The sequence below is a fragment of the Streptomyces sp. NPDC002790 genome, from assembly GCF_040295505.1.
Classification (GTDB): domain Bacteria; phylum Actinomycetota; class Actinomycetes; order Streptomycetales; family Streptomycetaceae; genus Streptomyces.
In genome coordinates this window covers 1-55,571 of record NZ_JBEOVM010000022.1, presented here as the reverse complement: position 1 = coordinate 55,571, position 55,571 = coordinate 1, and the positions used below count along the sequence as shown (strand labels likewise).

Sequence of the window (55,571 nt, the reverse complement as noted above, 5' to 3'; positions counted from 1 at the left end):
GGCCTCGCGGGTCAGCGCGGTGACGTCCTCGGCGGAGTGCGAACCGTCGTCGCCGACGCGCAGGCCGTAGCGCATGGCGTCGAACCGGGCGAGGTTCGAGGAGCACTCGGACGGCGCGATCAGGTAGTACGCGGACAGGGCCAGGTCGAACGACGGGCAGTCCAGCTCGACGACCTCGGCGCCCAGCGACTTCAGCAGCTCGACGGACTCGTCGAAGCGCTGCACGACGCCGGCCTGGTAGCCCTCGCCGCGGAACTGCTTGACGACGCCCACGCGCATGCCCTGCACGCTGCCGTTCCTCGCGGCCTCGACGACCGCCGGGACCGGGGCGTCGATGGACGTGGAGTCCAGCGGGTCGTGGCCCGCGATGGCCTCGTGCAGGAGCGCCGCGTCCAGGACCGTACGGGCGCAGGGCCCGCCCTGGTCCAGGGAGGACGAGAACGCGACCATGCCGTACCGGGAGACGCCGCCGTAGGTCGGCTTGACGCCGACGGTGCCGGTGACGGCGGCGGGCTGGCGGATCGAGCCGCCGGTGTCCGTGCCGATGGCGAGCGGGGCCTCGTACGCGGCGAGGGAGGCGGAGGAACCGCCGCCGGAGCCGCCGGGGATCCGGGTGAGGTCCCACGGGTTGCCGGTCGGGCCGTACGCGCTGTTCTCCGTCGACGACCCCATGGCGAACTCGTCCATGTTGGTCTTGCCGAGGATGACGACGTCGGCGGCCTTCAACTTCTTGACCAGCGTCGCGTCGTACGGCGGGATCCACCCTTCGAGGATCTTCGAGCCGACGGTGGTCGGGATCCCCTCCGTGGTGAAGATGTCCTTCAGCGCGAGCGGGACGCCGGCCAGCGGGCCGAGCTTCTCGCCGTTCTTGACCTTCGCGTCGACGGCGGCGGCCTGCTTCAGGGCGCCCTCACGGTCGACGTGCAGGAAGGCGTGCACCTTCTCGTCGACGGCACCGATGCGGGCCAGGTGGGCCTCGGTGACCTCGACGGCGGTGAGCTCGCCGGAAGCGATCTTCGCCGCGATCTCCGCGGCGGTCAGCTTGATGATGTTGACGTTGATGTCCGTCATGACTGTTTAGTCCTCCCCCAGGATCTGCGGCACCTTGAAACGCTGCTGCTCCTGGGCCGGGGCGCCGGAGAGCGCCTGCTCGGGGGTGAGCGACGGACGGACCTCGTCCTGGCGCATGACGTTCGTCAGCGGCAGCGGGTGCGAAGTCGGCGGTACGTCTTGGTCGGCGACCTCGCTGACGCGGGCGACCGCGCCGATGATGTCGTCGAGCTGGCCTGCGAAGTGGTCGAGCTCTTCGGGCTTCAGCTCCAGACGCGCCAGCCGGGCGAGGTGGGCGACCTCCTCGCGCGTGATGCCAGGCATGCGGATCCTCACGGGGTGCGTGTTCTCGGTTTGGGCCCAATCCTATGGGTCGCGGAGCCGTGGTCGGTAAACGGTTTACCGGGGGGCGGGTGGTACGGGGTTCGTGTGGCCTCGGGTGTCGAGGTGGGGCTGCGCGCCTGTGCGGGTCCACCGTGGCTGGGGTTGCGCAGTTCCCCGCGCCCCTTAAAAACGGTGGTGCCGGCCACGGGTGGGCATCTTGGGGGCGCGGGGAACTGCGCAACCCCAGCCACGGGTGGCCCGCACCGCCGACGGCGTGAACCCCGCCCGCCCGGGGCGCACCCTGCACCGCCGACGGCGCACCGCACCGTCAGGCGAGAGGGCCGCCCCGGTCGTCCGACTGGGCCGCGGGGAGGGCCGCCGGTGGGCGCCAGCCGCGGTCGCCGCGGGCGCGGAGCCAGGCCGTCGTCTCGTCGGGCGGCATCGCGGCGGCGACCAGCCAGCCCTGCACCGCGTCGCAGCCCAGGTCCCGCAGCCGCTCCCACGTCTCGTCGTCCTCGACGCCCTCGGCGACGACCAGCAGGCCGAGCGAGTGCGCCAGGTCGACGGTGCAGCGGACGATCTCCGCGTCCTCGGTGTCCACCGCGAGCCGGGCCACGAAGGACCGGTCGATCTTCAGCTCGCTGACCGGGAGCCGCCGCAGGTGCACGAGGGACGAGTACCCGGTGCCGAAGTCGTCGAGCGACATCTTCACGCCGTGCCCGGTGAGCCCCGCCAGGGTGTCGGCCGCCCGCTGCGGGTCCTCCAGGAGTACGTGCTCCGTGATCTCCAGCTGCAAGGATCCGGCCGGGACCCCGTGCCGAGCGAGCCGCGCGGCGACCGCTCCCGCGAAGCCGGGCGTGTGCACGTCACGCGGCGACACATTCACCGCGACCGGCACGTACAACCCCTGCGCACGCCAGCGCGCGACCTGTCCGAGCGCCGTCTCCAGGACGTACTCGGTCAGATGCGGCATGAGCCCGGACGACTCGGCGATGGCGATGAACTCGTCCGGCGGCACCTTTCCGCGCTCCGGGTGCACCCACCGTACGAGCGCCTCCAGGCCCGCGACGTGCCCGTCGAACCGGACCTTCGGCTGGTAGTGCAGCTCCACCTCGCCCGCGTCGAGCGCGCGCCGCAGGTCGCCCAACAGGCCGAGCCGGTCGGGCGTGTTGGAGTCCCGCTTCGACTCGTAGACCTCGACGCCCGTGCGGTCCCGCTTGGCCTGGTACATCGCGACGTCGGCCCGGCGCAGCAGCCCCTCCGCGTCCAGCGCGTGGTCGGGGAAGACGGCGAGTCCCGCGCTCGCCTCCAGTACGAGCGTCAGCCCGTCCAGGTCGAGGGGCGAGCCGAGGGTCGCCACGAGGTTGCGGGCCACCCGCGTCGCGGACGTCGTGGAGTCGGCGACGGGCAGCAGCACCGCGAACTCGTCGCCGCCGAGCCGCGCGACCTCCGCACCGCGCGGCAGCGCCCCTCTCAGCCGATCCGCGATCTGCAACAGGAGCCGGTCACCGGCGAGATGGCCGAGCGTGTCGTTCACCGAGCGGAACCGGTCGAGGTCGATCAGCATCAGCGCGCTGCGCACCCCGATCCGCTCGGCGTCGTCGAGCGCGGTCCAGGTGCGCTCGAGCAGCCACTGCCGGTTCGGCAGCCCGGTGAGATGGTCACGCAGCTGCTCCTCGGCGCGGGCCCGCGCGATCCACAGCGTGGAGTCGAGCGCGATCAACGGGATCGCGAACAGCGGCAGCAGCACCGGCAGGGCGACGGCGACGACGCAGATCAACGGCGCGATCCCGAGCAGCGCGACGGCGATCAGACCGTGCCGCACGAGCGCGGTACGGGCGACGGTCGGCATCCCCGAGTTCGGCGGCGCATGCACGTACCAGAGCAGGGTGCGGGTGATCAGCAGATACGCGAGGGCCGCGAGGACCACCTCGGGCACAGTGGAGAAGCTCCAGCTCTCCGGCCTCCACGGCGTCTCGACGGACGGTGCGCGGCCGAACGCGGCGAGGACGAGGGCGCCCGCGCCGATGCCGAGGATGTCGATCGCCCCGTGCAACAGGCCCTGGCGCCAGCAGTGTCTGCGGGCGATGCCGACGAGGACGACGACGGTGAGGCTGACCATGCCCGCGGGCACCCAGCCGTACAGGAGCAGCACGGCGAGGGTGAGGGCGGCGCCGGATCCGGCGCCGCCCCACCAGCGGTCGCGGCCGAGCGCGACGAGGTGGCCGACGATGACCCCGGTCAGGATCGCCAGACACCAGCCGACCGTGCCGGACGGGAAGAGCGCGTGCCCCTGCCGGATCGACCAGGTGAACCCGCCGCCGAGCACCACGGCGGCGAGCGCCACCACCATGCCGGGCAGCAGCGGTAGGAGTGCGGCCCGCGAGGTCTCCCCCTGGCCCGCGAGCTGATTGCGCGCGGGGGTCGCCGCCCCGACCCAGCCTCCCGCGGGGACGGTCCCGGGCATCGGGCCCGGGGCCCGCCCGGGCAGGCCCCGGCCGTCGCGCGTACGGTCACCGGTCGAGGCGTTGGCGCCGCCCTGTGGCCGCGCGCCGGACGTGCGGTCGTTGGGCTCCCCGCCACCTGTCGCCGGGCTGCCGGATATGCGCACGTCGGGCGCGCCTCCGGCGTTCCGGATGCGGGCCGGCAGGCTGCGCAGGGGCTGCTCGTCGGTGCCTCCGGGTCGCATTGGAGCGGGCGCCTGCGGGCCGGGCGCGGTGTGGGCGTCGCTCGAACTGCCGCTGCCCGCGGGGCGATCCTCCGCCCCGCGCTTCAACAGCCCTTTGCGGTCGGCCGCTTCGGGCCCGGGGACGTCAGGGGCCGAGGCCCCGCCCATCCCGTCGATACCGAATCCCGCCGCACGCCACCATGTGCGCCAGTTCACCAGACCACCGCGCTCGCTCTCCCCGTGACCGCTCGCACTGCCGTCGGTCCCGTCGCCGCCGCCGTCGGGGCGCGGCGGCGTACCGCGCCGCGCACGTCGACGTGGGCGCAGGCGTGAGTCCGGGGCGGCGCTCTCGGTCGGTTCCATTCCCGTCCCTCTCACTGCCGGCGGTGCCTGCGTCCGCTGCCCGCTCTCCTCGCTCCAGTGAGCGAGGATTCGCCCCATCCGCAGCAGGACTCGGCAGGCGCACACCTCAACAGTAGGCCGCAGAAGGCTTCCACGGGCACTAGACGGACGCGCCCGGGCACGGTTGCCCGAATAGGCCCTGGCTTTCCCGCTGCGTCTGGTATGCGCCGATCGAGTGACCTGCGACCGCTACTCGGCGGCCTCCTGCTCCGCGGGAAGGGCCACGTCGGCGGCGGCCTCAGGCCCTTGTTCCAGGAGGACGACGAAGCCTTCCTCGTCCAGCACCGGAACCTTGACCTGCATGGCCTTGTCGTACTTGGAACCGGGGTTGTCCCCCACGACCACGAAGGACGTCTTCTTGGAAACGGAACCCGTGACCTTGGCACCTCTGGTCTGCAGGGCCTCTTTCGCGCCATCCCGCGTGAAGTCCTGCAGCGTCCCGGTGACCACCACGGTGAGCCCTTCGAGAGGCCGCGGCCCCTCGTCCTCACCGGCCCCCTCCTCCTCCATCCGCACACCGGCCTCACGCCACTTCCGCAGAATCTCCCGATGCCAGTCCTCGGCGAACCACTGCTTCACGGAGGTGGCGATGATCCCGCCCACGCCGTCCGTGGCGGCGAGCTCCTCCTCGGTGGCCTGGTCGATGCGGTCGATGGAGCGGAACTCGCGCGCGAGCGCCTCTGCGGCGACCGGGCCCACGTGACGGATCGACAGGCCGTTGATGACCCGGGCCAGCGGGCGGCTCTTCGCCGCCTCGATGTGCTCCAGCATCGAGACCGCGTTCTTGCGCGGCTCTCCCGCCTTCGTGGCGAAGATGTCCGCGATCTTCTCCTCGCCCGTCTTCGGATCGCGCTTGGGCAGTCCGCTGTCCTGGTCGAGGACGTACGCCTTGATGGGCAGGAGCTGGTCCATCGTGAGACCGAACAGGTCGCCCTCGTCCGTGAGCGGCGGCTGCGCGGGCTCGAGCGGTCCGGTGAGCGCGGCGGCGGCGACGTATCCGAAGTTCTCGATGTCCAGGCTCTGCCGGCCGCCCAGGTAGAAGAGGCGCTCGCGCAATTGGGCAGGGCACGTGCGGGCGTTGGGGCACCGGAGGTCGATGTCGCCCTCCTTCATGGCCCGCAGCGGGGTGCCGCACTCGGGGCACTCGGCGGGCATCACGAACTCGTACTCGCTGCCGTCCCGCAGGTCGGCGACCGGGCCGAGGATCTCGGGGATGACGTCACCGGCCTTGCGGATGACGACGGTGTCCCCGATGAACACGCCCTTCTTCTTGACGATCTCCTGGTTGTGCAGTGTCGCGAACTCGACCTCGGAGCCCGCCACGGTGACCGGCTCCACCTGCGCGTACGGCGTCACGCGGCCCGTGCGGCCCACGCCCACGCGGATGTTGATCAGTTTGGTGTTGACCTCTTCGGGCGGGAACTTCCAGGCGATGGCCCAGCGCGGGGCGCGCGCCGTGGAGCCGAGGCGGCCCTGCAGGCGGATCTCGTCGAGCTTGATGACCGCGCCGTCGATCTCGTGATCCACGGAGTGGCGGTTCTCCCCGTAGTACGCGATGAACTTCCGTACGCCTTCGAGGTCTTCGACCACCTTGCTGTACTTGGTGGTCGGCAGGCCCCATTCGCGCAGCAGGTCGTAGGCGCCCGAGAGGCGGTCGATGTCGAAGCCCTCGCGGGCGCCGATGCCGTGCACCACCATGTGCAGCGGGCGCGTGGCCGTGACGCGCGGGTCCTTCTGGCGCAGCGAACCCGCCGCCGCGTTACGGGGGTTGGCGAAGGGCTTGTCGCCGGCCTCGACGAGCCTGGCGTTCAGCTCCTCGAACTTGTCCATGGGGAAGAAGACCTCGCCGCGGATCTCGACGAGCGGCGGGATGTTGTCGCCCTTCAGGCGGTTCGGGATCTCCGTGATCGTGCGGACGTTGGACGTGATGTCCTCGCCAACGCGGCCGTCCCCGCGGGTGGCCGCGCGCGTGAGCCGCCCGTCCTCGTACGTCAGGTTCACTGCGAGGCCGTCGATCTTCAGCTCGCACAGGAAGTGGTAGCCGGGCGCGCCCACGTCCTTGGCGACGCGGTCGGCCCAGGCCGCCAACTCCTCGTCGTCGAAGGCGTTGTCGAGCGAGAGCATGCGCTCGCGGTGCTCTACGGACGTGAATTCCGTCTCGTACTGGCCCGCGACCTTCTGGGTCGGCGAGTCCGGCGTGCGCAGTTCGGTGTACTTCTCCTCCAGCGCCTCCAGGGAGCGCAGAAGCTTGTCGAACTCGGCGTCGGAGACGACCGGGGCATCGTTCACGTAGTACCGGAAGCGGTGCTCCTCGATCTGCTCCGCCAGCTGGGCGTGCTCGTCCCTCGCCTTGGCGGGCACCGTGCCCTCGCTCTGCAGTTCGTCAGCCACCGTCTCGTCCTCCCGTTCGCCTACGTCCACGGTCACTCAGGGTTGTCCGCGAGTGATCTCGCCGCCCGGACGCAGTGCGCGAGTGCCGCGCGGGCGTATGCGGGCGACGCACCCGCGAGTCCGCACGACGGCGTGAGCACCACCGAGTCCGCGAGAGAACCCGGATTCAGCCCCAGCCTGCGCCACAGCGTCCTGACACCCATGACGCTACCGGCAGGGTCTGACAATGGGCCGTCCACGCCCGGCACGACACCGGCGACGAGTCGCAGGCCGGCCTCGACGGACTCGCCGATCACCTCGTCGTCACGCTCGGTGAGCAGCGAGAAGTCGAAGGAGACCGCGTCCACGCCGGCCCGGCGCAGGAGGGCGAACGGCACGTCGGGGGCGCAGGAGTGCACGAGGCGCGCCCCGTCCCCGAGCACGGCGAAGACGTCCCGCAGCGTGCTCTCGACGAGCTGGCGGTCGACGGCGCGGTGCGTGCGGTACTCGCTGGCGGTCCTGACCTGGCCGCGCAGCACGGAGATGAGGGAGGGCTCGTCGAGCTGCAGCGCCAACCGGGCGCCGGGCACCCGGCGGCGGACCTCGGCGAGGTGCTCCCGCAGCCCCTCGGCCAGGGACGCGGCGAGGTCGCGGCACGCGCCGAGGTCGGAGAGCGCGGCCTGCCCGTTCCTCAACTCCAGTGCGGCGGCGAGGGTCCACGGCCCGACCGCCTGAACCTTCAGCGGCCCCTCGTACCCCTGCGTGAATTCCTCGAGCGCGTCGAGGTCCTCGCCGAGCCAGGACCTCGCGCGCTTGGTGTCCCGGCCCGGCCGGTCGCCGATCCGCCAGCCGCTCGGCTCCACGCGTGCGTAGAGGTCGACCAGCATCCCGGCCGTACGGCCGATCATGTCGGCGCCCGGTCCGCGCGCGGGCAGCTCGGCGAGGAACGGCATCCCCTGCTCCGGGCCCTCGAAACTGCCGGTCACGGTCTTGGCGGCCTCACGGGCATCGCCACCGGGCATCGAACCGACGCCCGTGGCCGGCCCCCACTTGAAGTCGCTCTGTTCACTGACGTTTTCCACGCGATGACGATCCCGGTCGCTCTGGCCGACATGCTTGTCGGCTGGGGGTCCGGGGGTCGCCCCCCGGGAGAATGCAGCGCTCACCCCGGAAGGGTACGTAACGACCGTGGCCGGCAGTGCGGCGACGTCAGCGGCCGGGGCGCACCGTCAGGTCGTTGACCTCGGCGTCACGCGGCAGGTCGATCGCCATGAGGATCGTCGTGGCGATCGACTCGGGGTCGATCCAGCGCTCCGGGTCGTACTCCTTGCCCTCCTGCTGGTGCACCTTGGCCTGCATGGCGCTCGCGGTGCGGCCCGGGTAGACGGAGGTGACGCGCACGCCGTTGCCGTGCTCCTCCTCGCGCAGCGCGTCCGCGAGGCCCTTCAGGCCGTGCTTGGAGGCGCCGTACGCGGACCAGCCCGCGTGGGCGTTGAGGCCGGAGCCCGAGTTCACGAAGACCACGTGGCCCTGGGCGACGCGGAGTTGGGGCAGGAAGTGGCGGGTCAGCTCGGCCGGGGCGACGAGATTGACGTTGAGCTGGTTGCGCCACGACTTCGGGGTGAGCTCCCCGACCTTGCCCAGGTCGACGACGCCGGCGATGTGCAGCAGCGAGTCGACCCGGTCGGGCAGCGTCTGGTGCGAGAAGGCCCAGGACAGCTTGTCCGGGTCCGCGAGGTCGCCGACGAGCGTGCTCGCGCCGGGGAACTCGGCGGCGAGCTCCTTGGCGCGGCCCGCGTCGCGCGCGTGGAGGTAGATTTCGTCGCCGCGCTCGTGGAGTCGGCGGGCGACGGCGGCGCCGATTCCGGAACCGGCGCCGGTGATCACATGTGTAGCCATGCCCGCCATGCTCGCACTACTCGACGCCCTGCGACTCCTCCAGGTAGGCCATCGCCCCGACCGGCTCCTCGGCGAAGAACACGAGGTCAGTGAGGGGGATCGGGAGGAAACCCTCGTCCTCCATGCGCCGGAACTGCTCCTTCAGGCCGTCGTAGAAGCCCGCGGAGTTGAGCAGCACGATCGGCTTGTCGGTCCTGCCGTGCTTCTTCAGCTCGAGGATCTCGGTGGCCTCGTCGAGCGTGCCGGTGCCACCCACCATGACCACGACGGCGTCGGACTTCTCCAGGAGCAGCGCCTTGCGCTCCGCGAGGTCCCCCGCGATCACCATCTGGTCGGGCTCGGCGACGACGCGCGCCTTCGCCGCGAGGAAGTCCACGGACACGCCGGTGAGCCGCCCGCCGGCCTGCGCCACTCCGTCGGCGACGACCTTCATGAGCCCGCTCTCCGAACCGCCCCACACCAGCGTGTGCCCGCCCTTGCCGAGCAGCTCGGCGAATTCACGGGCAGGTCGCGTGTAGCGCTCGTCGAGGTCGGCGGCGGAGAGGAAGACGCAGATGTTCATGCCATCTACCGTACGGTCCGGTGCCGCCGGGAAGAACTCGCCCACTGTGAGCGCTGACACACGTATGACTCAAGGACACACGATCACCGTCGAGCAGGGCTCGCAGCGCGTGCGGGTCGTCCACGAAGGGCAGGTGCTCGCCGAGAGCGCACGCCCGCTCGTCCTGAAGGAGACCGGCTGTCCGGTGCGGTACTACCTGCCGCCACAGGACGTACGGACCGATCTGCTTACGCCCTCGAACACGACTACGCACTGCCCCTTCAAGGGCGACGCCTCCTACTGGTCGCTGCCCGACGCGCGGGACCTGGTCTGGGCGTATCCGGAGCCAAAGGCCGAGGTGGCCGCCATCAAGGACCACCTGTGCTTCTACGAGACGCAGGTCGACGCCGCGTAGCCACGCGCGCGTGGTCGAATGAGGAGGAGGTACACGGCGTAAGGCGGAGGGTGAGGCGACATGACTCACGGAGACGGGCAGCAGGACGTTCCGGCGGGAGGGTTCGGCGGTCCCCCGCCGCCGTTCGCGCCCGCACCGCCGCCGCACCCGCCCGCGGCCCCGCCGCCGCCCGCCCATCCGCCGCAGTTCGCGCCCACGCCACCCGCTCCCCCGGCGGGGCCCGCCGGGCCGGATTTCGTGGCTGCCGACCAGCACAACGGCGTGGTCGTGGACGTGGACGGGCTGCACTTCGAGCAGGGGCCGCACGCCATCGACCTGCCGTGGACGCACGTACAGACGGCGAACTTCCAGCCGATGCCGTCCGGGGTGTTCGTCACGGCGGCGATGGTGGACGGCGCCGTCTACACGTGCGCGGTGCAGGCCCGGAAGAAGGCGCAGGCGTCCGAGTGGTGCGGTCAGCTGAGCGCCGTACTGCAGTACTACATGCAGGCCCGGGGCTGAAGCCCCGGCTCAGACCCCGGCAGTGACCCGCTCCGTAGTGGCGATCGTCGCCGAGCCCACCACGCGCGTGCCGTCGTACAGCACGATCGCCTGGCCGGGGGCGACGCCGCGGACGGCCTCCGTGAAGCGGACCTGGAGTTCGCCGCCCGACAGCTCCGCCGAGACCTCGGTCTCGCCGCCGTGGGCGCGGAGTTGGGCCGTGTACGTGCCGGGTCCTGTCGGGGCGGCGCCGCACCAGCGGGGCTTGAGGGCCGTGAGCGCGGTGACGTCGAGGGCCTCCACCGGGCCCACCGTCACCGTGTTGTCCACCGGGGAGATGTCCAGGACGTAGCGCGGCTTGCCGTCGGGGGCGGGCCTGCCGATGCGCAGGCCCTTGCGCTGGCCGATGGTGTAGCCGAAGGCGCCCTCGTGGGTGCCGAGCTTGTCGCCCGACTCGTCGACGATGTCGCCTTCCGCCTTGCCGAGCCGGTCCGCGAGGAAGCCCTGGGTGTCGCCGTCGGCGATGAAGCAGATGTCGTGGGAGTCGGGCTTCTTGGCGACCGCGAGGTCGCGGCGCTCCGCCTCGGCGCGGATCTCTTCCTTGGTCGTCTCCGTGTCGCCGAGCGGGAACATCGCGTGGGCGAGCTGGCGGTCGTCCAGGACTCCGAGCACGTACGACTGGTCCTTGGCCATGTCGGCGGCGCGGTGCAGCTCGCGGTCGCCGTTGTCGTTGACGATCACCTGCGCGTAGTGGCCCGTGCAGACCGCGTCGAAGCCGAGGGCGAGGGCCTTGTCGAGGAGCGCGGCGAACTTGATCTTCTCGTTGCAGCGCAGGCACGGGTTCGGCGTGCGGCCGGCCTCGTACTCCGCGATGAAGTCCTCCACCACGTCCTCACGGAAGCGGTCGGCGAGGTCCCAGACGTAGAACGGGATGCCGATGACGTCGGCCGCGCGGCGCGCGTCACGGGAGTCCTCGATGGTGCAGCAGCCGCGGGCTCCCGTTCGGAACGATTGGGGGTTCGCCGAGAGCGCGAGATGCACGCCTGTCACGTCGTGGCCCGCCTCTGCGGCGCGGGCCGCTGCGACGGCGGAATCCACGCCGCCGGACATGGCGGCGAGGACACGGAGGGGTCGGGCCGCCTGCTCGGGGCCCGCGGAGCGCTGCGGAGTCTGCGAAGTCATAGCACTAACAGGGTAAGGGCCCGCGGGAACCGAATCGCTCGGATATGCGTTGTGGATCTCGTACGGCACTGACGGGGGCGACTTATGGGGAAGCAGGGAGCCGGGTCCGGGAAGGGCCGCGGCGGGGACCGTGATCGTGGTGTCAGCCGGCGGACCTTGCTCATCGGCGGGGCCGCGTCGGCCGTGGGCGTCGGGCTGCTGGCGCGCGGCGATCTCGCCCGCATGTGGTGGCAGATGCCGGGCGTCGACAAGCCGCGCGAGGCCGGCGTGGTGGACTTCAAGGGCGCGGAGTGGGTGGCAGCGGCGTCGGCGAACTGGCGGCGTGCGGACCGCCCCTCCGACTACTCCGTCGACCGGGTCATCATTCACGTCACCCAGGGCAGCTACCAGGGCACGCTGAAGGTCTTCAAGGATCCGTGGCACGGGGCGGCAGCCCACTATGTCGTCCGGCAGGACGGGCACATCGCGCAGATGATCCGGGAGTTGGACGTCGCGTTCCACGCCGGGAACAAGGACTACAACGAGCGCAGTGTCGGCATCGAGCACGAGGGCTTCGTGGACCGGCCCGAGGACTTCACGGACGAGATGTACGAAGCATCCGCCCGGCTCACCGCCCGGATTTGCAGGCGCTACGACATACCGGTCGACCGGAAGCACATCATCGGGCACGTCGAGGTGCCGGGCACGGACCACACCGATCCGGGGCCGCACTGGGACTGGGACCGGTACATACCCCTGGTGAAGGCGGCGTACAAGCGGGCCGGGTCCGCCAAGGCGTAGCCCCTTCCGGACGCGACAGGCCCTACGTGAGTCCCGCCGACCTCGCCCGCTCCACCACGGGGCCGATCGCCTTCGCCACCGCTTCCACGTCGGCCTTCGTCGTGGTGTGGCCGAGGGAGAAGCGGAGCGTGCCGCGTGCCAGGTCCGGGTCCGTGCCGGTGGCGAGCAGGACGTGGCTGGGCTGGGCCACGCCCGCGGTGCAGGCCGAGCCCGTGGAGCACTCGATGCCCTGCGCGTCCAGGAGAAGCAGCAGCGAGTCGCCCTCGCAGCCGGGGAAGGTGAAGTGGGCGTTGGCGGGCAGTCGGCCGCCGGGCTCCGGGTCGCCGCCGAGGATCGCCTCGGGAGCGGCCGACCGGACCGCCGCGACCAGGGCGTCCCGGAGCGCGCCGATCTCGCGGGCGAACCACTCGCGCTGCTCGGTCGCGATCCGGCCTGCCGTGGCGAAGGCCGCGATCGCGGGGACGTCGAGGGTGCCGGAGCGGACGTGCCGCTCCTGCCCGCCGCCGTGCAGCACGGGGACGGGGGTGTACTCGCGGCCGAGGAGGAGGGCGCCGATGCCGTAGGGACCGCCGACCTTGTGGCCCGACACGGTCATCGCGGCGAGGCCGGAGGCGGCGAAGTCGACCGGGATCTGCCCGTAGGCCTGCACCGCGTCGGCGTGCAGCGGGATGTCGAACTCCCCTGCCACGTCGGCCAGTTCACGCACCGGCTGGATCGTGCCGATCTCGTTGTTGGCCCACATGACCGTGGCGAGCGCGAGGTCGTCGGGGTTGCGCGCGATCGCTTCCCGCAGCGCGTCCGGGTGCACCCGCCCGTACGCGTCGACCGGCAGGTACTCCACGGTCGCGCCCTCATGCTCGGCGAGCCAGTGCACCGCGTCGAGCACGGCATGGTGCTCGACGGGGCTGGCGAGGACGCGGGTGCGGGCCGGATCGGCCGCGCGGCGCGCCCAGTACAGGCCCTTGACGGCGAGGTTGTCGGCCTCGGTGCCGCCGGCGGTGAACACGACCTCGCTGGGCCGGGCGCCGAGCGACTCGGCGAGGGTCTCGCGGGACTCCTCGACGGTGCGGCGGGCGCGGCGCCCCGCGGCGTGCAGGGACGAGGCGTTGCCGGTGACGGCGAGCTGGGCGGTCATCACCTCGACCGCCTCCGGGAGCATCGGAGTGGTCGCGGCGTGGTCGAGGTATGCCATGGTGGGCTCGATTCTACGAGCCCCCGCACGGACCCCCGTACGAGCTCCCGCGCAAGCCCCCAAGCGCGCCCCCGTGCGCGCCCGACGGTCAGCCCGTGATGCTCCAGGACATCGTGCCGTCGGCGGCGATCAGGGCGCCGAGCACGACGAGGTCGGCGACGCCGAGACCGAGGCCGAGAAAGGCGCGGCCGCGCCGCTCGGTGCCGCGCCACAGGGCGACGGACGCGAGGACGATCGAGACGGGGCCGAGGAAGACGTTCATGACGAGCAGTCCGACCAGGCCGAGGACGAACGAGGCGACGGCCATGCCGTCGGCGTCACGCCGTCGGGTGGGACGGGCCTGGGGCCGGGACGTCGTCCGCGGTTCTGCGGTGAGTTGCATGGTGATACCCCCTGAGAACGTGAACTGCTGACGGTTCAGTGCTGGTGCCGGCGGCGCGCGTGGCGCTCGCGGGCCGCGAAGACGGCCAGCCAGACGCCGATGACGGCGGCCGCGACGAGCGTGATGGACAGCGGGGCGTGGGCCACGGTGCCGAGCGCGAAGCCCAGCAGCAGGAGGGCCGCTACGAGGAACAGCATGGAGGCCTCTCGAAAAGTTGGATTACAACTGTTCACTGACTGCCCAGTCTAACTCGCGGCGCGACTTCCTCATTACAGAGAACAGTTGTTAACTGGATGACATGAGTCACACCCCGGGCACCCGACAGGCGCAGAAACAGAAGACCCGACAGGCACTCCTGGACGCTGCGTTGGGGCTGCTGGAGGACCAGAGCCTCAGCAGCCTCGGCCTGCGCGAGGTGACGCGCGCCGTAGGCGTGACCCCGACCGCGTTCTACCGGCACTTCGACAGCACGGCCGACCTCGGGGTGGCCCTGGTCGAGGAGGCGCTCGACAGTCTGCACACGGTGATCCGCGACGCGTTGACGGCGACGTGGAACAGCGACGAACGCATCACGCGCACCATCGAGCTGATCACCCGTCACGTGCACGCGTACCCCGCACACGTCCGCTTCATCGCGCGCGAGCGGCACGGTGGCGTACAGCCGGTGCGGGAGGCGATCGGCGAGCAGCTCGCGCAGTTCGCGGACGAGGTGCGGGAGGCGCTCCGCCACGACCCCGACGCGGCGGGGTGGAGCCAGGAGGACCTGAAGATGCTGGCGAATCTGTACGTCGACCACATGCTGGCGACGGCATCGCTGCTGCTCGCGACGGACCCCGAGGAGTTCGAGCGGGTCGCGGACCGGGCCGAGCGACAGCTGCGCCTGGTGAGCGTCGGCCGAAAGCACTGGCTCGACATGTCATGAGCTACTAGCGTTACGGTCATGACAGCAGCCGAATGGAACCTCGACCGAAGCTTCTCGAGCTCGTCCGGTGAGATCCGCTGGGCGGCACTCGGGCCGAAGGACGCGCCGCCCGTTGTCCTCGTCCACGGCACGCCGTTCTCGTCGTACGTGTGGCGGGCGCCGGCCGGTGCGCTCGCGCGTCAACACCGCGTCTACGTATGGGACCTGCCCGGCTACGGCGTCTCGGAGACGGGTCCGGGTCAGGACCTCTCGCTCGACGCCCAGGCCTGCATCCTGACCGAGCTGCTCGACCACTGGGGCCTCGGCGACGGGCAACCCGCGGTGATCGGCCACGACTTCGGCGGCTGCATCGCGCTGCGCGCACACCTGGTGCACGGCGCCGCGTACGCGCGCCTCGCCCTGGTCGACCCGGTGGCGATCCGGCCGTGGGGCTCCCCCACGTACCGGCTGCTCGGTGACCACTCCGACGTGTTCCGGCAGCTGCCGCCCGATCTCCACGAGGCGCTCGTGCACCGCTACATCGCCTCCGGCAGCCACCACGGGCTGCACCCGGACACGCACGCGCGCGTGGTCGCGCCCTGGCTGACCGAGGCCGGGAAGGACTCCTTCTACCGGCAGATCGCGCAGAACGCTCCGCACGACGGCACGGACGACATCCAGGGCCGGTACGGGGAGTTGGACCTGCCCGTGCTCGTCTGCTGGGGTGCCGAGGACACCTGGATCCCGGTCGCGCGGGGGTACGAGCTGGTGGAGCTGATCCGCGGCGCGGAGCTGTGCGTGATCGCGGGCGCGGGGCATCTGGTCCAGGAGGATGCGCCCGCCGAACTCGCCGCCGTGCTCGGGGAGTTCCTGCGTGAGGCCCCCGCGGGGTGAAGACTCGGGGCTCCGCCCCGGACCCCGCGCCTCAATCGCCGGCGGGGCTTGATGGGGTCAGTCGAGGCGTACGCGGGCGAGTTGGCGGGATTGGGCCACCAGGCGGTCCTGCGTGTCCCAGATTTCGGCGTCCTCCTCCAGGAAGCCGCCGGCCAGGTTGCGCGTCGCGATCGACACCCGGACGGGGCCCGGAGCCGGGCGGCAGCGTACGTGGACGGTCAGCTCGACCGTCGGTACCCAGCCCTTGAGGCCCATCTCGAAGGCGGTCGGCGGCAGCGCGTCCACCGCGAGCAGCAGCGACAGCGGGTCCATGTCGCGGCCGTCGGCGAGGCCGAACCAGGCACGCATCTCGCCCTTGCCGGACGGCGCGCCGAGCGCCCAGCCCAGCGTGGCCGGGTCGAGCTTCAGGTCCAGCCGGTCGGAGATCGCGGAGCTGCCGGGCACGGGCGGCGCGCCCTCGGGTGCGTCGCCCGCACCGAAGCACTGTTCGGCAGGCGGCATGACGGGCGGCTCGGCGCTCGTGCGCACGTCGTCGGGGAGCGAGCTCAAGTCGCCGTAGCCGGCGATGACCCGGATCCGCTCGACCTCGCTGCCGTCCTCCGCGTACTGGAACAGGGAGGCCTGGCCGGTGGAGAGGGTGCGACCGGAGCGGGCCACATCGGTCCTGATCACGGCGGGGCCCGGCGCCGACGCGGTCAGGTAGTGCGCCGACACCGTGAACGGGTCGTCGTGCGGCAAGGCGTCCGCGAGAGCGCGGCCGAGCACGGCGAGGAGGTAGCCGCCGTTGAGGGCGTTGATGATCGTCCAGCCCGCGGAGAGGTCGATGTCGTAGACACCGGGTTCGCCCGCGCGCCGGGTGACGGCGGTGTCGCGGTCGAACTCGCTGTCGCCGATGACGGCCGGGCGACTCTGCGTGGATACTGCGTCTGCCATACACGGAAACGTACAACAGGAAATTACTAAGCGGTAGCTTGCACCAATCATCAACCCTTGACTACGGAGTCTCCTCGGTCACTTCCACCCCGGCGGACCTGCGGTTCCACGCGCGCGGCGCCCGCCAGTGGTAGCGCATCGCGAGCAGTCGCAGAACGAACGCGGTGAGGGCCGCGAGGGTGCTGGTGATGGGGCCCAGGGCGTCGAGGTGGATGCACAGGGCGACGATCCCGGCGCCGACCATGGCGGGCACCGCGTACAGGTCGCGGTCCCAGCGCACGAGGGACGGCACCTCGTTGGCGATGATGTCGCGCAGCACACCGCCGCCGACCGCGGTGGCGAGGCCGAGCGCCGCGGACGCGGTGAGCCCGAGCCCGTGGTCGTACGCCTTCGTCGTGCCCGTGACGCAGAACAGGCCGAGGCCCGCCGCGTCGAAGACGTTCACCGCCGTCTGGGTGCGCTCGACCTCCGGGTGCAGGAAGAAGACGAGCGCGGCGGCGATCAGCGGCGTGACGAAATAGCCGAGGTCGACGAACGCGGCCGGTGGCACGGCGCCGATGACCAGGTCGCGGAACACGCCTCCGCCCAGCGCGGTGACCTCGGCGAGCGCGGCGATCCCGAAGACGTCCCAGTTCTTACGGACGGCCATCAGGGCACCGGAGATCGCGAAGACGAAGATCCCGATGAGGTCGAGCCAATGCTGGACGGAGGGCGTGAACAGTTCCTCAAGCACCCGACATTCTTACCTGTCGGGGGCGCTGCTACAGACTCGGCTTGCCCGTGGTGAACAGCCAGGTGTCGAAGAGGTTGTCGAGCTGCTTGCCGGAGACCCTTTCGGCGAGGGCGATGAAGTCGGACGTCCGGGCGTTGCCGTACCGGTTCGCCTGCGTCCACTTCGGCAGCAGCTTGAAGAACGCCTTGTCGCCGATGCGCTCGCGCAGCATCTGGAGCGTCATCGCGCCGCGTTGGTAGACGGCGGAGGCGAACATCGTGTCGCGCTGCGGGTCGCCGACCTTCACCTGCCAGAAGGTGGAGTCCGCCGGGCGGGAGTTGTAGCCCGCGAGGAAGGAGTCGTGGGCCGAGGCGCCGCCCTTGTGCTCGGTCCACAGCCACTGGGCGTACGTGGCGAAGCCCTCGTTGAGCCAGATGTCCTTCCACTGATCGACGGAGACCGAGTCGCCGAACCATTGGTGGGCCAGCTCGTGCACGATCGTCGACTCGGAGCGGACGGCGGAGTAGCTGGGCTTGGACTGGGTCTCCAGCGAGAATCCGGCCTGCGGCATGTCGTCGACGACCGCGCCCGTCTCCTCGAAGGGGTACGGGCCGAAGACCCGCGACCAGTAATCGGTGGCCTCGGCGGTCACCGCGTACACGTCGACGTTGTTGCTGTTGGCGAGGACCGGGTCGATGGCTACGTAGATGGGGGTTCCGGCGGGCGTCTTACCGCTCTTCACGTCGAACTTGCCGATGCTGGCGGTCGCGAGATACGTCGCCATGGGCTTCGACTCGCGCCAGTGATGGACGGTCTGCTTGCCCTTGTCGGTGTCGTACGTGTCGACAAGGCGGCCGTTGGAGACACCGGTCAGACCCTTCGGGGCCTTGATACGGATGTCGTACGTGGCCTTGTCCGACGGGTGGTCGCTGGACGGGAACCAGGTGGAGGCGGCGTTCGGCTCGCACGCGACGAAGACGCCGTCCGCCGTCTTCATCCAGCCGTAGTCGGAGCCGAAGACGATGGGGCCGCTGAGGGGCTCGGGCACGCCGCCGTAGGTGACGGTCGTGGTGAAGGTCTTGCCCTTGTGGAGCGAGGCACGCGGTGTGACGCGCAGTTCGTCGCCGCTGCGGGTGAACTCGGCGCGTCTGCCGTTCACTTCGACCTTGGTGACGGTCAGCTTCTGCAGGTCGAGGTCGAAGGCGGAGAGGTTCTGGGTGGCGCGCGCGGTGAGGGTCGTACGGCCGTCGAGGCGGTCGGTGTCGGGGTTGTACGCGACGTCGAGGGCGTAGTGGCGGGCGTCGAAGCCGCCGTTGCCGAGCTGGGGGAAGTACGGGTCGCCGATGCCGTCGGAGCCGGGGGTGGGGGCGGGGCCGGCGGCTATCAGGCAGAAGGAGGCGGCGGCTACGGTGAGCGCGGCCAGGCGTGCCGAACGGGAGAGGGCCATGGGCGTCCCTTCGAGCGGGTTCCGGTGTAACGGACAGCGGAACTCTGCCGCTCGGCGGTCGGCGTGTACATGACCCCATCGGGCCATTTGCGCGGGAACGGGTTGCGCCCGGCACGCGGCACCGGTCCTACGCCACGGGGCTCCGCCCCGGACCCCGCGCCTCAATCGCCGGCGGGGCTGGAAATACCAATCGCCGCAGCGGGGTGCGGGGCGGAGCCCCGGTCTTTTCAGTCCTTGGGGGGTGTGGGTTCCGGGACCGTGATCACGTCGATCGCCTCCTTCGCCACCTGGAGGAGCGTGGAGTCCTCCGGCGCCTGGTCCGCCGCGTTCTCCGGGTGGTGGCACGCCACCTGGTGGGCCGTGGCGAGCGGGATGAGCGGGGGCTCGGTCGTCTTGCAGAGCTCCGTCGCCTTCCAGCACCGCGTATGGAACCGGCACCCGGTGGGCGGATCGATCGGTGACGGGACGTCGCCGCGCAGCAGGATGCGTTCCGACTTCACGCCGCGCCGCTTGGGGTCCGGCACCGGCACCGCCGAGAGCAGCGCCTTCGTGTACGGGTGCATCGGCTTCGAGTAGAGGTCGTCGCGGTCCGCCAACTCGACGATCTTGCCGAGGTACATGACCGCGATCCGGTCCGAGACGTGCCGGATGACCGAGAGGTCGTGCGCGATGATCACGTACGTGAGGCCGAGCTCGTCCTGGAGGTCGTCAAGGAGGTTCACGACCTGAGCCTGGATGGAGACGTCAAGCGCCGACACCGGCTCGTCCGCCACCACCAGCTTCGGATTGAGCGCCAACGCCCGCGCGATGCCGATGCGTTGACGCTGCCCGCCGGAGAACTCGTGCGGATAGCGGTTGTAGTGCTCGGGGTTGAGGCCGACCTTCTCCAGGAGTTCCTGGACGGTCTTGCGCACGCCGCCCTCGGGCTTGACCCCCTGGATCCGGAACGGAGCGCCGACGATCGCGCCGATGTTGTGGCGCGGGTTCAGCGACGAGTACGGGTCCTGGAAGATCATCTGGACGTCGCGGCGCAGCGGCCGCATCCCGCCGGTGCCCAGGTGCGTGATGTCCTGGCCCTCGAACTCGACGCGTCCGGCCGTGGGTTCAAGGAGCCGCGTGATCAGCCGGCCCATGGTCGACTTGCCGCAGCCGGACTCGCCCACCACGCCGAGCGTCTCACCGGCGCGGACGTCGAAGGAGAGCCCGTCGACCGCCTGCACCGCGGCGACCTGCCGCTTGAGCAGGCCCTTGCGGATGGGGAAGTGCTTGACCAGTCCTTCGACCTTGAGCAGCGGCTCACCGGCCGCCGGGTCCGGAGAGGTCGTCGCCTGCTGGGGGATCGTAGAGGGCGTCATCTCGGTGTCAGGTCCTTTGGCGTCCGTCACAGCTTCGGCGCAATCTCTTCGGTCCAGATCCGCTCGCGTTCCTCGCCCGACATGTGGCAGGCGGAGAAGTGTCCGGAGCCGACTTCCCGCAGTTCGGGGCGCTCGGTGCGCGTGATGTTGTCCTTGGGCACGTCCGCGTACGGGCAGCGCGGGTTGAAGGCGCAGCCGCTCGGCAGGTTGATGAGGCTGGGCGGGGAGCCCTTGACCGGGGTGAGCCGCTCCCCCTGGTCCCGGTCGATGCGCGGCATCGAGCCCAGCAGGCCCCAGGTGTACGGATGTTGGGGCGTGCTGAAGACCTGCTCGGCGGTCCCCCGCTCCACGCAGCGGCCGCCGTACATGACGAGCAGCTCGTCCGCCATCTCCGCGACGACACCGAGGTCGTGCGTGATCATGATGACGGCCGAGCCGAACTCCTTCTGCAGATCGCGGATCAGGTCGAGGATCTGCGCCTGCACCGTCACGTCGAGCGCGGTGGTCGGCTCGTCGGCGATGAGGAGTTCGGGGTTGTTGACCAGCGCCATCGCGATCATCGCGCGCTGGCGCATGCCGCCCGAGAACTCGTGCGGATAGGAGTCGACCCGCTTGTCGGGCTGCGGGATGCCGACGCGGTCGAGCATCTCGACGGCCCGCTTGCGCGCGACCTTCTTGTCCACGTTGTGGTGGACCCGGTAGGCCTCCACGATCTGCTTGCCGATCGTGTAGTACGGGTGCAGCGCCGACAGCGGATCCTGGAAGATCATCGCCATCTCGCGGCCGCGCAGCCGGCGCACCTTGTCCTTCGGGGAGGACAGCAGTTCCTCCCCGTCCAGCCAGATCTCGCCGGATACCTGCGCCCGGCGCTTGGAGTACTGGCCGACCGTGTGCAGGCCCATGATGCCCAGCGAGGTCACGGACTTACCGGAGCCGGACTCGCCCACGATGCCGAGGGTCCGGCCCTTCTCCAACGAGAAGTTCAGGCCGTCGACGGACTTCACCAGGCCGTCGTCGGTGGGGAAGTGCACCTTGAGGTCACGGACCTCGAGGAAGGCGGTCGGGGGCCGGGAGTCGGCCGCGAAGGGCTCGCCCACGACGGTCCCTGTGTTGCTCTGCTCGCTCATCCCAGCCTCACTCGGGGGTCGATCACGGCGTACATCATGTCGACGACGAGGTTCGCGATGGCGATGGCCAGCGACATGACCAGGGTGACCCCCAGGATCACCGGGAGGTCTTTGGCCTCGACGGCGTTGACGGCTTCGAATCCGACGCCCTTCAGGCCGAAGGTCGACTCCGTCAGGATGGCGCCGCCCATCAGGACGCCCAGGTCGAGACCGAAGACGGTGAGGATCGGCGTCATCGTGGAGCGCAGGGCGTGCCGGGTGATGACGGCCCGTTCGCCGAGGCCCTTGGAGCGGGCGGTGCGGATGTAGTCCTCGCCCATGACCTCGAGCATGGTGGCCCGGGTGAGGCGGGCGTACATCGCCGCCTGCAGGAAGGCCAGGGCGATCCAGGGCAGGATCAGCGTCTCGATCCAGGTCCCGATGGACTGGTCGCTGGACAGGCTGTCGCTGATCTTGATGAGCCCCAGGCTGTGGACGAAGATGCCCATCATCACCATGCCGGTGAAGAAGATCGGCATGGAGACGCCGGAGAGCGCGGCGATCATCGCGCTGCGGTCCCAGACGGTGCCCCGCTTCAGCGCGGAGACGACACCCACGGCCACGCCGCCGACCAGCCACAGGACGCACGCGCCCGCGGCGAGCGCCACGGTCACCGGCAGGGCGCCGGTGATGGTGTTCCAGACCGGCTCCTCCGTGCGGAAGGAGTAGCCGAGGCACGGCGCTGGACAGTGGGTCACACTGCCGCCGGAGACGTAGTCCCGGCCCATCGGGATCGCCCTGACGAAGTCCCAGAACTGCACCAGCAGCGGGTCGTTGAGCCCGAGCTTGACGCGGATGCCCGCAAGCTGCTCCGGCGATGTGGCCTTGCCCGCGAAGAGCGTGGCGACGTCCTGCCCGGACCACTTCGGCAGCAGGAAGAAGATGGCGAACGTCGTCAGCAGGACGATCAGCACCATCACAATGACGGCGCTCAGGCGCCGGATGAGGTAAGCAAGCACTGTGCGCGGCCCCTGGGCGGCCGGACCTCGGGTTACGGGGTCCGGCCGCCTGCCGGGACCATCACCTGCCCTTCGGACTGGTGGGTGTCGGCTGGGATGTCAGCGAGTCGGTCGCTGCTACTTCGTCACTCCGAGCTTGGCGTAGTCGTAGCGGCCACTCCAGGCGGGAGCCGAGTAGGCGTTCGTCAGTCGCGGCCCGCGCCAGGTGATGTTGGCCTCGTAGATGAACGGCATCCAGTAGGCCTCGTCCAGGATCCGGTGACCCATGTCGGTGTAGATGCTCTTCGCCTCGGCCTTGTCGGTCGTCTTCAGCGCGTTGTCGAACATCTTGTCGATCTTCGGGTCGTCGATCTGCGACTCGTTGTAGTTGCCGGTCTTCTGGATGAAGCGGCTGTCCCACAGCGGCTGGCCGAAGCCCTGGCCGGTGTTGAAGTCCGGACCCCAACCACTCATCGTCATGCCGTAGCCGCGCTCCTTGACCTTCTTCAGGTCGCCGGAGATGGAGGAGGCGTCGGCACCGGAGAAGGTGTCGATGGTCAGCTTGATGCCGACCTTGCCGAGCTGCTCCTGCAGCGCCTCGGCGGCGTCCTCCTCACCGGGCTGGTCGCTGCGCGCGGTCAGCACGGTCGAGAAGCCGCTCGGCTTGCCGCACTTCTTCAACGCGTCCTTGGCCTTGGCCACGTCCGGCTTGCCCTTGCGCTCCACCACGCCGTACGGGTCGTACGCGTCGTCGTGGCCCGGAACCGCCTTCGGGAAGGGGTTGTTGGCGATCTTGCCGGCCGCGACCTCGCCGCCGCGGGTCTGCTGCAGGCTCTTGAAGTCGGTGGCGTAGAAGACGGCCTTGCGGCAGTTGACGTTGTCCATCGGCTTGGTCGTCGTGACCAGGGCCACGTAACGGACGAACGGCGTCTGCATGTTGTCGACGTCGGCCCTGTTGTCCGTCACGGCGGTGGTCCGGCCGGACTGGGTCATGCCGGTGCCGTTGAGGTCGACGTCGTACTGGCCGGCCATCAGGTTCTTGTCGTTCTCTTCGAGGTTCTTGTTGATCGCGACCGTGATCTTGTCCGGCAGCGCGGGGTTGTTCGGGTCCGAGGACTTCTTCCACGCCTTGTTGCGGACCAGCACGATCGACTTGTTCGCCTGGTGCGACTGGACCTTGTACGGACCGTTGGCCATCGGCTTGGTCGTGTACTTCTCCCGGGTGTCCGCCGACTGCTTCACCGCGGAGCCGGACGGCATGGCGAGCATCTGCTCGAAGTCGCTGTTGGGCTGCGGCAGATGGAAGACGATGGTGTTGTCGTCGGGCGTGTCGATGGCCTTGAGGCCGAGCTTGTCCTTGGACTTGTCCTTGTACGGGCCCTTGTACTCGCCCTTGGGGTCGAGCACCTGCTTCAGGTACACCGGGCCGCCGGTGATGACGTCGTCGGCCCAGATGCGCTCGATGCCGTACTTGATGTCCTTGGAGGTCAGCTTCGAGCCGTCCTCCCAGGTGAGGCCGGAACGCAGCTTGTACGTGTAGGTCTTGCCGCCGTCGCTGACCTTGGCCATGCCGCTCGCCATGTCGGGGACCAGCGCGTTGCCCGCGGCGCCCGGCTTGGTGTCGTACGTCACCAGGGTGCGGTTGTAGAAGCGCATGAAGTCCCACGCCATGCCGAAGTAGGCGCGCTGCGGGTCGAAACTGTCCAGGTCCTGCTTGGCGACCATGCGGAGCGTGCCGCCCTTTGTGGTCGACTTGTTGGCGATCTTGCCTATGGCGGCGTTGTAGCCGGCGCCCTTCGACTTGTTGTCGCTGTCGTCGCCACCGCCGCAGGCGGTGACGGTGAGCGCCGACGCGGCCACGAGGGCAGCGGCCGCCGTCATCCGTCGACTCTGGAAACCTTTGGGCATTCTTCTCGCATCCTCCGGGAATCGCGGTCCTTGACCTTGCGGCCGCAGGGCCATGAGGGACCTACAGGGAGTGCTCCTGACAGGACGGCAGGGGCAGTTGACGGGTGTCTATCGGGTGCCCTTGGGGTCGAGCGCGTCGCGCAGGCCGTCCCCGAAGAGGTTGAAGGCCAGCACGGTGATGAAGATCGCCACGCCAGGGAAGACCATGAACATCGGGTCGTGCTCGTAGGTGCTGAGCGCGTCCCGCAGCATGCCGCCCCACGAGGCGGTCGGCGGCCGGACACCGGCGCCGAGGAAGCTGAGCGCCGCCTCCGTGAGGATGTTGGTGGGGATCATCAGCGTGGTGTACACGGTGATGGGCGCCACCAGGTTCGGCAGCAGCTCGCGGAAGAGGATGTGCCGGGGCCCGCCGCCGAGGCTGCGTGCCGCCTCCACGTACTCCCGCTCGCGCAGGGAGAGCGTCTGCCCGCGCACGATCCGGCCGATGTACGGCCAGCCGAAGAAGCCGATCACCATGATCAGAATCATGATGCGCACGCCGCTGCCGGTGAGGCCGAGCAGGTCGTTGGGGAGGACGGAGACCAGGGAGATGATGAAAAGGAGCTGCGGGAAGGACAGCAGCACGTCCATCACGCGGCTGATCACCGCGTCCGCCCAGCCGCCGAAGTAGCCGGCGATGATGCCGAAGAGGGTGCCGAGCACGACGGCGACGACTGCGGCGAGGAAGGCGACCAGCATCGAGACGCGGGTGCCGTAGACGATGCGGCTGAAGATGTCGCGGCCCTTGTTGGGCTCCACGCCGAAGAGGTGATCCGCGCTGACGCCGCCCAGGGCGCCCTTGGGCAGGTTCGTCAGCTCGTCCAGCTTGTCCTGGTGGAACTGGTTCGGCGGGTGGCCGAGCAGGCTGACGATGAGCGGAGCGAAGACCGCGACCAGGATCAGAAGGACGACAACGATGCCACCGCCGAGGGCGACCTTGTCGCGCTTCAGCCGGTTCCAGGCGATCTGCTTGAGCGACCGGCCCTCGACCTTGCGCTCTCCGTCTCCCTTGGCAGGCTCGACCGGGGCGCTCGGTTCCGCTTCCGCGCTCGTGTCGTGCAATGGTGCCGTCATCGTGGCAAGGACCCCTCTCAACCGGCGGTGACCGGCCCGCACTTGCCGCTGTGGCGGCGTGGTTCAGTCCGTCGTACACAGAGGCGAAGCCCCCTTGCTGCGGGAGTCTTCAACCTGGGCGCGATCTGTTACCAGACTTGACAGCGAAAGGATGCCTAAACGTGATGCAGGCTGGGGTGTTCCGTTATCCGGAGAGGGGTGAACGGGGTGCGGACGGTGGGCAGTTGGGCCACAAGCGGCCGAATGGCCGCGCAACCGGGACAGTTGGGGCGGCACCGGCGCAAAAAGATGTGCCTCTCGTCCAAAGGCGGGCTGGAATGTTCCAGCCCGTCCGGATGAATCAAGCCCGCCCGGCGTTTGAGGGCATCCTTTCAGCGCGTAGCGCCGTACGGCGGCGGATACCCGTACCCACCGCCAGCGGGAGCGACATGCGCCTCGCGGTCGTAGAACGGCCGCGCGTTGGCCCGGAGCCACATGGCAATGGGGTCGTACTCGTCCGACATCGCGACCGTGGAGACCGGGAGGCCCTCGGGGACCGCCGGGATGGACTGCTGCATCATCGCCCGGACCGCGTCCACGGACGCCGGGGACGTGTCGTAGACGTCCAGGCCGATGGCCAGGTAGGGCGCGCCGAGCGTCGGCTGGACCCAGGCACGGCGCAGCGAGCGGATCGCCGTCGTGCGATGGGCGTTCTGCGTCAACACCGCATAGAACTGGGGGATTTCGATCGCGGGCTCGGAGAGCCTCAGCGGGCCCGCCGGCTGCCGGTCGAGGCCGCCCGCGATGCGGCGCAGGTCGAGCCACGGGATGCCGACGCCGCCACCCGGCGCGTGCGGGTTCAGCCAGAGCCCGTACTGGTCCGGGTAGAGCGTGCGCGCCGCGTCGACCCCGCTCACCACCTCGTACGCCCTTGACCAGCCGGAGGCGGAGAGCTCCTGGGCGGAGGTGACGCACGGGGCGTACGAGAAGCCGTCCACCTCCATGTTCCCGTACTGGGCGTCAGGGGATCCGGCCTGGCCGTGCCAGAGCAGCATCCAGACCTGCCCGGCCGCGGGGTCGGCGAGGGCCTTGAGGAGCGCCTCGTACGCGTCGTAGCGTCCCGGCGTCACCTGGCGCAGCATGTGCTCGACTTGTCCAGCCGCGGCCGTGCCCGACGCACTCACCCGTAACCGCCCCTTCGGCTCTTCACATACGTCCGTGTCCCACACGTGGCCGGAGAGCGAAGCGCCGACCGGTCACGTCATGAAACCAGCTTAAGCGGCGATACTGACACCGACTTGACGGACGCCGTCACCCTTCTCGTACGTAGAACGGCCGTACGTGTGTACGCAGCCAGTCCGCGACCGGGTCCTGCGTCACGTCCAGGAACACCAGGTTGACGGTCCAGGCCACCGGCGCGCGGCCCAGCGCCCGCCCCAGCGCGTCCAGCGGAACGTCCCGCGCGCCGCCCGCGGCGCCGGCGGCCTGCGCCAGCAGCTCCACGCCGATGAACAGGGACGGCTCGGCGTCCTCCACGGTCGCGAGGCAGCGCCGGGCGCTCAGTACCGTGCCGAGCGCCTCGAACTCCTCACGCACCGCGGCCAGGAAGTCCATGGGGTCGACCTGCCAGTCCGGCTCGCTGAGCACCACGCGGCCACCCGCCGCCGGGCCGTCCAGCGGCGTGCGGCCACTGCGGGCCAGCTCGGCGACGGCCTGCGGCGGAAGCGGCACACCCACCGTGCCGTCCGGGTTCACGGCGATGCCGAGCTGCGGCGGAAGCCCGCGCGCGAACTCCACGGCCGGGGCCACGGTGCAGTCCATCCGGCCACCGGTGACCGCCATGAACTGCTGCTCGGAGCTGAACACGGGGACGTAGGCCTGGCCCCCGATCTCCAGGCTCGGCAGATCGAGGTCCCTGCTGGCGTTCGAACCGCCCCTGGGCAGCGGGATCCACACGTGGCTGCGGCCGAGCACCTCGACGACGCGGGCGCCGGACTCCGGCCGCCCGAGCGCCGCGGCGAGGACCTCCTCCAGCTCGTTGGCCGGCCAGCCCTGCGCGGGGTGGGCGTAGCCGCCCTCGTGCCCCTGGGCGTGATCGTGCCCCGGCTCCGGGGTACCTGGGAACTCCATGACTGCCATCAACCTCTGCTGTTCCGCCCGCTGCTGCTGCCCGCCGACCTTAACCGCTGTCAGTCGTCGAACGTGATCCCTCCCAGCGCCTCCATCGCCGCCCGGTCGAGCAGCACCGCCGAATCCATCCCGGCCGGCAGGTTCCCCTGCTCCGTCGAGCTGACGAGCGCGCCCACCGCTCTGCGGTGCCGGGCGAAGGCGTACCGGGACACCCCGCGGCCGCGGTCCCGCTGCCCCTCGAGGGCCGTGTCCGCCGGTACGTCGAGCAGCATCAGGTGGACGGCCGCGCCGCGCCGCCGCGCCGTGCGGATCACCCAGCGGCGCACCCACGCCTGCGTACCGCAGTCGTGCACGACGACGCTCACGCCCGAGCGCATCGCCCGGCGCAGCCCCACGTAGTGCGCGACGCGGACCAGCGGGCGGTACAGCGCGTACGGCAGGTGGCGCGGCATGCGCGCGGCCCAACGCTCGCGGGTGTCCTGCGAGTCGATCCGGATCTCCGCCACGGCCCGCCGCATCAGCGTCGACTTTCCGCTGCCCGGCAGGCCCGAGAGCACGACGAGGTCGCCCGCCGCGAAGGCGAGCAGGCGCGGCGTGTGACCGCGGCGGCCGCGCAGGTCCCGCACCGAGCGGCGGCCGGAGGTCCGCACCCCCGCCACCACCGGCGCCGAAGCCGCCACCGCGTACGCCCCCGCCACTGCCTTCTGCACCGTGATCGTCCTCCCCGTTCCGGTCACGCCACCCTTGCCCCTCAAGTGTAAAGAGAAGGTAATGCCACTCAAGGGCTTTCCCTGTCGGACGGGCATGCAATGATGTGCGCGCAAACTGCATACCGGCCGCTTGAATCCGCGCGGGAGAGTTCCGGGTACCCACGGGTCCCCGGACGCCGAAGGAGCAAGTTCCTCCCTTGAATCTCTCAGGCCCCGTACCGCGCGGGCGAGGCAGATCTGAAAAGTGGGGCGTCTTTGTGACGTGACGCCCCCACCCAAGGTGCAAGCCCCCTCGGGGCGAACCTCTCAGGTTCCGATGACAGATGGGGAGGACGTCCCGCGCGCGATCAGCGGGACTCCGCCATCGTCGTCATGCCACCGGGAGCACACCAGCCATGAGCCGCACCACTGCCCTTGACGCCCTGCATCGTTCACTCGGGGCGACGATGACCGACTTCGCCGGCTGGGACATGCCGCTGCGCTACGGCAGCGAGCGCGACGAGCACAACGCGGTACGCACGCGTGCCGGCCTCTTCGACCTCTCCCACATGGGCGAGATCACGGTGTCCGGTCCCGCCGCCGCGGACCTGCTCAACCACGCGCTCGTCGGCAACATCGGCTCCGTCGGCCTCGGCCGCGCCCGCTACACCATGATCTGCCGCGCCGACGGCGGGATCCTCGACGACCTGATCGTGTACCGGCTGGAGGAGACCACCTACATGGTGGTCGCGAACGCGGGCAACGCGCAGGTCGTCCTCGACGCCCTCACCGAGCGCGCCGTCGGCTTCGACGCCGAGGTCCGCGACGACCGGGACGCGTACGCGCTGCTCGCGGTGCAGGGCCCGACCTCCGCGGCGATCGTGAAGTCCGTCACGGACGCGGACCTGGACGGCCTGAAGTACTACGCGGGGCTGCCCGGCACCGTCGCCGGCGTACAGGCGCTCATCGCGCGCACCGGCTACACCGGCGAGGACGGCTTCGAGCTGTTCGTCGCCCCCGCCGACGCCGAGAAGCTGTGGCAGGCGCTGACCGAGGCGGGCGCCGAGTACGGCCTGATCCCCGCCGGCCTTTCCTGCCGGGACACGCTGCGCCTGGAGGCGGGCATGCCGCTGTACGGGCACGAGCTGACGACCGACCTCACACCCTTCGACGCCGGTCTCGGCCGCGTCGTGAAGTTCGAGAAGACCTCGCACGGGGACGACTTCGTGGGCCACGACGCGCTGGTCGCCGCCGCCGAGCGCGCCGAGGCCAACCCGCCCCGCAAGCTCGTCGGCCTCATCGCCGAGGGCCGCCGTGTCCCGCGCGCCGGGATGTCCGTCGTCGTCGACGGCACGGTGATCGGCGAGGTCACCTCCGGCGCCCCGTCCCCGACACTGGGCAAGCCGATCGCGATGGCGTACGTGGACCCGGCGCACGCCGAGGCCGGTGCTGCTTCTTCATCGGGGGTCGGTGTCGACATCCGCGGCAAGCACGAGCCGTACGAGGTCGTGGCGCTGCCGTTCTACAAGCGCCAGAAGTAGTCCGCGCCGCGCACCGGCGCCCCCTCTGTCACCAGCACCTTCCCGCGTACAGGAGAATTCGCCTCATGAGCAACCCCCAGCAGCTGCGTTACAGCAAGGAGCACGAGTGGCTCTCCGCCGTCGAGGATGGCGTCGCCACGATCGGCATCACGGAGCACGCCGCGAACGCGCTCGGTGACATCGTGTTCGTCCAGCTCCCCGAGGTCGGTGACACCGTGACCGCGGGCGAGACCTGCGGCGAGCTCGAGTCGACCAAGTCGGTCTCCGACCTGTACTCCCCCGTCGGCGGCGAGGTCACCGAGATCAACCAGGACGTCGTCGACGACCCGGCCCTCGTCAACTCGGCCCCGTTCGAGGGCGGCTGGCTGTTCAAGGTCCGGCTGGCCGACGAGCCGAAGGACCTGCTCTCCGCCGACGAGTACACCGAGTTCTCCGGGAGCTGACCCCCTGATGTCCGTACTGAACGAATCCCTGCACGAGCTCGACCCCGAGGTCGCCCTCGCGGTCGACGCCGAGCTGAAGCGCCAGCAGTCGACCCTCGAAATGATCGCGTCGGAGAACTTCGCCCCGGCCGCCGTCATGGAGGCCCAGGGCTCGGTCCTCACCAACAAGTACGCGGAGGGCTACCCCGGCCGCCGCTACTACGGCGGCTGCGAGCACGTCGACGTCACCGAGCAGATCGCCATCGACCGCGTGAAGGCGCTCTTCGGCGCCGAGTACGCGAACGTGCAGCCGCACTCCGGCGCCTCCGCGAACCAGGCCGCGCTCTTCGCCATCGCCAAGCCGGGCGACACGATCCTCGGCCTGGACCTGGCGCACGGCGGCCACCTCACGCACGGCATGCGCCTGAACTTCTCCGGCAAGCAGTTCAACGTGGTCCCGTACCACGTGGACGACGCGGGCCTGGTCGACATGGCCGAGGTCGAGCGGCTCGCCAAGGAGCACCGCCCGAAGGTGATCATCGCCGGCTGGTCGGCGTACCCGCGCCAGCTGGACTTCGCCGAGTTCCGTCGCATCGCCGACGAGGTCGAGGCGCTGCTCTGGGTCGACATGGCGCACTTCGCGGGCCTCGTGGCCGCGGGCCTGCACCCCAACCCGGTCCCGCACGCCGATGTCGTCACGTCCACGACGCACAAGACGCTCGGCGGTCCGCGCGGCGGCATCATCCTCGCCCGCAACAAGGACTTCGCGAAGAAGCTGAACTCGGCGGTCTTCCCGGGCTTCCAGGGCGGTCCCCTGGAGCACGTGATCGCGGCCAAGGCCGTCTCCTTCAAGGTCGCCGCCTCGGAGGACTTCAAGGAGCGCCAGGCCCGCACGATCGAGGGCGCCCAGCTCCTCGCCGAGCGCCTGACGACCCCGGAGTCCCGCGCGGCGGGCGTCAACGTCCTGTCCGGCGGCACCGACGTGCACCTGGTCCTCGTCGACCTGCGCGACTCGGAGCTCGACGGCCAGCAGGCCGAGGACCGCCTCCACGAGGTCGGCATCACGGTCAACCGCAACGCGGTCCCGAACGACCCGCGCCCGCCGATGGTCACCTCCGGCCTGCGGATCGGCACCCCGGCCCTCGCCACCCGCGGCTTCCGGGCCGAGGACTTCCGCGAGGTCGCCGACGTGATCGCGCTGGCTCTCCAGCCGTCCTACGACACCGAGGCGCTCAAGGCCCGAGTGACCGCTCTGGCCGACAAGCACCCGCTGTACCCGAATCTCGGCAAGTAACAGCGGGCTCGCTCCCCGGGGCACCGCGCACACTGGACAGTGCGCGGTGCCCCGCACCACTTCTGTACCGTCCCCTGGAGGAACCCGTGGCCATCTCGGTCTTCGACCTGTTCTCGATCGGCATCGGCCCGTCCAGCTCTCACACGGTCGGCCCGATGCGCGCCGCCCGCATGTTCGCGCGGCGCCTGAAGAACGAGGGCCTGCTGGCCCACACCTCCGCCGTCCACGCCGAGCTGTACGGCTCCCTGGGCGCGACCGGGCACGGGCACGGCACCCCGAAGGCGGTGCTGCTCGGCCTGGAGGGCGACTCCCCGCGCACGGTCGACGTCGAGCACGCCGACGAGCGCGTGGAGGCGATCAAGGAATCGGGCCGCCTCAACCTGCTCGGCGCCCACGAGATCCCGTTCTCGTACGACGACGATCTCGTCCTGCACCGCCGCAAGGCCCTCCCGTACCACGCGAACGGCATGACGCTGTGGGCGTACGGCGCCGATGGCAAGGCCGACGGCAAGGAACTGCTCACCAAGACGTACTACTCGGTGGGCGGCGGCTTCGTCGTCGACGAGGACGCTGTCGAGGGCGCGAACCCGATCGTCCCCGACGACACGTCACTCAAGTACCCCTTCCGCACCGGCGACGAGCTGCTCCGCCTCGCGCAGGAGACCGGCCTGTCCATCCCGGCCATGATGCTGGAGAACGAGAAGGCCTGGCGTACGGAGGACGAGATCCGCGAGGGTCTCCTCGACATCTGGCGCGTCATGCAGTCCTGCGTCTCCCGCGGCATGTCCCACGAGGGCATCCTGCCCGGCGGCCTCAAGGTCCGCCGCCGCGCGGCGGGTTCGGCCCGCAAGCTGCGCGCCGAGGGCGACCCCAAGGCCCTCGCCATGGAGTGGATCACCCTCTACGCGATGGCCGTGAACGAGGAGAACGCGGCGGGCGGCCGGGTCGTGACGGCCCCCACGAACGGCGCGGCCGGCATCATCCCGGCGGTCCTGCACTACTACGTGAACTTCGTGCCGGGCGCCGACGAGGACGGCGTGATCCGCCTCCTCCTCACGGCGGGCGCGATCGGCATGCTCTTCAAGGAGAACGCCTCCATCTCCGGCGCCGAGGTCGGCTGCCAGGGCGAGGTCGGCTCCGCCTGCTCGATGGCGGCGGGCGCGCTCGCCGAGGCGCTCGGCGGCTCCCCGGAGCAGGTGGAGAACGCGGCCGAGATCGGCATGGAGCACAACCTCGGCCTGACCTGCGACCCGGTCGGCGGCCTCGTCCAGATCCCGTGCATCGAGCGAAACGGCATGGCGGCGGTCAAGGCCGTCACGGCCGCGAAGATGGCGCTGCGCGGCGACGGCTCGCACAAGGTGTCCCTGGACAAGGTCATCAAGACGATGCGGGACACCGGCGCGGACATGTCCGTCAAGTACAAGGAGACGGCGCGGGGCGGGCTCGCGGTGAACATCATCGAGTGCTGAACACGCAGGCCCCTGACTCAGCGGCCCTGCGTGTTCAGCGCGAGCGGCGCCAGGCGCCCAGGCGCTCCATCCACGGAGTGGAGGCGAGGAGTACCAGGCTGTAGTACTGCAGCGCGGGTACGGCGAGCGCGACCACGAGGGCCAGCACCAGCGCCATGATGTTGCGCACGGACTCGCCATAGGACCGGGCAACCAGGGCGCGGGACTTCTCCCCGTCGTCGGCGAGCAATTCGGAGTGCGCCTTCAGCACCCTCAGCATCGCCATGTGGCACACCATGCTCGCCAGGAGCGTGAGGTAGTAGAACGTGGCCGCGAACCGATCGCCCCCGAAGGACCCGATCATTTCGGTCGGCAGGGGCAGGACCACGATGCACAGCAGCCAGCCCATGTTCCACACCGACAGGGACCGGTTGAGCGAACCGACCACGGAGAACGCCCGGTGGTGGGCGAACCAGAACCTGGCCACCACGGCGAAGCTCAGCAGGAAGCTCCAGATCTGGTCGAGGTGGTCGAGGATGACGTCCCGGGCGTGCTCGTGCGCGGACGCGGCCTCGGGAACGAGGTCGACCAGAGGCAGCACCAGCAGAGTGAGGGAGATGGCGGTCACCGCGTCGGTGAACAGCAGTAGCCGTTCGCTCGGCAGGCCCGCCGCCTCCTTGCCGGTGGGCGCGGGGGCAGCGGGCTCGACATCGCTGGTGTTCACGAACGTACGTCTCCTTGGAAGTTGTGCTGAGCGTCATCATCGGTCGCTACAGGGTGGCGGACTTCCCCGCGCCCGACGCGCTCCCCGCGAGCCAGTCGTCCCAGCTCAGGTTGAAGGCCGCGTAGCCGTTGTCGGCGGGGGCCTTGGCGCGCGGTGAACCGGTGATGGTGACCGGGTCGCCCTGCTTCACCTGGTCGTAGAACCACTTGGCGTCGGACATCGACAGGTGGACGCAGCCGTGCGAGCCGCGGGCGCTGCCGCTGCCCGGGTTCGGGTCGCCGGTCGAGTAGTGGACGTACGTGCCGGACTGGGTGAGGTGGACGTCCCAGGGCAGCGTCAGGTCGTAATAGTTCGGGCTGCCCTTGTCGCAGCTGATGCCGACGCTGCAGGAGGTCATGTGGACCTTCTTCTGCTTGTCGATGACGGCCATCGTGCCGTTCCAGGTCGGGTACTCGGCGCTGCCCGCGTTGATCGACAGCGTGCGTACCGCCTTGCCGTTCTTCGTGACCTTCAGGGTGTGACCGGGGACGGAGACATCGGCACGCACGTCGTCCCCGACCGTGAACGTGTGGGTGTAACCGTGCACGCCGTAACGGCCGTTGCCGTTGCTGACGCCCTTCATGTCGGCGTCGACCTTCACCTTCGTACCGGAGGGCCAGTACGTCTTGGGGCGCCAGTCGGCGCGCTTGTCGCCGAACCAGTGCCAGGCGCCATCGACCGGCTGCGACGTGCTCACCTTCATGTGCTTCTCGACGGCTCCCCGCGCTTTCGCCGCCACCGGGTTGGTGAAGACCACCGAGACCGGCATGGCGACGCCGACCTTGGTGCCGGTCTGCGGAGTGATCGTATCCAGGAGCATCGGCGGGCCCTTGGGCTTCGCCGGTGACGGTTTGGCGCTCGCACTCGCCTTCCCCGACGGCTCCCCGCCCGCCTTGTCCGTGCCGCCACCGCCACAGGCGCTCGCGCCCACCAGCACCGCGACCGTCGCCAGCGCGACTCCTATGCCACTGCCCCTGCGCCGTTCCACCGACCTGCCCCACTCTCCGAGTCCGCCCTGCACAGCACGCCCCGAACGGGGCTCAGCTCCCTGTCAGACAGTCGCCGGGCCTCCGTCAGTTGCGTCCGCGCACGTAAAGCGAGTTCCAAGACTTTGGATGTCCGAAACGTCCGACTCTGTACGGTGACCGGCAGATCACTCTGCGCAAAGGGGGCCTCACGGCGGGCCGGATCAGGGACGATGAAGGTTCGACCTCGTCGCCCCACCGACCTGGAGGCCCGCATGATCCGTGGCATCGACGTCAGCTCGCACCAGTCCACGTTCGACACGGACGGCCTGTCGTTCGTCTTCATCAAGGCGACGGAGGGCCGTAGTTACGTCAACCCGCGCCTGGCCGCCCAGACGAAGCGGGCCCGCGACGCGCGCTGCGTCGTCGGCTTCTACCACTTCCTGTGGCCGGGGAACATCACGGCGCAGGCCGAGTACTTCGTGAGCAAGGCCCCCGAAAAGGTGGGGGACTTGCTGGCGGCGGACTGGGAGACGACCGGCGAGGGCACGCACGCGAGCAACGCGGAGAAGGACAAGTTCATCCGCGAGGTGAAGCGGCTGCGGCCCAATCATCGTGTCCTGTTGTACTCGAACAGGAATTTCTGGCTGAACATCGACACGACGTCCTACGCCGGCGACGGCCTCTGGATCGCCGACTACGTCAGCGCCGGCAAGCCCCGCATCAAGGCGGACTGGGCCATCCACCAGTACACGGACAGCCCACTCGACAAGAACGTCGCCGACTTCGACAGCAAGGACGCCCTGCACGAGTGGGCGGGCGGCGTCTGACGGGAGTTGACGCCCGCGACGGTCAGGCGCGCCACTCCGCCGCACGCTCCGGGGACGCCGCGTCCAGCGCCTTGCGCACCGCCGCCGCGTCGGACGCGAGGCCGTAGACCGGGGTGCCGGGCTGCTGGCGCCAGGATTCGTCCTGGCCGCCGGCGTCCACGGTGTCGAAGCCGATCTCGTCGAGGAGCGCCGCGACGACCTGCTTCGCGGCCGCGTCGTCGCTCGCGACGGGCAGGGAGACGCGCCGCGGGTCGCCGGACGGGCGGGGCTTGTCGAGGATGTCGTGGGCGTAGGTGCCGTTGAACGCCTTGACCACCTGGTGACCGAGTTGGCGCTCCGTCCAGCGGCTCTCGGTCAGTCCCTCGTCCTCGATTCCGGCGATCTTCCCGTCGCGCTGCTGCGGGTAATAGTTGCCGGTGTCGATGACGGCGACCTCGGAGGCCGCCGTGTCCAGGAGCCCCTTGGGCAGGTTCGGCACGGCCTTGAGCGGAATGGTGACGACCACGACCTTCGCGTCGCGGACCGCGTCCTCGATGGTGGCGGGGGTGGCACCGGTCTCCTCCGCGAGGGCGGTGAGGGTCTGGGGGCCGCGCGAGTTCGCCACGTGGACGTCGTGGCCGACGGCGGTGAGGCGCCGGGTGAGGTTTCCGCCGATGTTGCCCGCGCCGATGATGCCGATCTTCATGTCGAGCCTTGCCCTTCGGGATCGGGAGGTTTCGCGAGAAGCATGCACGTGCACAGGATGTGAACCGGGAGGACACACCCACTATTCCGATCCCCGGGTCGACCTCACCCTCACCCGTCGGCCCGTGACTCCCATTACCCCAACTTTCCCTGAATCGCCGCCAGTTCGTCCCGCGCCGCTCGCCCCGCCGCCTCGGCGTCCCCCGCCGCCACCGCCTCTACGAGCCCCGCGTGCGCCGCGTCGCCGTGGTCCTGTTCGGCTCCTCGTACGTCGACCAGGGCGAGGAGGTCGATCAGGGCCTGGCGCAGGGCCGGGGCGAACTCGGCGAAGAGGTCGGTGAGGACCGGGTTGCGGGCGGCCGCGACGATCGTGGCGTGCAGGGCGATGTCGGCGTCGACGAACGTGTCACCGGGACCACCCGCCGCTGCCCTGCGCGCGGCGAGCGCCGACCGCATCGCCGCGACATCCTCGTCCGTGCGTCGTTCGGCCGCCAGGCGCGCGGCCTGGATCTCCAGGAGCGTACGGACTTCGTAGACGTCGGCGACCGCCGCTCGGCGCAGGCGTGTCGGCCAGTCCTCGACCGGGCGCAGCGCCGTCACGAACACGCCCGCACCCTGCTTCGGCCGCAGCATCCCCTGGCCTGTGAGCGCGCGCACCGCCTCGCGGACCGTGGACCGGCCCACGCCGAGCTCCTTGGCGAGGGTGGTCTCGCCGGGCAGACGGGTGCCGATGGGCCAGTCGCCGTCGGCGATCTGTGCGCGGAGGCGCTCCGCGGCCTGTTCGACGAGGGGGCTGGGGCGGAGGGGGCCGGCCGGCGACGACACGGGATCACCAACTTGTCTGAGGTGTACTTGTCTGAGGACCTGAGGTGTGGCTAGTGTACTGGGCATGTTCCGCGGACTCCTTCTTCTCGGCTGCCGCGGCGGGGCCTGACGCGACCGGCACCCCGCCGCGGGGTGCCGTGCTGCCGGTCGGCCACCGCCACGACCGCACCGAGGAAGGCCTCAGCCGCCATGTACCGCTGGAATCCGCAGACCCCAGGCCCGATGCCGTACCACCGTTACCGGCCGCACCACGAGCGGGTCGCCAACGTCCCTCTCGCCGACCGGAGTTGGCCGTCGAAGGAGATCGCCGCGGCGCCGCTGTGGGTGCCCGTCGATCTGCGGGACGGGAATCAGGCGCTCGCCGAGCCGATGGACACCGCCCGCAAGCACCGCTTCTTCGATCTGCTGGTCGGGATGGGCTTCAAGGAGATCGAGGTCGGCTACCCGTCGGCCAGCCGGACGGACTTCGACTTCGTGCGGCACATCGCCACCGAGGTCGAGCTGCCCGACGACGTCACCCCCGTCGTGTTCACCCCGGCCAAGCCGGATCTGATCGAGCGGACCTTCGCATCCATCGAGGGGCTGCCGCGCGCCGTAGTGCATCTGTACATCCCCACCTCCCCCACCTGGCGCGACGTCGTCCTCGGCATGACACGCGCCGAGATCCGGCGGACCGTACGCGAGGCCGCCGCCCACATGGCCCGCCTCGCCGACGCCCGCCCCGACGCGCACATCCGCTTCCAGTTCGCCCCGGAGACCTTCAACCTCACCGAGCCGGACTTCGCACTGGAGGTCTGCAACGGGCTGACCGAACTGTGGGACGCGAGTCCCGAGCGCCCGGTCACCCACAATCTGCCGACGACTGTCGAGATCTCGACGCCGAACGTGTACGCAGACCAGATCGAGTACATGCACCGGCACCTGTCCCGCCGCGAGTCCGTCATCCTCTCCGTGCACCCGCACAACGACCGCGGCACCGGCGTCGCCTGCGCCGAACTCGCCGTCCTGGCAGGTGCGCAGCGCGTGGAGGGCTGTCTGTTCGGCAACGGCGAGCGGACGGGGAACGTCGACCTCGTCACGCTCGCCATGAATCTGTACGCGCAGGGCGTCGACCCGATGATCGACTTCTCGGACATCGACGCGGTGCGCGAGACGGTCGAGTTCTGCAACCGGTTGCCGGTGCATCCACGGCATCCGTACGGCGGCGAACTCGTCTACACGGCCTTCTCCGGCACCCACCAGGACGCCATCTCCAAGGGTTTCGCGCATCGCGCCGCACATCCGGACGAGCCGTGGGACGTGCCGTACCTGCCGATCGACCCGGCCGATGTGGGACGTACGTACGAGGCCGTGATCCGCGTCAACTCGCAGTCGGGGAAGGGCGGGATGGCGTATCTGCTGAAGGAGCACCACGGCGTCGACCTGCCGCGGGCGCTGCGGCCCGAGTACGCGCGGCTCGTGCAGGAGGCCACCGACGACAGCGGCCGTGAGGCGACATCGGGCGAGCTGTACGCCCTGTTCCGCGCGGCGTATCTGGATGTCCCCGGCCCCGTGGCGCTCGCCGACGGCTGGTCGGTGCGGCAGGACGGCGCCGTGCACCACTTCGCGTGCACCCTCGAAGTCGACGGTCAGGTAAGGGAGTTGGAGGGCAAGGGCAACGGGCCGCTGGCGGCTTTCGCGGACGCGCTCGCGGCGGCAGGACGGGACGTGGACGTCCTGGATTTCGGCCAGCACGCGCTGGCGGCGGGCCGGGACGCCGAGACCGTCGCGTTCGCGCGACTCCGTGTGGACGGGGCGCCGGTGTGGGGCGCGGGCCGCGACACGTCCGTGCTGGCCGCTTCCGTACGGGCGGTGCTGTCGGCGGTGAACAGGGCCGGGGCGTGAGACACCGGTGGGGCGTGCGCCGTGCGCATGCCCCACCGGATCCGGATGCCTACTTGTTCAGGTTGGCCCAGAACTCGTCGAAGGACAGGACCTTGTCGCCGTTGGCGTCCTGTCGGGAGATGAGGGCCTCGGCCACGGAGTCCGTGACGTTGAAGTCGCCCATCTGCGCCATGGCGCTCTTGTACTCGGCCGCCGTGATGAAGCCGTCGCCGTCCGCGTCGAACCGCTCGAACGCCTTGCGTGCTTCCTCGATGTCCGCCACCGGGCCACCCCTCGATTTTCGTACTGTCGTGTTGACGGGGGTCAGATTACTTGGCGGTCCGCGCCCGCAGTGCGGCGAGTACCCAGGCGAACTCCTCGCGGTGCGGGTGCTCGGGGGCGCCGCCCTTCAGGACGCCGAGCAGTTCGCGGTAGCGGGCCACCTTGTCGTTCATCGTGGCGAGCAGCCGGTCGAGGACTGCGGAGCGGTCGGCGTCGCCGAGCAGGTCCTGGAGCACCTGCTCGGCGGCGGGCGACGCGGGGTCGGTGCCGTTGCGCACCGCGTCGCCCGCGAGTGCGACCAGCTTGCTCAGGAAATGCATGGAGGCGCCGGCCGCGGACTCGGGGGTGCGGTCCGCCGCGTTGTACTCGGTGGCCTGCCGCATGCGCGCCTTGAACGCCGGGTCCTGCAGCAGCTCGGCCAGCTCCACCCACGCGTCGACCTGCTCGGGCGTCGGGTCGTCCGGCAGACCGGCGCTCATCGCCCGCATCCGTTCCTGGACCGCCGGGTCGACGGTGTCCAGGCCGTGCAGCATCTCCTCGGCGAACTCGTCCATGATCCGCTTGCGCTCGGCGGCGGACTGTCGTGCCAGTTTGTTCATCAGGGCCATCTCCTCGGCGCTCGAGTTCCGTTTCGCGACCGTCGACAGCACCGCCCGGTTGAGCCGCAGCACCTGGATCTGCGCGTCGAGCGCCGTCACGTGCGCGGCGGCGACGGACGCGATGTCCCGCTCCCCGGAGAGGATCTTCCGTACGTCGTCCAGGCCGAGGCCCAGCTCGCGCAGGGTGCGGATCAGCTCCAGGCGGGCGACGGACTCGGCGTCGTAGAGCCGGTAGCCGCCCTCGCTGCGGGTCACGGGGTGCAGGACGCCCTCGTCGGACCAGAACCGGATGGTGCGCACCGTGAGGCCGGTGCGGCAGGCCAGCTGTCCGATCGTGAGCAGCTGTGGGCCGTCGTCGATCATGTCGAGGAGTCTGGGCCTTCCAGTGGGTGGAGACTCAAGCCGTCCGAGACTCAAGTCGTCTGAGACTCAAGCCACCCGGGACTCGAGCCACCCAGCGTACGAAGGTCAGCGGTCGGCGACGCGCATTTCGAACCAGGTCGTCTTGCCGCGCGGCAGCAGGTCGACGCCCCAGCGGTCGGAGAGCTTGTCGACGAGGAAGAGGCCGCGGCCCGAGATGTCCATCGCCTGCACCGGCATCAGGCAGGGCAGTCCGCGGGACGGGTCGCGAACCTCGACGCGGATCCAGCCGCGGCGGCGCAGCATGCGCAGGCCGAAGTGGCGGGCCCCGGTGTGCCGCACCGCGTTGCCGACCAGCTCGGAGACGAGCAGGACGCCGTCCTCGGTCATCTTCGGGGAGAGACCCCAGTGGCGCAGGACGACGACCTGCGTGAGCCGCCTCGCGGTCGCGGCCGACTCGGGGCGCGACGGCAGCGACACCTCCGCCTCGGCCGGGTTCCCGAACAACTCCAGTGCCCTCAGGGCGTGTTCGTCCTCGACCGCGGGAGACCAGCGCGCCGCGGTCGCACTTGCGTGCCGCCGCGGTTGTTCCACACCCTCAAGCCCCGCCATGCCTCCATGATGGGGCCATGGCGGCCCCCGCGGGGTCGTTCCGACGGAATAGGCCCCCCGGAACGCTTCGTTCCGGAGGGCCGTTCAGTCATATGCCGTTGGCAGTACAGGGCTGTTCGCACCCCGCGTGAGCTGCGACAACCCACCGTACGTACGCTGCCGTTGATCGTCTTCGGCCGAATTCGCTTAAGGTTCTCTTAAGGCTCGGATAATGCTCCCCGAACGAGCGAACTGATCAACTCGGCTTGCCCGCACGGCACTTGGGGGCGGCGTCAGGCGAACTTCGCCTTCCCGGGGCCCTCCTCCACGAAGCTGCGCATCCCGGTCTCCCGGTCCTCCGTGGCGAACAGGCCTGCGAACCAGTTGCGTTCGATGGCCAGGCCCGTGTCCAGGTCCGCCTCCAGGCCCGTGTCGATCGACTCCTTCGCCGCCCGCAGTGCGATCGCGGGGCCCTTGGCGAGCTGCCCGGCCCAGGCGTTCGCGGCGTCGAAGACCTCGGCCGCGGGGACCACCCGGTCGACGAGCCCGAGGGTGAGCGCCTCCTCCGCCTTCACCTGGCGGCCCGTGAAGATCAGGTCCTTGGCCTTGGACGGGCCGACGAGGCGGGACAGGCGCTGGGTGCCGCCCGCGCCGGGGATCAGGCCGAGCAGGATCTCGGGCTGCCCGAACTTCGCGTTGTCGGCGGCGATGCGGAAGTCGGCGCACAGGGCCAGTTCGCAGCCGCCGCCCAGTGCGTAGCCGGTGACGGCGGCGACGACCGGCTTCGGGATGCGGGCGACCGCGGTGAACGCGTCCTGGAGGCCGCGGGAGCGCGCGACCATCGCCGCGTGGTCCATGTCGCGCATCTCCTTGATGTCCGCGCCGGCCGCGAACACCTTTTCGCTGCCGCGGAGGACCACGGCCCGGATGTCGGTGCGGGTCGTGGCCTCTTCGGCGAGTTGCTTGATGCGGTCCTGGGTGGCTACGTCCAGGGCGTTCATCGGGGGGCGGTCCAGGCGGATGGTGCCCACGCCGGCGGCTACTTCGAGGTGAACGGTCATGCGGCGCAGCGTACCCAGTTGATCGTTGCGGGCCACCGTCCACCAAGCCTCTCCGGCGTTTGAGGAGCGGGGTCCGGGGCAGAGCCCCGAACGGCAACCACGGTGCTGGTCACTTCTTCCAGTCCGCCCAGGACATGTTCCAGCCGTTCAGGCCGTTCGCCGAGTCGACCGTCTTGTCGTGGGAGTTCTTGACCACGACCACGTCACCCGTCATCGACTCGTTGAAGAACCAGGCCGCCGGGACCTTCTTGTCGTAGCCGCCGCGGACGTCGCGCAGCCCGATGCAGCCGTGGCTGGAGTTGACGTTGCCGAAGGTGCCGCCGCCCCAGTAGTTGCCGTGGATGAACGTGCCGGAGTCGGTCAGACGCTGGGCGTGCGGGACGTCCTTGATGTCGTACTCGCCGCCGTAGCCGACCGTCTCGCCGTTCATGCGGGTCACGCGCAGGCTCTCGCTGATGACCATCTTGCCGTTCCACGTCTCGTAGCCCGGCTTGCCCGTGGTGACCGGGATCTTCTTGATGGTCTTGCCGTCGCGCTCGACCGTCATCGTGTGCGTCTTGGCGTCGACCGTGGAGATCTGGCTGCGGCCGACGGTGAACTTCACCGTCTTGGCCTGCTTGCCGTAGACGCCGGGGCGGCCCTCGACGCCGTCGAGGTTCATCTTGACGGTGACCTTCGTGCCGCTCGCCCAGTACTCCTCGGGCCGGAAGTCGATGCGGTCGTTGCCGAACCAGTGGCCCTCGACGGGGACATCGGGCTCGGCCTTGACCGAAATCGCCTTCTCGACGTCCTCGGGGTGGGTGATGCCGCGCGAGAAGCGGATCGAGAACGGCATGCCGACGCCGACCTTCGAGCCGTCCTCCGGGGTGAACGTGCCGATGAACGTGTTCTTCGGCGTGAGCGTGGTGAACGTGGAGTCCTTGGCGGCCTCGCGGCCCGCCTTGTCCTTGGCGATCGCGTGCACCTTGTACTCGGTCGACGCGGCGAGGTGCCGCGCCGGGGTCCAGCTCCGGCCGCCGCCGGTGATCGCGCCCTGCACCTCGTTGCCCTTGGTGTCGGCGACCTTCACCTCGGTCAGCTTCCCCTTGTCCGCGGTGACCTTCAGGGCCCCGCTGGTCGCGACCCCGTCCGCGCCGTTCTTCGGCTTCACCTTCAGCACGGCCTGCGACTCCTTGTGAGCCGCGGCCGCCTTGCCGGAACTCCCCTTGTCGTCGCCGGAGCCCCCGCCGCCACCGCAAGCGGTGACAAGGAAGAGTGCCGCCCCCAGCAGAACCGTGGATATCGGTCGTCGCCCGTTCAAAATTCTTCTCCCCTCGCACGGCCTTGCCCCAAGGCCCGCACTACCGCGCCTTCGCGCGCACGCATTGCGAAAGGTAACCACACGACCTGGGGAAACGGATCCCCAGGGATGTCACCGTTCCGTCCCAACAGTGGGGAGGATGCCCCGGTTTCGGCCAGCACGTAACCCCTCCCGATCCGCCGGGGAAACGTGAGTGCGAGCGAAGCTCTGGGCAGAACAGGGAGAGGAAGCAGGGGGAGCGCGGCCGGGACGCCGCACGCCCCGCTGCCCAGGAGCCGTGGAGCCGCGGGAGGCCGTCAGGTGTCGAGCGCACCCGAGCAGGAGGCAGTTCAGAGCGCGCCGCGCGCGGGCAACGGCAGAGCGCTGCCGGCCCCGCTCCCCGGCCGCGAACGGGAGCGCGTGTCCCCACTGGAGCCGGTGTGGCCGGGCACGCCCGTGCCGCTCGGCGCCCGCTTCCGGGTCGGGCCGGACGGGGTCGCGGGCACCAACTTCGCCCTGTGGGCGGGTGGCGCCGACTCCGTCGAGCTGTGCCTGTTCGACGAGGAGGGACGTGAACGCCGGGCCGCGCTCACCGAGTTGACGCACGAGATCTGGCACGGCTTCGTACCGGGAGTGCTTCCGGGGCAGCGCTACGGGTTCCGGGTGCACGGCCGCTGGGACCCGTGGACGGGTGCCCGCTGGAACCCGGCGAAGCTGCTCCTCGACCCGTACGCACGGGCGGTGGACGGCGAGTTCGGCCTGCCGCCCGAGGTCTACGGGCACGTACGGGACTGGCCCGAACAGCACGTCGCCGACACGGTGCGCGACGACCGGGACTCGGCGCCGTACGTACCGAAGGGCGTGGTCGTGCACGACGACGCGTCCGGCGACGAGTGGGTGGACGACCGGCGGCCGAAGACGCCCTGGGCGGACTCGGTGATCTACGAGCTGCACATGCGCGGCTTCACCCGTCAACACCCGGGTATTCCGGAGGAGTTGAGGGGTACGTATGCGGGGCTCGCGCACCCGGCGGCGATCGAACATCTGGTGCGGCTGGGCGTGACGGCGGTGGAGCTGCTGCCGGTGCACCAGTTCGCGCACGAGGACCATCTGCTGCGGCGGGGGATGAGGAACTACTGGGGCTACAACTCCATCGGCTATTTCGCCCCGCACGCGGGATACGCGGCGTCCGGCACGGCCGGGCAGCAGGTCGGCGAGTTCAAGCGGATGGTGCGGGCGCTGCACGACGCGGGGATCGAGGTAATCCTCGACGTCGTCTACAACCACACGGCGGAGGCGGGCGAGCTGGGCCCGATGCTGTCCCTGAAGGGCATCGACAACCGCGGCTACTACCGCCTCCAGGACGACGCGCGCCGCTACGCCGACTACACGGGCTGCGGCAACACGCTGCACGTGGTGCAGCCGCAGGTGCTCAGGCTGATCACGGACTCGCTCAGGTACTGGGTCACGGAGATGGGGGTCGACGGGTTCAGGTTCGATCTCGCCGCGGCGCTCGCCCGCTCCATGCACGACGTCGACATGCTCTCCCCGTTCCTCGCGGTCATCGCGCAGGACCCGGTGCTGCGCCGGGTGAAGCTGATCGCGGAGCCGTGGGACGTGGGCTCGGGCGGCTACCAGGTCGGCTCCTTCCCGCCGCTGTGGACGGAGTGGAACGACCGCTACCGCGACGCCGTGCGCGACTTCTGGCGCGGCGCGCTGCCCGACGTACGGGACCTCGGGTACCGGCTCTCCGGTTCGAGCGACCTGTACGCGTGGGGCGGGCGCCGGCCGTACGCCTCGGTCAACTTCGTCACCGCCCACGACGGCCTCACGCTGCGCGACCTCGTCTCGTACGAACGCAAGCACAACGAGGCGAACGGGGAGGGCAACCGGGACGGCACGCACGACAACCGGTCCTGGAACTGCGGCGTCGAGGGCGAGACCGACGACGAGGGCGTACGGGCCCTGCGCAGACGGCAGTTGCGGAACCTCTTGACGACGCTGCTGCTGTCGACCGGAGTGCCGATGCTGGTGGCGGGCGACGAGTTCGGGCGCACGCAGCGCGGCAACAACAACGCGTACTGCCAGGACAACGAGATCAGCTGGCTGGACTGGTCCCTCCTCGACGACCCCGGCTGCCGTGAGCTGTTCGCGCTCACCGCACGGCTCGTCGCGCTGCGGCACGCGCACCCCGTGCTGCGGCGCCGCGCCTTCTTCTCCGGCCGCGCGCACTCGGTGGACGGGCTGCGGGACCTGGCGTGGTTCACCTCGCGCGGCACCGAGATGACGGAGGGCGACTGGTACGCGCCCGCCGGCACGGTCGGCATGTATCTGTCGGGGCGCGACATCCCCGGCCGCGACGCGCGTGGCGAGCCGGTGCGCGACGACAGCTTCCTTGCGATCCTGCACGCGGGCGACCGGGCCGAGAGCTTCGTGCTGCCGGGCGAGCCCTGGGCCCGTTCGTACGAGGTGGTGGTGGACACCGGCGAGGAGGAACAGGGCGTGGCGCCGGCCGTGCCGCACGAGGCCGGCGCCACGATCACGGTGGAGGCGAGGACCGTGCTGCTCCTGAAGGTCAGGCCGTAGGCCTGGGCTCGCCCGCGTACGTGCCGAAGGACCACATGTTGCCCTCGGGGTCGGTGATCGCGAACTCGCGGCTGCCGTACGGCTGGTCCTCGATCTCGCGGAGGATCTTGACGCCCGCGTCGACGAGGCGGGCGTACAGCTCGTCGACCCGGGTGGTCACGACGTAGCCGCCGAAGCTGCCCGGCTTGACGCACCAGGTGCCGGGCTCGGCGTCCGGCTTGTGGGAGCCGAGCATGATCCCGCCGCCCTCGGGCCAGTCGAGCTGGGCGTGGGCGACGCGGTCGCCGTCCTCGTAGACGGCGGTGCGCAGGAAGCCGACGGTGTCGACGAGGAAGTCGATGAGCGCGGGCGCGTCGTTCGCCTGGAGAGTGGGCCAGACGGCGGGCTCGCGGGAGGGCTTGGGCTGGGTGCTCTGTGTGGTGTTCATGGCTCCGAGTCTTCGCCGTTGTGGTGTCCCCCGGCTTGGATGTTCCGGCACTCCTCGGCGAGCCAGCCGGTCGGGCTCAGGCCCGTGTACTGGCGGAAGTCGCGGACCAGGTGCGAGTGGTCGCAGTAGCCGTGCTCGGCGGCGACGCGGGACAGGTCCGGCGGGGCGCCCGCCGCCACCGCGCGGACGACGGCCGCCTTCGCGTGCTGGAAGCGCATCAGGCGGGCGGCCTGCTTGGGGCTCAGGCCCGTCTCGGCGCGGAACAGGGTGGTGAGGCGGCGTTCGCTGAGGGCGACGTGCGCGGCGAGCCCCTTCAGCGTGCCCGCGCCGCGGTGCCGGGCGAGCCACGTCCACGCCTCGGCGACCTCGGGGCGTACGCCGGCCAGCGGGTCGTCGGCCGTCCGCGTCGCCACGTAGTCGGCGACGAGGTCGAACCGAGCCCGCCAGTCGTCGAGCCCGGCCAGCTCCTCCCGTACGAGGGCCGCCGTCCGGCCGAGCACGTCCGTGCCCTCGATCGCGACGGGCCCGGCGAGCTCGGCGGCCGGCGCCCCGAGCAGCGCGCGGGCCGCGAGGGGGTGCACCGCGAGCTGGATGCCGGCCTCGGACCCGGACTGGGCGATGAACTCGGGGTGCTGGTGCAGCCCGCCCACGACGATGTCCGTGCGGACCGCGTCGGGGCCCATGGCCTCCTCGGGGGTGTGGCCGCCGACGACCGGCTCGTCGAGGGTGAAGATCACCGTGAGGTACGGGGAGGGCAGGCCGCGGTGGAGCGCGGGAGGCAGGCCTCGCGTGCGGTAGCCGACCGCCGAGACGATCGGGCCGCCGGGCCGTGGCGTCGCGCGCACGAACTCCTGGGAGCCGGTGCTCATGACGTCCAGTATGCGACGCGGCACGGACTCGTGCCGGACGCCTGGCGGCTACCCGCACCCGCCGCGTACATGCCGTTCACGGACGGTGATTCCGATCATGGGGATTCCGGGCCCGTGCCCCTAGGCTGACGCGCCGTGACCTTTGTGAACGCAGACTCCCTGCGCAAGAAGCCCCTCCTGCTCGCCACGGCGGGCGCCGTCCTCGCCGCCGCCCTCACCGCGACCGTCACCCTGTGGCCGGGGACCGAGGCGACCGCGGCCCCATCCGGTGACGCACGCGCCGTGGCCGCCGAACTGAAGCACTGGCCGAGACCGCAGGCCAAGCAGCTCGCCCGGGTGATCGCGGCGCACGAGCACCAGGGCGCGTACGCCACCTTCGACGCGGACAACACGACGTACCGCAACGACCTGGAGGAGTCGCTGCTGCCCTTCATGGAGATGAAGGGCGTCCTGACGCGGGACACCATGGACCCGTCGCTGAAGGTGATCCCCTTCAAGGACACGGCGACGCACAAGGAGACCCTGACCGAGTACTACAACCGGCTGTGCGAGATCGACGACCAGGTCTCCTACCCGTGGGCCGCGCAGATCTTCTCCGGGTTCACGCTCAAGCAACTCAAGGTGTACGTCGACGAGTTGCTGGCGTACAAGGGCGAGCTGCCGGGCGGCGCGGAGCCGCCGGTGTTCTCCGACGGCATGCGGGAGCTGTACCACGCGTTGCGCTCGCACGGCATCGAGGTGTACGTGGTGAGCGCCGCGAGCGAGGACCTCGTACGCATGGTGCTCGGCGACCCGAAGTACGGCTACGACGTGAAGCCCGAGAACGTGCTCGGTGTCGCCGCCCTGCTCAAGGACCGCAAGACGGGTGATGTCACCAGCTCCCGCAAGGAGATCGCCGCGGGGAACTTCGACCAAAAGGCCCTGGCGAACTGGGAGTTGACGCCGACGCTGTGGGCTCCGGCCACCTGGTACGAGGGCAAGCCCGCCGCCATCAGTACGTACATCGACGCCTGGAAGAAGCCGATCCTCGCGGCCGGGGACACACCCAAGAGCGACGGCCCGATGCTGCTGCGGTCGGTGGACGTGGCGCACGGGGGCGTCCGGGTCTGGGTCAACCGCAAGGACAGCTACATGAAGGAGCTGAACGGGATGAAGGCGGACGGGGTGAAGCGGCAGAAGGAACTCGGGCAGAAGGCCACCGCCGACAAGCGGTGGGTGACTGTGACGCCGGACCAGATCGGCTGAGCCTCAGCCGAGAATCTTGCGGTCGTACGCCACCGCGACCGCCGCCGCCCGGTCCTTCACGCCCAACTTGCCGTAGATGTGCGTGAGATGGGTCTTCACCGTCGCCTCGCTGATGAACAGCTCGCGCGCGATCTCCCGGTTCGACGTGCCGCGCGCGACCAGGACGAGCACCTCGCGCTCGCGGCCCGAGAGCGTCTCGTCGGCGGGCGCCGCGGGCGTCCGTACGGCGGTGACCAGGCGGGACGCCACCGCGGGCGACAGGACCGTGCGGCCCTCGGCGGCGGCCCGTACCGCCGTGAAGAGTTCCTCGCGCGGGGCGTCCTTGAGCAGATAGCCGGTGGCGCCCGCCTCGATCGCGGGCAGCGTGTCGGAGTCCGTGTCGTACGTGGTGAGGACCAGGACGCGGGCCCGTACGCCGCGCGCGGCCAGCTCCCGGATCGCGTCGACGCCGCCGCCGCCCGGCATCCGCAGGTCCATGAGGACGACGTCCGGGTCGAGGGCCTCGGCGCGGGCGACCGCCTCCACCCCGTTGGCCGCCTCGCCGAGCACCGTGAAACCGGTCGTCGACTCGAACATGCCGCGCAGGCCGTCCCGTACGACGGGGTGGTCGTCGACGATCAGCAGACTGATGGCGGCAGGTGCGGAGTCACTGGTCATGGCGGACCAACGGTACGTGAGCGGAGATCGCGGTGCCGCCGCCTTCCTCCGACTCGACGGTGACGCCGCCCGCTAGCCGCTCGGCGCGGGCCCGCATCCCGTCGAGGCCGAAGCCGCCGCCGCCGGAGCGGGCCGGCACGGCGAGGGGGTCGAAGCCGCGGCCGTCGTCGCGCACGTCGAGGGTGACCTCGCCCGCCATGAAGGACAGGGTGACGCCGACGCGGGTGGCGGCCGCGTGCCGGGCCGCGTTGGACAGCGCCTCCTCGGCGATCCGCAGCAGGCTCGCCTCGATCTCGTCGTGCAGCGGCTCGGCGGTGCCGGTGAGGGTGAAGTCGGCGCGCACGCCGGTACGGGCGGACCAGTCCCCGACGGTCTTCTTCAGTGCCTCGGCGAGCGTCGCGTCGTCCAGGGCGGCGGGCGCCAGGTTGTGCACGGAGCGGCGGGCCTCGCCGAGGCTGTGCCGGGCGAGGTCCGCGGCCCGGTCGAGGTGCTCGCGGGCCAGGCCCCGGTCGTCCGTGTTCGCGACGACCTGGAGCTGGGCGATGATCCCGGTCAGGCCCTGGGCGATGGTGTCGTGGATCTCGGCGGCGAGCCGGCGGCGCTCGTCGGAGACGCCGGCCTCGCGGGCCTGGACGAGGAGCTGGGTGTGCAGCGCGGCGTTCTCGTCGAGCGCGTCATGGAGCGCCCTGTTGGTGCGCTCCAGCTCCGCGATGGTGGCGACCTGGGCGAGGGAGCGCTCGCCCTCCTTCGTGTCCAGGTGGACCATGGCCGCGACCAGGCCCAGGTTGACCGCGAGGAGCGCGCCGAACAGGGCCCACTGAGCCGTGTTCTGCGGGGGCAGGCCACCCGCCTGCGATCCGGCGAGGATCACCGCGGACGCGGCCAGGCCCGGTTTGACCAGCCGGGGCAGCAGGAACCGGCCGGCGCCGAAGTAGCCGACGGCGGCGTAGAACGCGTACAGCGGGTTGAGCCACGTGAGGCAGAAGGCGAGTGCCCAGCGCAGCCAGTAGTAGACGCTGCCCGTCACCGAAGGGGCCCTGCGGGCGAGGCCGATACGGAGGGCGACGGCTTCCAGGACGGCGGCGGCCGCGACGAACCCCGCCATCGTCCACCAGTCCGCACGGTCCAGGCCGAAGGCGCCGTTCGTCGGCACCGCCATCACGGTGCCGACGGCGAGCAGGGTGTACGGCGACCACCGGTGGAAGGAACGCCAGCGCTGCTCGACGTCGGCGCTGCCGGGGTCGAGCCGTGCCAGGTCGTCGTCGGGCCCGGCGCCCGCCCCGTACCCTCCGGCGGGCCGACCGCCGCCCCGCCCGTCACCGCCGCGCTCGACGCCCGGCTTCACCTGGTCCCGCTCGTCCATGTCCTCAGTCTGCGCGACCACAGCGGCCTCCCCGGTCATTCCCAGCGGAACCAGCGCGCGGCCACGCCGGTCAGGCCCACGGCCCAGACGGCGAGCACCAGGAGGTGCGACCAGGCCGGCCAGTCGCCCGCCGCGGCCTGGTTCAGGGCCTGCGCCGCGGCGCCGAACGGCGTCAGCTCGACGATGTGGGCCAGGGTGTCCGGCATCGCCTGCACCGGCAGCCAGACACCCGCGCAGAACATCGCGGGGAAGAAGACGACCGAGCCGATCGCGTTGGAGATCTTCGTCGTACGGGCCCGGGACGCGATCAGCGCGCCGAGGGCGAGGGAGACGACGACGGAGAGGAGGAGCGCGAGCAGATAGCCGGCGATCTGTTGGGGCAGCGCCACGTCGAAGGCGATCCGGCCGACGGCGAGACAGACCGCGACCGAGACGAGGACGGCCACGCCGTGGATGCCCATCTGTGCGCCGAGGACGGCCGTCGGCCGCACCGGCGTGGTCGACATGCGGCGCAGGATGCCGCGCTCGCGGTACCCGGTGATGATCGGCGGCATCGACTGGATGCCACCCGCGATCATGCCGAGCAGCACGGTGACGGGGACGTACGCGTCGACGAGCCTGATGCCGCCGAGCCCCGCGTCGGCCTCCCGGAAGGACGGGATGGAGCCGAGGATCACGAGCAGGGCGACGGGGAACAGCAGGATCCCGATCAGGCTGCCGGCCTCGCGCCGAAAGAGCGTGAACTCGGCCTTGAGAACGGCCCGGTCGACGGACGACCGGCCGACGGGGGCGGCAGTGGTGGGCGCGGTGACGGTGGTCATGACTGGCCGGCTCCCGTGAGGTCGAGGAACGCGTCGTCCAACGTGGCGTCGGAGACCCGGAGTTGACGGGCGGTGATGTGCTGCCGGGCGAGCAGCGTGAGGAGGGCGGTGACCGTGTCGTCGGTGCCGGTGAGAGTCACCCGGCCGTCCTTGTGGTCCACGGCGGTGACCGCGGGGAGCCCGGCGAGCGCGTGCCCGTCGAGCGGCGCGGACGGGGTGAACGAGATGACGGTCGACCCGGCGGCCCGGCTGATCAGGCCCGCCGGGGTGTCGAGCGCGGCGACCCGCCCCTGGTCGATCACGGCGATCCGGTCGCAGAGCCGCTGCGCCTCCTCCATGAAGTGCGTGACGAGGAGGACGGTGACGCCGCTGTCGCGCACCTCCTCGATGAGCTCCCAGGTGTCGCGGCGCGAACGCGGGTCGAGCCCGGTGGTCAGCTCGTCGAGGACGACGACGCGGGGGTTGCCGACGAGGGCGAGCGCGATGAACAGGCGCTGCTTCTGGCCGCCACTGAGCTTCGCGAAGCGGGTGCCGAGCTTGTCGGTCAGGCGGAGCCGGTCGGCGAGCGGCCGCCAGTCGAGGGGCGCGGGATAGAAGGCGGAGTACAGCTCCAGCGCCTCCTTCACGGTCAGCTTCGGCTGGATCTCGCTCTCCTGGAGCTGCGCGCCGAGGATCCCGGTGACCTGCGCGTGATCGCGTACGGGGTCGAGCCCGGCGACCCGGATGTGCCCCTCGTCGGCCGCGCGCAGCCCCTCGACGCATTCGACGGTGGTGGTCTTGCCCGCGCCGTTCGGCCCGAGGATCCCGAAGATCTCGCCCTCGCCGACGGTGAAGGACACCCCGTCGACGACGGCCCGCCCGGCGTACGTCTTGCGCAGCCCGGCGACCTCGATGAGCGGTGCTGTGGTGGTGGTCATGGCATCAAGCGTCGCCGCGCGGGCCCTGCCGGGGCATCGGCCATCGCGCTCGAGCACGCATCAACCGATCGGTTGATGGGCGGTACGACTCGGGACCGTCGGCGGGCGACCGAAACTCACTGGGCGTTGTCAGTGGCAATCCGTAGGCTCGCCCATGATGCCGACGACTACACGTGCCACCACAGAAGCGACCGGTCAACTCTCCGCTGTGCGGACGCTGTTGCGGCTGTGGCCGTACGTGCGTCCGGTGCGCGCGCGGTGGGCGGGCGCGGCGCTCGTGGCGGTACTCGCGTCGTGCCTGGCGCTGGTCTTCCCGCTGGTCCTGAAGTGGATCGTGGACGGTCCGGTGACCGAGCGCGACCCGGGCGGGGTGTGGCTGGGCGCCGGGATGCTGCTCGCGCTCGGCATCGTGGAGGCGCTCCTGTTCGGGCTGCGCAGATGGCTGGTGGCGCGGCCCCTCGCGGGGGTGGAGGCGGCGCTGCGGGCCGATCTGTACCGGCATCTTCAGCGGCTCCCGGTCTCCTTCCACGACCGGTGGGCCTCCGGCCAGTTGCTGTCGCGCGGCACGACGGACCTGATGGTGCTGCGGATGTTCCTCGCCTTCCCGCTGACGTTCCTGATCGTCAACGGGGTGACGATCCTGGCCGGTCTCACCGTGCTCATCGTCCAGGACTGGGGGCTCGGCCTCGTCCTGCTCGCCCCGGCCGTCCCACTGATCGCGTTCTGCTACAAGTTCGAGGACGGATACGCGCAGGCCTCCCGCCTCGCCCAGGACCAGGTCGGCGATCTGACGACGGTCGTCGAGGAGTCCGTCCTCGGCATCCGCGTCATCAAGGGCTTCGGCCGGCACCGCAGCCAGGCCCGCGCCTTCCGGGACCTGGCGGGCAAGGTGCGCGGCACGGAGCTGCTCAAGGCCCGGCTGCTCGCCGGGATCCTCACGGTGATCACGCTGCTGCCCGAGGTGGCGCTCGGGGCGGCGCTGGTGATCGGCACGATCCAGGTCTCCGACGGCTCGCTGTCGGCGGGCACGCTCGTCGCCTTCCTCTCCACGGCGCTCGCGCTGCGTTGGCCCATCGAGTCCATCGGCTTCCTCCTCGCGATGAGCCAGGAGGCGGCGACGGCGACGCGCCGGTACTTCGAGGTGATGGACGCGGATCCGGAGGATCCGGCGTCGCCCCATCAAGCCCCTGCGGCGCTTGAGCAGCGGGGTCCGGGGCAGAGCCCCGCGCCCGCAACCCCGCCGCAGCACACAGGCGACGGCCTGCGATTCGAAAACGTCACCTTCCGCTACCCGGACGCCACCGAGGACTCCACCCCCACCCTCACCCACATCGACCTCCACATCCGCTCCGGCGAAACCTTGGCCCTCGTCGGCAAGACGGGCTGCGGCAAAACCACCCTCACCGCCCTCGTCCCCCGCCTCTACGACGCGACAGCGGGCCGCATCACGCTCGACGGCCGCGACATCACCACGATGCCCCGCCCCGAGCTCCGCGAACTGGTGTCCGTGGCGTTCGAGGAGCCCACCCTGTTCTCCGCCTCGGTCGCCGACAACGTCCTGATGGGCGCCCCCGAGGCCACGGGGCCGGAGCAGCTGGAGCAGGCGCTCGACGTCGCACAGGCCGGGTTCACGCACCACCTCCCCGACGGCCTCGACACGGAGGTGGGTGAGCAGGGCCTGAGCCTGTCCGGCGGCCAGCGCCAGCGCCTCGCCCTGGCCCGCTCCGTCGTGGGCACGCCCCGCTTCCTGATCCTCGACGACCCGCTGTCCGCGCTCGACGTGCACACGGAGGCCGCGGTGGAGGCGGCGCTGCGCCGGGTCCTCGCCGGCAGCACGGCGCTCGTGGTCGCGCACCGGCCGTCCACGGTGCTGCTCGCGGACCGCGTGGCGCTGCTGTCCGAGGGCCGGATCACGGCGGTGGGCACCCACCACGAACTGCTGCGCACGAACGCCGAGTACAGACACCTGATGTCGGGCGAACACGCCGGGGGGACGGACGCGGAGACGGAGACGGAGCGCGTATGACGACGACCGCGAAGCCGAACGACAAGACAGCCGCACAAGGCGATCCGCACCACCCTGACCAAGCCGAAGACGCCGAGGACACCCGGCTCCCCTCCCCCGGCGACCTCTTCGACCGGGACGACCTGCCGACACCCGAGGGCGCGACGGGCAGCCTGCTCCGCTCGCTGCTCGCGCCCCACCGCCGCATGGTCGCCCTCACCGTCCTCGCCCTGCTCCTGCAACAGGCCGCCGTACAGTCGGGGCCGCTGATCGTCGCGTACGCCATCGACAGCGCGGTGCCCGCGTTCCGGGCGCACGACTACGGGCCGCTGATCACGGTCGGCGCGGGCTTCCTGCTGTGCGCGGTCGGCTCGGCCGCCTTCGTGTACGCGTACGTCCGGCTCTCGGCCCGCGTCAGCCAGAACGTGCTGGTCGACCTGCGCGGCCGGATCTTCCGGCACGCGCAGGCGCTGAGCGTGGACTTCCACGACCGGTACACGTCGGGCCGGGTCATCTCACGCGCCACGACAGACGTCGAGGCACTGCGCGAACTGCTCAGCGAAGGGCTCCAGGAACTGGTCAACGTCGTCGTCGGATCGATCTACATCACGGCGATGCTGCTCTGGCTCGACCTCGGCATCGGCTCGGTCGCCGCCCTGTCCTTCGCGCCGCTCTACGTCCTGATCACGCTGTACCGGCGGCGGGCGGCGCGGGCGTACGCGGAGCGCTCATCGGCGATCGCCGCGGTCATCGTGAAGTTCGTCGAGACGATGAACGGGATCCGGCCGGTACGCGCCTTCCGCCGCGAACGCGCGAACGACGAGCACTTCGCGAGGCTCAACCGCCGGCACGAGCGGTCCAACGGCACGGCGATGCTGGAGATGGCGCGGTACGTGATCGGTTCCCGGCTCCTCGCGAACACGGCGGTGGCGGGCATGGTGCTGTGGGGCGCGTACCGCGTGGCGGGTGGCACGCTCGAACTCGGCGTCCTCGCGGCCGCGGTGCTCTACATCCGCCGCCTGTACGACCCGATCGACCGCCTGGCGATGTTCCTCAACGCGTACGAAAGCGCGGCCGCGTCGCTCAAGAAGATCGCGGGCCTGCTGGTGCAGGTCCCCTCGGTACCGGAATCGGCCACGCCGCGCCCGCTGCCCGAGCCGACGGGCGAACAACCGGGCCGCGAGGTCGAGTTCCGGTCGGTCTCCTTCGGCTACCGCACGGGCGGCGAGGTCCTCCCCCGCTTCGACCTGACGCTGCCGGCCGGCCGGACGGTGGCGGTGGTCGGCTCGACGGGGGCGGGAAAATCAACCCTGGCCAAGCTCCTGGCCCGCTTCTACGACCCGTCGCACGGCCAGGTCCTCCTCGACGGCGTGGACCTGCGCGAGCTGTCCAACGCGGAGCTGCGGCGCGGGGTGGTGATGGTGACCCAGGAGGCGTTCCTGTTCTCCGGGACGGTCGCGGAGAACATCGCGATCGGCCGCCCCGAAGCGACCCGCGAAGAGATCGAACAGGCCGCGAAGGCCATCGGCGCCCACGACTTCATCGCGGCGCTCCCCGACGGCTACGACACGGACGTCCGTAAGCGCGGCGGCCGGATCTCGGCGGGCCAGCGGCAGCTGGTGGCCTTCGCCCGTGCCCTCCTCGCGGACCCGGCGGTCCTGATCCTCGACGAGGCGACCAGCTCGCTCGACATCCCCGGCGAGCGGGCGGTGCAGCGCGCCATGCGCACGGTCCTGCGCGGCCGTACGGCCGTCGTGATCGCCCATCGCCTGTCGACGGTGGAAATCGCGGACAGGGTGCTGGTCATGGAGGCGGGCGAGGTGATCGAGGACGGCCCACCCTCGAAACTCATCGCCGGAACCGGCACATTCGCCGACCTCCACCGAGCGTGGCGCGACAGCGTAGTCGGCTGACGCGGCACCGGCGTTACGGCCACGGGGCTCCGCCCCGGACCCCGCGCCTCAAACGCCGGCGGGGCTGAAAAGATCGCCTCAGTCGCCGGCGGGGCTTGATAGATCAAGCCC

General features: G+C 70.6%; 52 protein-coding genes and 2 riboswitches (1 of these 54 running past the window's edge). Of the genes, 15 read left to right on the top strand and 37 right to left on the bottom strand.

Annotation, left to right across the window (positions count from 1 at the left end; all coding sequences use genetic code 11):
• The 7 genes from gatA to ABT004_RS13650 all read right to left on the bottom strand — a co-directional run.
• Positions 1–1,071: the 5' portion of an Asp-tRNA(Asn)/Glu-tRNA(Gln) amidotransferase subunit GatA gene (gatA, locus tag ABT004_RS13680; protein WP_351335409.1), read on the bottom strand. The gene continues 435 nt to the left of window position 1, outside the view; the window shows 1,071 of its 1,506 coding nt (coding positions 1–1,071); its start codon is at positions 1,069–1,071; the stop codon falls past the left edge of the window.
• A 6-nt stretch (positions 1,072–1,077) separates the two neighbouring features.
• Positions 1,078–1,374, bottom strand: coding sequence for an Asp-tRNA(Asn)/Glu-tRNA(Gln) amidotransferase subunit GatC (gene gatC, locus ABT004_RS13675; RefSeq protein ID WP_351335407.1), 297 nt, complete (start codon positions 1,372–1,374; stop codon positions 1,078–1,080).
• Positions 1,375–1,702: 328 nt separating this feature from the next.
• Positions 1,703–4,405, bottom strand: a complete 2,703-nt coding sequence (locus ABT004_RS13670) for a putative bifunctional diguanylate cyclase/phosphodiesterase (RefSeq protein ID WP_351335405.1) — start codon at positions 4,403–4,405, stop codon at positions 1,703–1,705.
• 228 nt (positions 4,406–4,633) lie between these two features.
• Positions 4,634–6,865, bottom strand: a complete 2,232-nt coding sequence (gene ligA / locus ABT004_RS13665; protein ID WP_451188181.1) for an NAD-dependent DNA ligase LigA — start codon at positions 6,863–6,865, stop codon at positions 4,634–4,636.
• A gap of 2 nt (positions 6,866–6,867) precedes the next feature.
• Positions 6,868–7,896, bottom strand: a complete 1,029-nt coding sequence (locus tag ABT004_RS13660; protein WP_351335403.1) for a methionine synthase — start codon at positions 7,894–7,896, stop codon at positions 6,868–6,870.
• A 127-nt stretch (positions 7,897–8,023) separates the two neighbouring features.
• On the bottom strand, positions 8,024–8,713 hold the full coding sequence (locus tag ABT004_RS13655) for an SDR family oxidoreductase (RefSeq protein ID WP_351335400.1): 690 nt from the start codon (positions 8,711–8,713) through the stop codon (positions 8,024–8,026).
• Positions 8,714–8,729: 16 nt separating this feature from the next.
• Entirely contained in the window at positions 8,730–9,275 is a 546-nt protein-coding gene (locus ABT004_RS13650; RefSeq protein ID WP_351335397.1) for an LOG family protein, read from the bottom strand.
• 64 nt (positions 9,276–9,339) lie between these two features.
• Here ABT004_RS13650 and ABT004_RS13645 point away from each other — a divergent pair, with 64 nt between their 5' ends.
• Together ABT004_RS13645 and ABT004_RS13640 are read left to right on the top strand one after the other, a co-directional pair.
• Positions 9,340–9,669: a DUF427 domain-containing protein gene (locus tag ABT004_RS13645; RefSeq protein ID WP_351335394.1), complete on the top strand. Its 330-nt coding sequence runs from the start codon at positions 9,340–9,342 to the stop codon at positions 9,667–9,669.
• A 60-nt stretch (positions 9,670–9,729) separates the two neighbouring features.
• Complete coding sequence (locus ABT004_RS13640; RefSeq protein WP_351335392.1) at positions 9,730–10,170, top strand: hypothetical protein; 441 nt, start codon at positions 9,730–9,732, stop codon at positions 10,168–10,170.
• A 9-nt stretch (positions 10,171–10,179) separates the two neighbouring features.
• Here the strand turns inward: ABT004_RS13640 and mnmA are convergent, their stop codons facing one another.
• Positions 10,180–11,331 (bottom strand): tRNA 2-thiouridine(34) synthase MnmA, encoded by a 1,152-nt coding sequence (mnmA, locus tag ABT004_RS13635; RefSeq protein ID WP_351335390.1) that lies wholly within the window; start codon positions 11,329–11,331, stop codon positions 10,180–10,182.
• An 84-nt stretch (positions 11,332–11,415) separates the two neighbouring features.
• Between mnmA and ABT004_RS13630 the strand changes: the two genes are divergently transcribed.
• Complete coding sequence (locus ABT004_RS13630; protein WP_351335388.1) at positions 11,416–12,111, top strand: N-acetylmuramoyl-L-alanine amidase; 696 nt, start codon at positions 11,416–11,418, stop codon at positions 12,109–12,111.
• 22 nt (positions 12,112–12,133) lie between these two features.
• Here the strand turns inward: ABT004_RS13630 and ABT004_RS13625 are convergent, their stop codons facing one another.
• The 3 genes from ABT004_RS13625 to ABT004_RS13615 form a co-directional block, all read right to left on the bottom strand.
• Positions 12,134–13,303 carry a cysteine desulfurase family protein gene (locus ABT004_RS13625; RefSeq protein WP_351335385.1) on the bottom strand — a complete coding sequence of 390 codons (1,170 nt, stop codon included), beginning with the start codon at positions 13,301–13,303 and terminating at the stop codon, positions 12,134–12,136.
• Between the two features lie 88 nt (positions 13,304–13,391).
• Positions 13,392–13,685: a hypothetical protein gene (locus ABT004_RS13620; RefSeq protein ID WP_351335382.1), complete on the bottom strand. Its 294-nt coding sequence runs from the start codon at positions 13,683–13,685 to the stop codon at positions 13,392–13,394.
• Positions 13,686–13,720: 35 nt separating this feature from the next.
• The gene (locus ABT004_RS13615; RefSeq protein ID WP_351335379.1) at positions 13,721–13,882 is read right to left on the bottom strand and encodes a hypothetical protein; all 162 of its coding nucleotides are present in this window, start codon (positions 13,880–13,882) and stop codon (positions 13,721–13,723) included.
• A 101-nt stretch (positions 13,883–13,983) separates the two neighbouring features.
• Between ABT004_RS13615 and ABT004_RS13610 the strand changes: the two genes are divergently transcribed.
• Together ABT004_RS13610 and ABT004_RS13605 are read left to right on the top strand one after the other, a co-directional pair.
• Complete coding sequence (locus ABT004_RS13610) at positions 13,984–14,607, top strand: TetR family transcriptional regulator (protein WP_351335376.1); 624 nt, start codon at positions 13,984–13,986, stop codon at positions 14,605–14,607.
• An 18-nt stretch (positions 14,608–14,625) separates the two neighbouring features.
• A complete protein-coding gene (locus ABT004_RS13605) occupies positions 14,626–15,480 on the top strand; it encodes an alpha/beta fold hydrolase (RefSeq protein ID WP_351335373.1) in 855 nt (284 codons plus the stop codon).
• 57 nt (positions 15,481–15,537) lie between these two features.
• Here ABT004_RS13605 and ABT004_RS13600 read toward each other — a convergent pair whose 3' ends face one another.
• From ABT004_RS13600 to ABT004_RS13550, 11 genes are all read right to left on the bottom strand, one after another.
• A complete protein-coding gene (locus tag ABT004_RS13600) occupies positions 15,538–16,413 on the bottom strand; it encodes a thioesterase family protein (RefSeq protein WP_351335372.1) in 876 nt (291 codons plus the stop codon).
• A 61-nt stretch (positions 16,414–16,474) separates the two neighbouring features.
• A complete protein-coding gene (locus ABT004_RS13595; protein ID WP_351335370.1) occupies positions 16,475–17,146 on the bottom strand; it encodes a trimeric intracellular cation channel family protein in 672 nt (223 codons plus the stop codon).
• A gap of 28 nt (positions 17,147–17,174) precedes the next feature.
• Positions 17,175–18,572 (bottom strand): M1 family metallopeptidase, encoded by a 1,398-nt coding sequence (locus ABT004_RS13590; protein WP_351335368.1) that lies wholly within the window; start codon positions 18,570–18,572, stop codon positions 17,175–17,177.
• 227 nt (positions 18,573–18,799) lie between these two features.
• The gene (locus tag ABT004_RS13585) at positions 18,800–19,927 is read right to left on the bottom strand and encodes an ABC transporter ATP-binding protein (protein WP_351335365.1); all 1,128 of its coding nucleotides are present in this window, start codon (positions 19,925–19,927) and stop codon (positions 18,800–18,802) included.
• Positions 19,928–19,953: 26 nt separating this feature from the next.
• Positions 19,954–21,054: an ABC transporter ATP-binding protein gene (locus tag ABT004_RS13580; protein WP_351335362.1), complete on the bottom strand. Its 1,101-nt coding sequence runs from the start codon at positions 21,052–21,054 to the stop codon at positions 19,954–19,956.
• Positions 21,051–22,052, bottom strand: a complete 1,002-nt coding sequence (locus ABT004_RS13575; protein WP_351335360.1) for an ABC transporter permease — start codon at positions 22,050–22,052, stop codon at positions 21,051–21,053. The genes ABT004_RS13580 and ABT004_RS13575 overlap by 4 nt, the downstream gene beginning before the upstream one ends.
• Positions 22,053–22,169: 117 nt before the next feature.
• The gene (locus ABT004_RS13570) at positions 22,170–23,939 is read right to left on the bottom strand and encodes an ABC transporter substrate-binding protein (protein WP_451188062.1); all 1,770 of its coding nucleotides are present in this window, start codon (positions 23,937–23,939) and stop codon (positions 22,170–22,172) included.
• 108 nt (positions 23,940–24,047) lie between these two features.
• Positions 24,048–25,052, bottom strand: a complete 1,005-nt coding sequence (locus ABT004_RS13565; RefSeq protein ID WP_351335355.1) for an ABC transporter permease — start codon at positions 25,050–25,052, stop codon at positions 24,048–24,050.
• Positions 25,053–25,423: 371 nt separating this feature from the next.
• Entirely contained in the window at positions 25,424–26,215 is a 792-nt protein-coding gene (locus tag ABT004_RS13560; protein ID WP_351335352.1) for an enhanced serine sensitivity protein SseB C-terminal domain-containing protein, read from the bottom strand.
• A 127-nt stretch (positions 26,216–26,342) separates the two neighbouring features.
• Complete coding sequence (locus tag ABT004_RS13555) at positions 26,343–27,161, bottom strand: enhanced serine sensitivity protein SseB (protein ID WP_351335349.1); 819 nt, start codon at positions 27,159–27,161, stop codon at positions 26,343–26,345.
• A gap of 59 nt (positions 27,162–27,220) precedes the next feature.
• On the bottom strand, positions 27,221–27,877 hold the full coding sequence (locus ABT004_RS13550; protein ID WP_451188178.1) for an AAA family ATPase: 657 nt from the start codon (positions 27,875–27,877) through the stop codon (positions 27,221–27,223).
• A gap of 125 nt (positions 27,878–28,002) precedes the next feature.
• Positions 28,003–28,102, top strand: a riboswitch (glycine riboswitch).
• A riboswitch (glycine riboswitch) is annotated at positions 28,103–28,204 on the top strand. It abuts the riboswitch before it with no gap.
• Between the two features lie 62 nt (positions 28,205–28,266).
• Here ABT004_RS13550 and gcvT point away from each other — a divergent pair.
• From gcvT to ABT004_RS13530, 4 genes are all read left to right on the top strand, one after another.
• Entirely contained in the window at positions 28,267–29,391 is a 1,125-nt protein-coding gene (gcvT, locus tag ABT004_RS13545; RefSeq protein ID WP_351335346.1) for a glycine cleavage system aminomethyltransferase GcvT, read from the top strand.
• A 65-nt stretch (positions 29,392–29,456) separates the two neighbouring features.
• On the top strand, positions 29,457–29,834 hold the full coding sequence (gene gcvH, locus ABT004_RS13540) for a glycine cleavage system protein GcvH (protein WP_351335343.1): 378 nt from the start codon (positions 29,457–29,459) through the stop codon (positions 29,832–29,834).
• A gap of 7 nt (positions 29,835–29,841) precedes the next feature.
• A complete protein-coding gene (gene glyA / locus ABT004_RS13535; protein WP_351335340.1) occupies positions 29,842–31,107 on the top strand; it encodes a serine hydroxymethyltransferase in 1,266 nt (421 codons plus the stop codon).
• 86 nt (positions 31,108–31,193) lie between these two features.
• A complete protein-coding gene (locus tag ABT004_RS13530; protein ID WP_351335338.1) occupies positions 31,194–32,576 on the top strand; it encodes an L-serine ammonia-lyase in 1,383 nt (460 codons plus the stop codon).
• 34 nt (positions 32,577–32,610) lie between these two features.
• On the opposite strand, the gene ABT004_RS13525 is transcribed toward ABT004_RS13530, so the two are convergent.
• Both ABT004_RS13525 and ABT004_RS13520 read right to left on the bottom strand, forming a co-directional pair.
• On the bottom strand, positions 32,611–33,279 hold the full coding sequence (locus ABT004_RS13525) for a TMEM175 family protein (protein ID WP_351335335.1): 669 nt from the start codon (positions 33,277–33,279) through the stop codon (positions 32,611–32,613).
• Between the two features lie 46 nt (positions 33,280–33,325).
• Positions 33,326–34,306, bottom strand: a complete 981-nt coding sequence (locus ABT004_RS13520; protein ID WP_351335332.1) for a L,D-transpeptidase — start codon at positions 34,304–34,306, stop codon at positions 33,326–33,328.
• Positions 34,307–34,558: 252 nt separating this feature from the next.
• Here ABT004_RS13520 and ABT004_RS13515 point away from each other — a divergent pair, with 252 nt between their 5' ends.
• On the top strand, positions 34,559–35,113 hold the full coding sequence (locus ABT004_RS13515) for a glycoside hydrolase family 25 protein (RefSeq protein WP_351335454.1): 555 nt from the start codon (positions 34,559–34,561) through the stop codon (positions 35,111–35,113).
• A 22-nt stretch (positions 35,114–35,135) separates the two neighbouring features.
• Here the strand turns inward: ABT004_RS13515 and ABT004_RS13510 are convergent, their stop codons facing one another.
• Together ABT004_RS13510 and ABT004_RS13505 are read right to left on the bottom strand one after the other, a co-directional pair.
• Positions 35,136–35,846, bottom strand: a complete 711-nt coding sequence (locus ABT004_RS13510; RefSeq protein ID WP_351335329.1) for an NADPH-dependent F420 reductase — start codon at positions 35,844–35,846, stop codon at positions 35,136–35,138.
• Positions 35,847–35,932: 86 nt separating this feature from the next.
• Positions 35,933–36,622 carry a FadR/GntR family transcriptional regulator gene (locus ABT004_RS13505; RefSeq protein ID WP_351335326.1) on the bottom strand — a complete coding sequence of 230 codons (690 nt, stop codon included), beginning with the start codon at positions 36,620–36,622 and terminating at the stop codon, positions 35,933–35,935.
• Between the two features lie 189 nt (positions 36,623–36,811).
• On the opposite strand from ABT004_RS13505, the gene leuA reads away from it, so the two are divergent.
• Positions 36,812–38,506, top strand: a complete 1,695-nt coding sequence (gene leuA, locus ABT004_RS13500) for a 2-isopropylmalate synthase (RefSeq protein WP_351335324.1) — start codon at positions 36,812–36,814, stop codon at positions 38,504–38,506.
• 49 nt (positions 38,507–38,555) lie between these two features.
• On the opposite strand, the gene ABT004_RS13495 is transcribed toward leuA, so the two are convergent.
• The 5 genes from ABT004_RS13495 to ABT004_RS13475 all read right to left on the bottom strand — a co-directional run bounded on the left by ABT004_RS13495 (position 38,556) and on the right by ABT004_RS13475 (position 42,678).
• On the bottom strand, positions 38,556–38,768 hold the full coding sequence (locus tag ABT004_RS13495; RefSeq protein ID WP_351335321.1) for an EF-hand domain-containing protein: 213 nt from the start codon (positions 38,766–38,768) through the stop codon (positions 38,556–38,558).
• A gap of 46 nt (positions 38,769–38,814) precedes the next feature.
• Positions 38,815–39,729, bottom strand: coding sequence for a helix-turn-helix domain-containing protein (locus ABT004_RS13490; protein WP_351335318.1), 915 nt, complete (start codon positions 39,727–39,729; stop codon positions 38,815–38,817).
• Positions 39,730–39,834: 105 nt separating this feature from the next.
• A complete protein-coding gene (locus ABT004_RS13485; protein ID WP_351335315.1) occupies positions 39,835–40,338 on the bottom strand; it encodes an ATP-binding protein in 504 nt (167 codons plus the stop codon).
• 272 nt (positions 40,339–40,610) lie between these two features.
• On the bottom strand, positions 40,611–41,378 hold the full coding sequence (locus ABT004_RS13480; protein ID WP_351335312.1) for an enoyl-CoA hydratase/isomerase family protein: 768 nt from the start codon (positions 41,376–41,378) through the stop codon (positions 40,611–40,613).
• 109 nt (positions 41,379–41,487) lie between these two features.
• Positions 41,488–42,678: a L,D-transpeptidase gene (locus ABT004_RS13475; RefSeq protein ID WP_351335310.1), complete on the bottom strand. Its 1,191-nt coding sequence runs from the start codon at positions 42,676–42,678 to the stop codon at positions 41,488–41,490.
• Positions 42,679–42,978: 300 nt separating this feature from the next.
• Here ABT004_RS13475 and glgX point away from each other — a divergent pair, with 300 nt between their 5' ends.
• Entirely contained in the window at positions 42,979–45,243 is a 2,265-nt protein-coding gene (gene glgX / locus ABT004_RS13470) for a glycogen debranching protein GlgX (RefSeq protein WP_351335307.1), read from the top strand.
• On the opposite strand, the gene ABT004_RS13465 is transcribed toward glgX, so the two are convergent.
• Together ABT004_RS13465 and ABT004_RS13460 are read right to left on the bottom strand one after the other, a co-directional pair.
• The gene (locus ABT004_RS13465; protein ID WP_351335304.1) at positions 45,233–45,670 is read right to left on the bottom strand and encodes a VOC family protein; all 438 of its coding nucleotides are present in this window, start codon (positions 45,668–45,670) and stop codon (positions 45,233–45,235) included. The two genes, glgX and ABT004_RS13465, sit on opposite strands and share 11 nt — an antisense overlap.
• Positions 45,667–46,539: an AraC family transcriptional regulator gene (locus tag ABT004_RS13460; RefSeq protein ID WP_351335302.1), complete on the bottom strand. Its 873-nt coding sequence runs from the start codon at positions 46,537–46,539 to the stop codon at positions 45,667–45,669. The genes ABT004_RS13465 and ABT004_RS13460 overlap by 4 nt, the downstream gene beginning before the upstream one ends.
• A 135-nt stretch (positions 46,540–46,674) precedes the next feature.
• Between ABT004_RS13460 and ABT004_RS13455 the strand changes: the two genes are divergently transcribed.
• The gene (locus ABT004_RS13455; RefSeq protein WP_351335299.1) at positions 46,675–47,784 is read left to right on the top strand and encodes an HAD family hydrolase; all 1,110 of its coding nucleotides are present in this window, start codon (positions 46,675–46,677) and stop codon (positions 47,782–47,784) included.
• Between the two features lie 3 nt (positions 47,785–47,787).
• Here ABT004_RS13455 and ABT004_RS13450 read toward each other — a convergent pair whose 3' ends face one another.
• The 4 genes from ABT004_RS13450 to ABT004_RS13435 are packed head-to-tail and all read right to left on the bottom strand — an operon-like array spanning position 47,788 to position 51,542.
• The gene (locus ABT004_RS13450) at positions 47,788–48,441 is read right to left on the bottom strand and encodes a response regulator (protein WP_351335296.1); all 654 of its coding nucleotides are present in this window, start codon (positions 48,439–48,441) and stop codon (positions 47,788–47,790) included.
• Positions 48,431–49,825, bottom strand: a complete 1,395-nt coding sequence (locus ABT004_RS13445; protein WP_351335294.1) for a sensor histidine kinase — start codon at positions 49,823–49,825, stop codon at positions 48,431–48,433. Before ABT004_RS13445 ends, ABT004_RS13450 begins: the two co-directional genes overlap by 11 nt.
• 14 nt (positions 49,826–49,839) lie before the next feature.
• Positions 49,840–50,625: an ABC transporter permease gene (locus tag ABT004_RS13440; protein WP_351335291.1), complete on the bottom strand. Its 786-nt coding sequence runs from the start codon at positions 50,623–50,625 to the stop codon at positions 49,840–49,842.
• Positions 50,622–51,542, bottom strand: coding sequence for an ABC transporter ATP-binding protein (locus ABT004_RS13435; protein ID WP_351335288.1), 921 nt, complete (start codon positions 51,540–51,542; stop codon positions 50,622–50,624). The genes ABT004_RS13440 and ABT004_RS13435 overlap by 4 nt, the downstream gene beginning before the upstream one ends.
• Positions 51,543–51,699: 157 nt before the next feature.
• On the opposite strand from ABT004_RS13435, the gene ABT004_RS13430 reads away from it, so the two are divergent.
• Together ABT004_RS13430 and ABT004_RS13425 are read left to right on the top strand one after the other, a co-directional pair.
• Positions 51,700–53,568, top strand: a complete 1,869-nt coding sequence (locus ABT004_RS13430) for an ABC transporter ATP-binding protein (RefSeq protein ID WP_351335285.1) — start codon at positions 51,700–51,702, stop codon at positions 53,566–53,568.
• Positions 53,565–55,460: an ABC transporter ATP-binding protein gene (locus ABT004_RS13425; protein ID WP_351335283.1), complete on the top strand. Its 1,896-nt coding sequence runs from the start codon at positions 53,565–53,567 to the stop codon at positions 55,458–55,460. The genes ABT004_RS13430 and ABT004_RS13425 overlap by 4 nt, the downstream gene beginning before the upstream one ends.
• Positions 55,461–55,571: the final 111 nt, after the last annotated feature.

What these genes read in the sequence shown, in the direction of transcription:
- gatC (WP_351335407.1), bottom strand. Translation starts at nt 1,374, where the DNA reads ATGCCTGGCATCACGCGCGAGGAGGTCGCCCACCTCGCCCGGCTGGCG.
- ABT004_RS13670 (WP_351335405.1), bottom strand. Translation starts at nt 4,405, where the DNA reads ATGGAACCGACCGAGAGCGCCGCCCCGGACTCACGCCTGCGCCCACGT.
- ABT004_RS13655 (WP_351335400.1), bottom strand. Translation starts at nt 8,713, where the DNA reads ATGGCTACACATGTGATCACCGGCGCCGGTTCCGGAATCGGCGCCGCC.
- ABT004_RS13650 (WP_351335397.1), bottom strand. Translation starts at nt 9,275, where the DNA reads ATGAACATCTGCGTCTTCCTCTCCGCCGCCGACCTCGACGAGCGCTAC.
- ABT004_RS13645 (WP_351335394.1), top strand. Translation starts at nt 9,340, where the DNA reads ATGACTCAAGGACACACGATCACCGTCGAGCAGGGCTCGCAGCGCGTG.
- ABT004_RS13640 (WP_351335392.1), top strand. Translation starts at nt 9,730, where the DNA reads ATGACTCACGGAGACGGGCAGCAGGACGTTCCGGCGGGAGGGTTCGGC.
- mnmA (WP_351335390.1), bottom strand. Translation starts at nt 11,331, where the DNA reads ATGACTTCGCAGACTCCGCAGCGCTCCGCGGGCCCCGAGCAGGCGGCC.
- ABT004_RS13630 (WP_351335388.1), top strand. Translation starts at nt 11,416, where the DNA reads ATGGGGAAGCAGGGAGCCGGGTCCGGGAAGGGCCGCGGCGGGGACCGT.
- ABT004_RS13625 (WP_351335385.1), bottom strand. Translation starts at nt 13,303, where the DNA reads ATGGCATACCTCGACCACGCCGCGACCACTCCGATGCTCCCGGAGGCG.
- ABT004_RS13620 (WP_351335382.1), bottom strand. Translation starts at nt 13,685, where the DNA reads ATGCAACTCACCGCAGAACCGCGGACGACGTCCCGGCCCCAGGCCCGT.
- ABT004_RS13615 (WP_351335379.1), bottom strand. Translation starts at nt 13,882, where the DNA reads ATGCTGTTCCTCGTAGCGGCCCTCCTGCTGCTGGGCTTCGCGCTCGGC.
- ABT004_RS13610 (WP_351335376.1), top strand. Translation starts at nt 13,984, where the DNA reads ATGAGTCACACCCCGGGCACCCGACAGGCGCAGAAACAGAAGACCCGA.
- ABT004_RS13605 (WP_351335373.1), top strand. Translation starts at nt 14,626, where the DNA reads ATGACAGCAGCCGAATGGAACCTCGACCGAAGCTTCTCGAGCTCGTCC.
- ABT004_RS13600 (WP_351335372.1), bottom strand. Translation starts at nt 16,413, where the DNA reads ATGGCAGACGCAGTATCCACGCAGAGTCGCCCGGCCGTCATCGGCGAC.
- ABT004_RS13590 (WP_351335368.1), bottom strand. Translation starts at nt 18,572, where the DNA reads ATGGCCCTCTCCCGTTCGGCACGCCTGGCCGCGCTCACCGTAGCCGCC.
- ABT004_RS13585 (WP_351335365.1), bottom strand. Translation starts at nt 19,927, where the DNA reads ATGACGCCCTCTACGATCCCCCAGCAGGCGACGACCTCTCCGGACCCG.
- ABT004_RS13580 (WP_351335362.1), bottom strand. Translation starts at nt 21,054, where the DNA reads ATGAGCGAGCAGAGCAACACAGGGACCGTCGTGGGCGAGCCCTTCGCG.
- ABT004_RS13570 (WP_451188062.1), bottom strand. Translation starts at nt 23,939, where the DNA reads ATGCCCAAAGGTTTCCAGAGTCGACGGATGACGGCGGCCGCTGCCCTC.
- ABT004_RS13565 (WP_351335355.1), bottom strand. Translation starts at nt 25,052, where the DNA reads ATGACGGCACCATTGCACGACACGAGCGCGGAAGCGGAACCGAGCGCC.
- ABT004_RS13555 (WP_351335349.1), bottom strand. Translation starts at nt 27,161, where the DNA reads ATGGAGTTCCCAGGTACCCCGGAGCCGGGGCACGATCACGCCCAGGGG.
- gcvT (WP_351335346.1), top strand. Translation starts at nt 28,267, where the DNA reads ATGAGCCGCACCACTGCCCTTGACGCCCTGCATCGTTCACTCGGGGCG.
- gcvH (WP_351335343.1), top strand. Translation starts at nt 29,457, where the DNA reads ATGAGCAACCCCCAGCAGCTGCGTTACAGCAAGGAGCACGAGTGGCTC.
- glyA (WP_351335340.1), top strand. Translation starts at nt 29,842, where the DNA reads ATGTCCGTACTGAACGAATCCCTGCACGAGCTCGACCCCGAGGTCGCC.
- ABT004_RS13515 (WP_351335454.1), top strand. Translation starts at nt 34,559, where the DNA reads ATGATCCGTGGCATCGACGTCAGCTCGCACCAGTCCACGTTCGACACG.
- leuA (WP_351335324.1), top strand. Translation starts at nt 36,812, where the DNA reads ATGTACCGCTGGAATCCGCAGACCCCAGGCCCGATGCCGTACCACCGT.
- ABT004_RS13490 (WP_351335318.1), bottom strand. Translation starts at nt 39,729, where the DNA reads ATGATCGACGACGGCCCACAGCTGCTCACGATCGGACAGCTGGCCTGC.
- ABT004_RS13485 (WP_351335315.1), bottom strand. Translation starts at nt 40,338, where the DNA reads ATGGCGGGGCTTGAGGGTGTGGAACAACCGCGGCGGCACGCAAGTGCG.
- ABT004_RS13480 (WP_351335312.1), bottom strand. Translation starts at nt 41,378, where the DNA reads ATGACCGTTCACCTCGAAGTAGCCGCCGGCGTGGGCACCATCCGCCTG.
- ABT004_RS13465 (WP_351335304.1), bottom strand. Translation starts at nt 45,670, where the DNA reads ATGAACACCACACAGAGCACCCAGCCCAAGCCCTCCCGCGAGCCCGCC.
- ABT004_RS13460 (WP_351335302.1), bottom strand. Translation starts at nt 46,539, where the DNA reads ATGAGCACCGGCTCCCAGGAGTTCGTGCGCGCGACGCCACGGCCCGGC.
- ABT004_RS13450 (WP_351335296.1), bottom strand. Translation starts at nt 48,441, where the DNA reads ATGACCAGTGACTCCGCACCTGCCGCCATCAGTCTGCTGATCGTCGAC.
- ABT004_RS13440 (WP_351335291.1), bottom strand. Translation starts at nt 50,625, where the DNA reads ATGACCACCGTCACCGCGCCCACCACTGCCGCCCCCGTCGGCCGGTCG.
- ABT004_RS13435 (WP_351335288.1), bottom strand. Translation starts at nt 51,542, where the DNA reads ATGACCACCACCACAGCACCGCTCATCGAGGTCGCCGGGCTGCGCAAG.
- ABT004_RS13430 (WP_351335285.1), top strand. Translation starts at nt 51,700, where the DNA reads ATGCCGACGACTACACGTGCCACCACAGAAGCGACCGGTCAACTCTCC.
- ABT004_RS13425 (WP_351335283.1), top strand. Translation starts at nt 53,565, where the DNA reads ATGACGACGACCGCGAAGCCGAACGACAAGACAGCCGCACAAGGCGAT.